Origin of the sequence: Kitasatospora sp. NPDC088861 (assembly GCF_044750105.1) — a bacterium.
Taxonomy (GTDB): domain Bacteria; phylum Actinomycetota; class Actinomycetes; order Streptomycetales; family Streptomycetaceae; genus Kitasatospora.
This window is the reverse complement of record NZ_JBIVJF010000003.1, coordinates 171014-228684: the sequence shown is the minus strand read 5'-3', so window position 1 is coordinate 228684 and position 57671 is coordinate 171014. Positions and strand designations below refer to the sequence as shown.

The following is a 57671-nucleotide window of genomic DNA, read 5'->3' as shown; positions in this document are numbered from 1 at the left end:
GCCTGTCCGCGTACCGGATCGTGCAGGAGGCGCTGGCCAACGTGGTGCGCCACGCGCCCGGTTCGCGGGCCCGGATATCCCTGGTCGACGAGGGCGCCACCCTGCTGCTGACCGTGGTGAACACGCCCCCGCCCCAGCACACCGAGTCGCTGGAGGCCTCCATGGAGGGCACCGGACAGGGACTGATCGGAATGCGGGAACGCGCCCGGCTGGTCGGTGGCAGGCTGGAGACCGGCCCGATGCCGGACGGCGGCTACAAGGTCGCCGCCGTCCTGCCCCTCGAAACCCCCCGGGAGAAGCCCGCATGACCATCCGCGTGATCATCGTCGACGACCAGGCCATGGTGCGGGCCGGCTTCGCCGCCCTGCTCAACGCCCAGAGCGACATCGACGTGGTGGGGGACGCGGCGGACGGCGCGCAGGCCCTGGAGGTGAGCGGCCGCACCCACCCGGACCTGGTGCTGATGGACGTCCGCATGCCCGTCATGGACGGCCTGGAGGCCGCCCGCCGACTGCTCGACCCCGCCGTCCCCGGCGCGCACCGGCCCAAGGTGATGATGCTGACCACCTTCGACGTGGACGACTACGTGTACGAGGCGCTGCGCGCCGGGGCCAGCGGCTTCCTGCTCAAGGACGCCCCGCCGGCCGACCTGATCTCCGCGGTCCGGGTGGTCTCGGCCGGCGAGGCGCTGCTCGCCCCCTCGGTGACCCGCCGGCTGATCGAGGACTTCGCCCGCAACCGGCCGGCCCGGCGGCGGGACCCCAAACTGCGGCTCAACGGCCTCACCCCGCGTGAGACCGAGGTGCTGGAGCTGATCGCCCGCGGCCTGTCCAACCAGGAGATAGCCGGCCGGCTGGTCCTGGCCGAGCAGACCGTCAAGACCCACATCGGGCGCATCCTCGCCAAGCTCGACCTGCGCGACCGCGCCCAGGCCGTCGTCCTCGCCTACGAGTCCGGCCTCGTGACGCCGGGCCAGTGACGCCCGCCGGGCCGGTGGTCCCGGCCGCCCCCACCCGGGCGGCACCCCCGTGGTACCCCGAGCGATACCCCGAGTAGTACCCCGGTAGCACCCGGGAGTTGGCCCCGCGGTGTGACGTCCGCGGGGCCGTCGCATTTCTACCTTCCTTTCCGTCGAAGTCGAACGGACGAGGGAGGGGCCGGACATGGGGAAGTTTCGGGTCAAGAGAGCCATCGCGGCCAGTACGGTGATGCTGGCCGCGGTGCTCGGTCTCGGCGGCTTCTCCACGGATGCCCAACAGGCCGTCACCGGCCCGCCGCCGGGCAGCGCCGCCTGGGTGGCCGACACCGCGCTCGGCGTCCACCCGCCCGACCCGGCCACCGCCACCCCGGCCGAAGTCGCCGCTTTCTTCGCCGAGTTGACGCCCGCCCAGCAGGACGCGCTGGCCGTCCGGCACCCACTGGTGGTCGGCAACCTGGACGGCGCCCCGGTCCAACTCCGGTACCGGGCCAACACGCTGGCCCTCACCGCGGAGCTCGGCCGCGAACTCGCCCGAGCCACCGACCCGGCGCTCACCCCGCAGGACCACGAGCAGGCCCGCACCCGCGCCGAGCGCTACCGCGCCCTGCTGGACGGCGACCGCCGGATCCTCGTCTTCGACCCGCGCGGCCGCGGCGAGGTCGCCGAGGTCTTCGGCGACCTCGCCGCCGCCCCCCGCACCGCCGTCGTCGTCCCCGGCTCGGACAACGACCTGGAGAACTTCGACCGCTCCCCCGGCTCGTACGGCACCCCCGCCGGCATGGCCCGCTCGCTCTACCAGGCCACCGACCGGCAGACCGCCGTCATCGCCTGGACCGGCTACACCACCCCGGTCGGGATCGGCCTGGGCGCCGCCACCGAGGACCTGGCCCGGGCCGGGGCCGCGCGGCTCACCCGACTGCTCGACGGACTCGCCGTCAGCACCCGTCCGCAGGCCCCGGCCACGGTGTTCTGCCACAGCTACGGCTCGGTGGTCTGCGGGCTGGCCCGCCCCGGGCCCGACCAGGCCTCCGGCGTGGTCGTCCTCGGCTCTCCCGGGATGGGCGTCGGCTCGGCCGCCGCCCTCGACCCGCGCGTCCCGCTCTGGGCCACCGCCCGCAACGACTCCGACTGGATCGGCCGGGTCCCCTACGTCTCGGTGCTCGGCCTCGGCCACGGCGCCGACCCCACCGCCCCCGGCTTCGGCGCCCACCCGCTGCCCGCCACCGGATCCGAGGGCCACGCCGGCTACTTCGCCCCCGGCACCGCCTCGCTCACCGCCTTCGCCGCCATCGCCCTCGGCCTCGGCCTCGACCGCTGACCGCCTCACCGAAAGGAGCACCGCCATGGCCCACCCGCTGACCGCCCTGCGCCGCGCCGCCCACCAGGTCGACGCCCGCACCCCCGAGACCCGCGACCGCGCCCTGGACGGGCTGCGCGCCCTCGCCCTGCTCGCCGTGCCGGTCGGGCACTGGCTGCTCGGCGGCTTCACGCTCTCCGCCGACGGCGCCCTGCACAACGCGAGCCCGCTCTCCTCGCTCGGCGGCCTCGCCCCGATCAGCTGGGTGCTCCAGATGCTCGGGGTGTTCTTCCTGGTCGGTGGCCACTCCTCGGTCCAGTCGCTGGAGCGGGCCCGGGCCAAGGGCGTGACGTACCCGGGCTGGCTGCGCGGCCGGTCGGTACGGCTGCTGCGCCCGGTGCTGGGGGTGACGGCCGTCTGGGCGCTGCTGATCGCGCTGCTGCCCGCGCTCGGTGTCCCCGGCGACACCGTGCGGACCGGCGCGACGCTGGTGGTGCAGCCGCTCTGGTACATCGCGGTCTACCTGGGGCTGACCGCGCTCACCCCGCTGTGCGTGGCGGCCGGGCGCCGGCTGGGCGGCTGGTCGGCGGGCGTCCTGGTGGCCGCCGTCGCCGCGGTCGACCTGCTGCGGTACGGGCCGTGGGCGGAGGCGGTGCCGTCCTGGGTCGGACTGTTGAACATCCTGCCGGGCTGGCTGTTCGGCTACCAGCTGGGCGTGCTGTGGGCGCAGGGCCGGCTCGGCCGCCCGGTGGCCCGGGTGCTGCTGGTCGGCGGCGGCGCGCTGTTCGCCACGCTGCTGCTGGCGTTCCACTACCCGGCCAGCATGGTCGGGGTGCCCGGGATGGAGCGGACCAACTCGCACCCGCCGTCCCTGCTGGTGCTGGCCCTGGCGGCGACGCAGTGCGGCGCCGCGGTGCTGCTGCGGGAGCGGCTGGGCCGGCTGCTGACCCGCCGCCCGCTGCTGTGGCTGCCGGTGGTGGTGGTCAACCTCTCGGCGATGACGATCTTCTGCTGGCACCAGAGCGCGATGCTCGCGGTGGCGGTGCCCGGCGCGGCCGGCCTGGGCGCCGTACCGGGGCTGACCACCGCGCCGGACTCGATCGGCTGGGTGGCCGCCCGGGTGGCGCTGCTTCCGCTGTTCGCGGCCGTGCTGGTGGCGATCGGGTGGTTCACCCGGCGGTTCGACGGGCCCTGGACGGCCTTCTCCCGGGCCGGGAAGGCGCTGGCCGCGGCGGGTGCGGCGCTGTTCGCCGCGTACGCGCTGGGCATGGTGTGACCTGCGCCGGAGAGTGAGGCACTGAGGGGCGCGGACCGATCGGTCCGCGCCCCTCCGAGCCCCCTGCCCGGGCCCGCGCGCTGTCGGTCCCCTGCCCTACGCTGCGGGCATGGTGACGTTCGAGGAGTTCCGCGCGATGGCGCTCGCCCTGCCGGAGGCCGCACAGGAGCCGACCTGGGACATCGAGACCCTGCGGATCCGCGGCCGGATCTTCGCGATGGGCGCGCCCGGGGGCCGGTCCGTCACCGTCAAGGCCTCCCCCGAGGACCAGGCCGAACTGCTCGCCGCCGAGCCCGAGGTGTTCTCCAGCGCGCCGTACGTCGGGCGGCACGGCTGGGTGAGCGTCCGGCTGGACCTGGTCGATCCGGAGGAGCTGCGCGACCTCGTCGTCGAGGCCTGGCGGCGCACGGCGCCCAAGCGGATGGTGCGCGAATTCGACGTGCGGGCCGCTCTGTGACGCTGAAACGACACCGCCGGTTCATGTGAGCCATCCCACAGTTTGGGCGGGCGCGTCGCCTCTCCGGGCGCCCTACGCTTGCGCAGGGAAGCAGGCAGTCTTGTCGCACCCTCCGGGCACCGCCCGAGAAACGGTGACGGGCCCTAAGGGAGTTGGTGCGGTGCGCAACCGTCGGCGCTGGAAGCGGGTACTGATCGGGGCGTTCGCGGGCTGTGCCGTGCTCGCCGACGCCGGCGCCGCGGCGGCCCAGGCGGCCGCCTCCACCGAGCAGCTGGCGATCTCCACACCCCCGGCCGGCAGCGCCGCCTGGGTCCAGGACCACAGCTTCGACCGCACCCTGCCCGACCCGGCCACCACCACCCCGGCCGCCGCCGCCGCGTTCTTCGCCTCGCTCGCCCCCACCGAGCTGGACCGGCTGATCCGGGACTACCCGCTGGTCGTCGGCAACTTCGACGGCGCCCCGCTGGACCTGCGCTACCGCGCCAACAAGATCGCGCTGGCCGCCGAACGCGACAGCGCCCGGGCCCGCGCCGCCGACCACAAGCTCGACGCCGACACCCGCGAGCTGGCCGTCTCCCGCGCCAACGACGTCGAGCACCTGCTCGGCCCCGACCGGCAGATCCTCGCCTTCGACCCGCGCGGCCGCGGCCTGATCACCGAGGTGTGGGGCGACCTCGCCGACGCCGAGCGGATCTCCGTCGTCGTCCCCGGCTCGGACGCCGACCTCGGCCACTTCGACCAGGCCGCCGAACCGCTGCGCTCCCCGGCCGGCATGGCCCGCGCCCTGTACACCGAGGAGCAGCGGCAGGCGCCGAACACCCGTACCGCGGTGATCGCCTGGACCGGCTACGTCACCCCGTCCGGCCTCGGCCCGGACGCCGTCACCTCCCGGCTCGCCGACGTCGGCGCGCCCCGGCTGCAGCGGCTGCTCGCCGGGCTCAAGGAGACCACCCGGCCGGACGCGCCCCCGGCCCTGCTCTGCCACTCGTACGGCTCCGTGGTCTGCGGCAACGCCGCCCCCGAGATCCCGCGCGCGGCCGCCTCCCCCTCCGACACCTCCGGGATCACCGACCTGATGGTGTTCGGCAGCCCCGGCATGGGCGTGCAGAGCACCAGCGAGCTGGGCGCCGGCGTGCACGTCTGGGCCACCCGCAACCCCACCGACTGGATCGGCAACGTCCCGTACCTGGAGGTCGGCGGCCTCGGCCACGGCGCCGACCCGACCGCCGGCGGCTTCGGCGCCGAGCAGATCTCCTCGGCCCGCGCGGCCGGCCACAACGGCTACTTCACCGAGGGCACCGACAGCCTGCACAACTTCGCGGCGATCTCGCTCGGCCACTACCAGGACGTCGTCCGGCCCGCCCCGAACTCCTAGAGCCCACATACTCCTAGTCCTGGTAGAGGCGCAGCGCGTCCGCCGCCGCCCGGGCCAGCTCGCGGCGGGCCGCGGGCGGGGCCAGCACCTCGGCGTCCGCGCCGAAGGCGAGCAGCGCACGGACGGCCGCCGGCGCCGGGAAGACCATCGCCACCTCGACCCACTCCTCGGCCGGCCCGGCGCCCGCCTCCGGCGGCGGCGCGGTGACCCGGCCGCCGTGGATGCGGACGAACATATCCAGCCGCCCGCGCCGCACCCGCACCCGGACCGGCAGCTCCTTCGGCAGCCGCTCCACCTGCTCGCGCAGCACCGCCCAGGCATCCCCGAGCCCCACTCCGGGGCGGCGGCGCACCGCCTCCTCGGTGGTCTCGGCGGCCAGCACCCGGTCGGCCCGGAACAGCCGGGGCTCGCCGTGCAGATCGGCCACCAGGTACCAGACCGCGGCCTTGCTCACCAGCCCGTACGGGTCCACGGTGTACTCCACCGGCGCGGGCGTGCCGCTGTGCCGGTAGCGCAGCCGCAACCGCCGGTCGGCGAACACCGCGTACTGCAGCTCGCCCAGTTCGGGGCCGGTCGCGGCGCCGGCCGCCGGGCCGCTCTGCAGCCAGCGGGCCGGGTCGACCAGGATCCGCTCGGTGATGCGCTCGGCGGCCGGGCGGTGCGGGGCCGGCAGCGCGGCCATCACCTTGCGCAGCGCCGAGCCGAGCGCGCCGTCCAGCCCGAGGTCGCTGTGCGCGCCCTGGGCGGAGAGCACGAACAGCGCCCGGGCCTCGTCCGCGGTCAGTCCGGTGACGTCGGTGCGGTAGCCGGGCAGCAGGCTGATGCCCCCGTGCCGGCCGCGTTCGGTGAACACCGGCACGCCGGCGACGGAGAGCGACTCCACATCGCGGTAGATGGTGCGGACGGACACCTCCAGGCGCCCGGCCAGTTCGGTGGCGGGCACCCTGCCGCGGGTCTGGAGCAGGAGCAGGATGGAGAGCAGGCGGTCGGCCTTCATGGCAGCAGAATCCCAGCAATCCTGACGGCGGTTGTCAGGTTTTACTGGGAGATTGCCGTTCGAGCCCGAAAGCCCGCACCACCCCAGGGAGCTGATTCCACGTGAACTCCGTCCAGGACGCCCGCCCGCAGTACCTGCTCGCCCTCGGCCAGTTGGAGAAGCTGTTCGCCGAGATCACCCCGGGCGCCCTCGACCGGCCCACCCCGTGCAGCGCGTTCACCCTGCGGGAGCTGCTGAGCCACGTGGTCGGCGGCATCCACCGGTTCGCCTACCTGGGCGAGGGCGGCCGGGCCGAGGACGTCGTCGCCGCCACCGGGGACCTGGCGGACGACGCTTGGCCGGGCGCGCTGGACCGGGCCCGCGCCCGGGCCGTCGCGGCCTGGTCGGACGACGCCGCGCTGGACCGCCCGACCCACGCACCCTGGGGCGTGGTGCCCGGCCGGGTCGCGGTCGGCGGCTACCTGATGGAGACGGTCGCGCACACCTGGGACATCGCCCGGGCGCTCGGCTCCCGGCAGCCGCTGGACGACGCCCTGGCGCACGCCGCGTTGGCCGTCGCCCAGGCCGTCCTGTCGGCCGAGCACCGCGGCGGACCGGTCCCGTTCGGCGAGGTGCGGCCGGTCGCCCCGGACGCCGACGTGCACACCCGGCTGGCCGCCTGGCTCGGCCGGGAGGTCTGAGAAGGCACCCGGGACGGGAGGGGGAGCGGCCCGGGCGGCCGCTCCCCGGCCGCCGCTACTCCCGGCCGACCTGGGTGAGGCGCATGTCCGGGTAGCGGTCCCCGGCGACCTCGCCCGCCACCGGCTCCAGCCGGGCCAGTTCCTCGGCGGTGAGCCGCAGCGTGGCGGCCGCGGTGTTCTCGGCGAGCCGGCTGCGCTTGCGGGTGCCGGGGATCGGCACGACCGTGAGCCCGTGCACCTCGGCCCGCTGGTGCACCCAGGCCAGCGCGACCTGCGCGAGGGTCACCCCGCGGGCCGTCGCGATCTCCCGCAGCGGCGCCAGGAGTTCGGCGTTGGCCGCCGCGTTGGCGCCGGTGAAGCGCGGCTGGGTGCGCCGGACGTCGTCCGCCGCGAGCTGCTCGGCGGCCTGGAACGCCCCGGTCAGGAAGCCCCGGCCGAGCGGCGAGTACGGCACGAAGGCGACGCCCAGTTCGGCCGCGGCCGGCACCGCCGTACGCTCGACGTCCCGGGCGAACACCGACCACTCGGACTGCAGTGCGGCGATCGGGTGGATCGCGTACGCCTCCCGCAGTTCGGCGCCCGTCACCTCGGACAGTCCCAGCCGGCGCACCTTGCCGGCCCGGACCAGCTCGGCCATGGTGCCGACCGAGTCGGCCAGCGGCACGGCCGGGTCGCGGCGGTGCATGTAGTAGAGGTCGATCTCGTCCACGCCGAGGCGGCGCAGCGAGGCGTCCACGGCGGCCCGGATGTACGCCGGGTCGTTGCGGATGCTGCGGCGGCCCGGGTCGTCCTCCGTGCGCTCGAGGGCGAACTTGGTGGCGAGCACCACCCGGTCGCGGTTGGCGCGGACGAAGGGGCCGATCAGCTCCTCGTTGCGGCCGAAGCCGTAGGCGTCGGCGGTGTCGAACAGGGTGACGCCGGCTTCCAGGGCGGCGTCCAGGGTGGCGAGCGCCTCGGGCCGGTCGGTCGGGCCGTAGAAGTCGCTCATGCCCATGCAGCCGAGGCCCTGGACGCCCACGAACGGGCCGTCGGTGCCGAGCTGGACGGTGGGGAGGACGGAGACGGTCATCGCTCTGCTTCTTCCTCTGCGTGCGGTGCACTCCGCTGCGGTGTACTCCGCGTGCGGCGTGCTGATGGTGGCTACTCGTGGCGGCAGACGGCCGGTTCGTCGGACGCGGCGATCCGGCCGGAGTACAGGTCGATCTTGTAGTCGAGGACGGCGAGGGTGGCCTGGAGGTCGGCGACCCGCTGGCGGACCTCCTCGCGCTGGTCGACCAGCAGTTGGCGCCGCGCCTCGTAGGTCCGCTCACCTTCGCGGGCCAGCTCCACGTAGCGGAGCATGTCGGCGATCGGCATGCCGGTCAGCCGCAGCCGGCCCAGGAAGGCCAGCCGGTGCAGGTCGGCGTCGCAGTAGCGGCGCTGGCCGCTGGCGGAGCGGTCGACCGGGTCGAGCAGGCCGATCCGCTCGTACCAGCGCAGGGTGTGGGCGGTGAGCCCGCTGGCCACGGCGACCTCGCTGATGGTGTGCCGCGGGGTCCGGTCCGGATCGCCGACCGGGCGCTGGTACACGTCGGCGCAGGTCCGCAGGTCGAGCTGGACGGGTGCGAGCGTGGCCATGAGCGGTTACCCCCTGTGGTGAGCGGTGACGACGACGCTATCGAGTTGGAGTGCACTCCAAGCAAGCCTCGCACCCGGGTGCTCCCGCCACCCGTTTTCGGGCCTTCGTTAGAGTCGGGCGCATGGAGAGCTTGCGGATGATCGAGAACTGGCCGGTGCCCCATGCCGCGGCGGCGGTGGTCCGGGGGGCGGACGGCGCGGTGCTGGGCACGTACGGGCCGCAGCAGCACCTGTTCCCGCTGGCGTCGGTGACCAAGCTGCTCACCTCGTACGCGGTGCTGGTCGCGGTCGAGGAGGGCGTCTTCGAGCTGGACGACCCGGCCGGGCCGGCCGGCTCGACCGTACGCCACCTGCTCGCGCACACCTCCGGCCTGGGCTTCGACGAGGACCGGGTGTTCGCCGAGCCCGGCAACCGCCGGCTGTACTCCAACGCGGGCTTCGACGCGCTGGCGCGGGCGCTGTCCGACGCCGCCGGGATCGAGTTCTCCCGGTACGCCGCCGAGGCGGTGTTCGAGCCGCTGGGCATGCACGACACCCTGCTGAACACCGCGCACAGGTCCCCGGCCGGCGCCGGCGGCCTGTCCACCGTCGCGGACCTGGTCCGGTTCGCCGCCGAGCTCCAGTCCCCGAAGCTGCTGGACCCGTCCACCGTCCGGCAGGCCACCCGCGAGGTCGCCTTCCCCGGCACCAGCGGCGTGCTGCCCGGCTACGGCCACCGCCGGCCGAACGACTGGGGTCTCGGCTTCGAGATCCGCGACGGCAAGGCCCCGCACTGGACGGGCACCGCCAACTCGCCCGCCACCTTCGGCCACTTCGGCCAGTCCGGCACCTTCCTGTGGGTCGACCCGGAGGCCGGCGTGGCCTGCGTCGCGCTCACCGACCGGGACTTCGGCCCGTGGGCCGCCGAGGTCTGGCCGGCCTGCTCGGACGCGGTCCTGGCCGAACTGGACAGCTGAACGACTCGAAGGCTGAAAGGACAGCCCCTAGCCGTACGAGACCGGCGAGTGCATCTCCCAGAGCAGGAGTTCGGCGCCGGTCTCGCCGGCCGTCGGGTCGGCGAAGGCGTCGCCGGTGATCCGCACGCTGTCGCCCGGGGCCATCGAGCGGCCGCCGCCCTTGGGCCCCGGGATCGTCCGGTAGCCCAGCGAGCCGGCGGTCAGGTGCGCGTACCGCCAGGCGGCCTCGGGCAGTGCGGGCAGCGGCTGCCACGGCCCCGCCGTCGCCAGCCAGAGCGCGGCGTCGCCGCGGCGCAGCCGCAGGGCGTCCGTCCCGGCGTCGCGCTCCAGCCCGGAGGCGAGCAGCGTCAACCCGCCGTCGACCGGTTCCACCTTGCGCAGCCCGTACGCCGGGGGCGCGTCGAACACGTCCGGCTGGAGCCACATCTGGACGAAGCGGACCGGGCCGGCGGCCCCGCCGACGTTGCGCTCGGTGTGGGTGACGCCGGAGCCCGCGCCGAGGTGCTGGACCATCCCCGGGCGGACCACCCCGCCGTGCCCCCGGGAGTCCCGGTGCGCCAGCGCGCCCTCCAGCACCCAGGTGACGATCTCGGTGTCCCGGTGCTTGTGCTCCTCGTACCCGGCGCCGGGGGCGAGGAGTTCCTCGTTGCACGCGAGCAGCGCGCCGAAGTGCGTGTTCTTCGGGTCGTAGTGGCCGGAGAAGGAGAACGCGTGTCGGGTCTCGACGCCCTCGGCCGGGGTGGAGAGGTAGCGCTCGGCGGTGCGGCGCAGGTCGGCGCGGGGGCGGGCGGCGTCGTCTGTCACGGGCCCCACGGTAGTGGGTGTGACCGGCACCACCGTGCCGCTGCACCGGGGGGTGTGCACGAGCAGTCACTCACGTGAGGCAGTCTTGTCCTTGTGCCAGCCGCTTCCGCGAACTCCAAGAGCGAACCCAGTCCCACGGCCGAGCCGACCGGGAAGAGCCCGGCCCCCAGGGCCGGCCGCGACCGCCCCGGCCGGGCGGCGCCCCGCCTCACCGCGCAGGAGCGCAGAATCGCCGCCGAGCGGGCCGAGCGCCGGGCCGCGACGCTCAAGCGGCTGGAGAAGTCCTCGGGCAAGCTGGCCACCGCCGCGATCTCCCGGATGGACGACCAGCTCGGCTGGTACCGGCGGATGCCGCCGGAGCACCGCTCCTGGATCGGCCTGGTCGCCCAGGCCGGCATCGCCGCCTTCACCGAGTGGTACCGCCACCCGGACGCCGCCCAGGCGATCTCCACGGACGTCTTCGGCACCGCCCCGCGCGAGCTGACCAGGGCGATCACCCTGCGCCAGACCGTCGAGCTGATCCGCACCACGATCGAGGTGATGGAGGAGGCCATCGAGGAGGTGGCCGCCCCCGGCGACGAGGCGGACATGCGCGAGTCGGTGCTGGTCTACGCCCGGGAGATCGCCTTCGCGACGGCCCAGGTGTACGCCCAGGCGGCCGAGGCGCGCGGCGCCTGGGACGCCCGGCTGGAGGCGCTGGTGGTCAACTCGCTGCTGTCCGGCGACGCGGACGAGGGCGTGCTGTCGCGGGCCGCGGCGCTCGGCTGGGGCCAGCCCAGCCAGGTCCGGGTGGTGATGGGCAGCGCGCCGGACGGCGACAGCGAGCTGGTGGTCGAGGCGATCCGCCGGGCCGCCCGGTACGCCAAGCTGCACGTGCTGACCGGGGTGCTGGGCAAGCGCCTGGTGGTCGTGGTCGGCGGCGACAAGGAGCCGGTGCACGCGGCCCGGGCGCTGATCGGCCAGTTCGCGCCGGGCCCGGTGGTGGTCGGCCCGACCGTGCCGGACCTGCTCTCGGCGACCCGCTCGGCGCACGCCGCCGCGGCCGGCCTGCGTGCCTGCGCCGCCTGGCCGGACGCGCCCCGCCCGGTGCTGGCCGACGACCTGTTGCCCGAGCGCGCGCTGGCCGGCGACCAGGCCGCCCGCCGCCAGCTGGTGGAGGAGATCTACACACCGCTGGACGAAGCCGGCTCGGCGCTGCTGGAAACGCTGAGCGTCTACCTGGAGCAGGCCTCCTCGCTGGAGGGCGCCGCCCGGATGCTCTTCGTCCACCCCAACACGGTGCGCTACCGGCTACGACGTGTGACCGACGTCACGGGGTACGCCCCGTCCGACGTGCGTTCGGCGTTCACGCTGCGGATCGCACTCGCCCTCGGCCGACTCACCGCGGCCGGGGAGCCGAGCTGAACCGCCTGTAGGGACCTTACAATCCCGGATGGTTTTCTTCGTTACCGTCGCCTACCCGCCCCTGGGCGCCTGGCGAGAGAGGGTTGAACCGTGCTCGTAATCGTCGCCCCTGGACAGGGTGCCCAGTCCCCCGGTTTCCTCAGCCCCTGGCTGGAGCTGGACGGTGTCGCCGACCGCCTCCGCGGCTGGTCGGAGGTCGCCGGGCTCGACCTGGTGCACGCCGGGACCGAGGCCTCCGCAGAGGAGATCAAGGACACCGCCGTCGCCCAGCCGCTGCTGGTCGCGGCCGGCCTGATGACCGCCCGTGAGCTGTTCCCGGACGAGGACGTCGCCCGCAAGCTGGTCGGCGCCGTGGCCGGCCACAGCGTCGGCGAGATCACCGCCGCCGCCGGCGCCGGAGTGCTGAGCGCGCACGACGCGCTGACCTTCGTCCGCGAGCGCGGCCGGGCGATGGCCGCGGCCGCCGCCGTCACCGAGACCGGCATGATCGCCGTGCTCGGCGGCGACCCGGAGGTCGTCGCGGCGAAGCTGGCCGAGCACGGCCTGACCGCGGCCAACAACAACGGCGGCGGCCAGATCGTCGCCGCCGGCACGCTGGCCCAGTTGGAGACGCTGAAGGCGGACCCGCCGGCCGGTGCCAAGCTGGTCGCCCTGAAGGTGGCCGGCGCCTTCCACACCGAGCACATGGCCCCGGGTGTCGAGCGGCTGGCCGCGCTGGCCCCGACGCTGACCGTGGCCGACCCTCAGGTCCGCTACGTCTCCAACAAGGACGGCGAGGTCGTGGCCTCCGGCGCCGAGGTGCTCACCCGCCTGGTGTCGCAGGTCTCCAACCCGGTCCGCTGGGACCTCTGCATGGAGACCCTCGGGCAGCTGGGCGCGACCGCCGTCATCGAGCTGTCCCCCGCGGGCACCCTCACCGGACTGGTCAAGCGCAACCTCAAGGGTGTGGCGACGCTTGCCCTCAAGACCCCCGCCGACCTGGACAAGGCCCGCGCGCTCGTCGCGGAGCACGGCGGTCAGGATCAGGAGACCCAGGCATGACGAAGCCGCAGATCCGCCCGTCCGAGGGCGCGCAGTACGCGCGCATCCTCGGCGTGGGCGGCTACCGCCCGGTCCGGGTGATCCCCAACGCCGAGGTGCTGGAGTGGATCGACTCCTCGGACGAGTGGATCCGCACCCGCAGCGGGATCGCCGAGCGCCGCTGGGCCGGCCCGGAGGAGAGCGTCGCCGAGATGTCGGTGCAGGCCTCCGGCAAGGCCATCGCCCAGGCCGGGATCACCCCGGACCAGATCGGCGGCGTGATCGTCGCGACCGTCTCGCACCTCAAGCAGACCCCGGCGATCGCCACCGAGATCGCCGAGCGGCTCGGCTGCGGCACCGCCCCGGCCTTCGACATCTCGGCCGCCTGCGCGGGCTTCGGCTACGGCCTGGGCCTGGCCGACGGCATGATCCGCGGCGGCAACGCCGAGTACGTGCTGGTGATCGGCGTCGAGCGGCTGAGCGACCTGACCGACCAGTCGGACCGCTCGACCGCGTTCATCTTCGGCGACGGCGCCGGCGCCGCGGTCGTCGGCCCGTCCGACACGCCCGGTATCGGCAAGCTGATCTGGGGCTCGGACGGCTCGCAGTCCGACGTCATCTCGCAGACCCAGGCCTGGGACACCGCCTTCGCCAAGCCCGACGCCGTCAACGGCGTGGGCGAGGAGGCCAAGTGGCCGGCCCTGCGGATGGACGGCCAGCCGGTCTTCCGCTGGGCGGTGTGGGAGATGGCCAAGGTGGCCCAGCAGGCGCTGGACGCCGCCGGGGTCACCGCCGACCAGCTCGGCGCGTTCATCCCGCACCAGGCCAACATGCGCATCACCGACGCCATGATCAAGGCGCTCAAGCTGCCCGACTCGGTGCCGGTCGCCCGCGACATCGCCGAGACCGGCAACACCTCCGCGGCCTCCATCCCGCTGGCGATGGAGCGCATGCTGGAGAGCGGCGAGGCCCGCAGCGGCGACCTCGCGCTCATCATCGGCTTCGGGGCGGGTCTCGTGTACGCCGCGGCAGTCGTTACGCTCCCCTAGGCGCGTTTCGCCCCACTCATTCCGCAAAGCCTGCGTCCGGCCGCCGGTCGGACGCGTTCAACACCGAAGAGGAGCAGCCAGTATGGCTAAGGACAAGGCCGAGGTCCTGGAAGGTCTCGCCGAGATCGTCAACGAGATCGCCGGTATCCCGACCGAGGACGTCCAGGAGGACAAGTCCTTCACGGACGACCTGGACGTCGACTCGCTGTCCATGGTCGAGGTCGTCGTGGCCGCCGAGGAGCGCTTCGACGTCAAGATCCCGGACGACGAGGTCAAGAACCTGAAGACCGTCGGCGACGCGGTGAACTACATCCTCACCAACGCCGCCGCCTGACCGATCGACCCGTTCGATCCGTCCAGCACGTCCGGCGTTCTCGACGCCTCGGACGGCTGACTCGTCGGCCCGGCTCCCCCGAGCCCGGCCGACCCGCCGGCCGGGACGCCCCACCGGGCGCCCGGCCGGGCCCTTCCTCGGCTCGCCGCCGACCCCACGATCGTGAGAGAAGAAGAACCAGTGACCGCTGAAAACCGTACCGTGGTCGTCACGGGTATCGGCGCCTTCACGCCGCTGGGCGGCGACGCCGCCACCACCTGGGAGAACCTGGTCGCAGGGCGCTCCGGAGTGGCGGCCCTGACCGAGGAGTGGGCCGCCGAGCTGCCCGTCAAGATCGCCGCCCGCACGGCCGTCGAGCCGGGCGAGATCCTCCCCCGGCCGCTGGCCCGCAAGCTGGACCGCTCGGCGCAGTTCGCGCTGATCGCCGCCCGTGAGGCCTGGGCCGACGCCGGCTACGAGACGCCGGCCACCGACGACTCCTCCAAGCTCGCCCCCGAGCGCCTCGGCACCGTCATCGCCTCCGGCATCGGCGGCGTGACCACCCTGCTCGACCAGTACGACGTGCTGAAGGAGAAGGGCGCCCGCAAGGTCTCCCCGCACACCGTCCCGATGCTGATGCCCAACTCCCCGGCGGCCAACGTCGGCCTGGAGGTCGGCGCCCGCGCGGGTGTGCACACCCCCGTCTCCGCCTGCGCCTCCGGCGCCGAGGCGATCGGCTACGCGATCGAGATGATCCGCACCGGCCGCGCCGACGTCGTGGTGGCCGGCGGCACCGAGGCGGCGATCCACCCGCTGCCGATCGCCGCGTTCGCCAACATGATGGCGATGTCCAAGAACAACGACGACCCCGAGCGCGCCTCCCGCCCGTACGACAAGGGCCGGGACGGCTTCGTGCTGGGCGAGGGCGCCGGCGTGGTCGTGCTGGAGTCGGTCGAGCACGCCGAGGCGCGCGGCGCCCGGATCTACTGCGAGGCCGTGGGCCAGGGCCTGTCCTCGGACGCCCACCACATCGCCCAGCCCGAGCCGACCGGCGCCGGCGTGGCCCGCGCACTGGCCGACCTGTTCGAGCGCAACACCCTGGACAAGGCCGAGATCGTGCACGTCAACGCGCACGCCACCTCGACCCCGCAGGGTGACACCGCCGAGCTGAAGGCGCTGCGCAAGGAGCTCGGCGACGACCTCGACCACATCGCCATCTCGGCCACCAAGTCGATGACCGGCCACCTGCTGGGCGGCGCCGGCGGCATCGAGACCGTCGCCACCGTGCTGGCCCTGTACCACCGGATCGCCCCGCCGACCATCAACGTCGACGAGCTGGACGACGACGTGGACGCGGACATCGTGCGCGGCGAGGCCCGCCCGCTGCCCGAGGGCCGGATCGCGGCGCTGAACAACTCGTTCGGCTTCGGCGGCCACAACGTGGTGCTGGCCTTCCGCTCCCGGTAGTCCGCACTCCGACCCGGTACGCACCGGGTCCGAAACGCACCGAGAGGGGCCGGCGCTCGCCGGCCCCTCTTCATGCGCCGCGTCGTGGGCCCGCCGGCTCAGACCACCTGGTGCAGCCAGCGCACCGGTGCGCCCTCGCCCGCGTAGCGGAACGGCTCCAGCTCGTCGTCCCAGGGCTTGCCCAGCAGCCGGGAGATCTCGGCCTCCAGGTCGGCCCCCTCGCTGCGGGCCCGCAGCAGGACGGCGCGCAGCCGGTCCTCGGGGATCAGGATGTCGCCGTGGATGCCCGTGACGGCGTGGAAGATGCCGAGCGAGGGCGTGCTGCTGTACCGCTCCCCCTCCGCCGTGGCGCAGGGCTCACTGGTGACCTCGTACCGCATCAGCTGCCAGCCGCGCAGCGCGGAGGCGACCTTCGAGGCCGTACCGGGCTCCCCTTGCCAGGAAAGCTCGGCACGCCAGTGTCCGGGCGAGGCCGGCTGGCGGATCCAGTCCAGGCTCACCCGCACACCCAGCACCCCCGCGACGGCCCACTCGACGTGCGGGCACAGCGCGCGGGGCGCGGAGTGGATGTAGAGAACTCCACGTGTCGTCACCGGGACCTCCAGGCTGTGGACGAGGGTCGCCTTCCCCAGCTGCCTCGTGCCTGCAGTTGATCCACAGTTACCCACGTTAGCCGACATTAAGCTACTAAATTGAGCAAAACGGACAGGCTTTCGCTCAATGCTAGTCGAATCCTCAACGAGGTCTACCCCTCGGCCGGATCTCTCCCCCGAACGGCCCCATCGCCAGGCGGGACCCACCGTACCGCGCCGCCCCGCACCGTGGATGACGCACTTTCGGATCCGGCCGGAATGCGGTAGTGCGGCCGATTCCCCCGCGCCCGTACGCAAACCGCCCCGCACGCCCGATGGGGGGCGGCGGGGCGGTCGGCGAGCTGACGAAGGGTCAGCCGTCCAGGCGGACCACCATCTTGCCGGTGTTGACGCCGCGCAGCAGGTCGAGGAAGGCGTCCGCGGTGCGCTCGAAACCGTCCACCACGGTCTCCTCGTGGCGCAGTTCGCCGGACGTCAGCCAGCCGGCCACGTCGGCGACGAACTGCGACTGCAGCGCCGCGTGGTCGCTGACCAGCATGCCCTCCAGGCGCAGCCGCTTGCCGATCGCGAGCGCCAGGTTGCGCGGGGCGGCGGGGGCGGTGGTGTCGTTGTACTGGGCGATCGCGCCACAGAGCACGGCGCGGCCGTGCACGGTGAGCGCGCCGATCGCGGCCTCCAGGTGGTCCCCGCCGACGTTGTCGAAGTAGAGGTCGATGCCGTCGGGGGCAGCCTGCGCCAGCTGCTCGTGGACCGGGGCGTCCTTGTAGTTGAAGGCGGCGTCGTAGCCGTAGACGTCCACCAGCTTGGCGACCTTCTCCGCCGAGCCGGCCGAACCGATCACCAGCGAGGCGCCCTTGAGCTTGGCGATCTGGCCGACCATGCTGCCGACCGCGCCGGCCGCGCCGGAGACGAAGACCTTGTCGCCCTTCTTGAGGCCGCCGACGGCGAGCAGCCCGGCGTAGGCGGTCAGGCCGGGCATGCCGAGCACGCCGAGGTAGGCGGAGAGCGGGGCGGCGGCCGGGTCGACCTTGACCGCGTGGCGGGCGTCCAGGGTGGCGTACTCGCGCCAGCCGAGGCCGTGCAGGACGGCGTCGCCCGGGGCGAAGCCCTCGGCCCCGGAGGCAACCACGTGGCCGACCGCGCCGCCCTCCATGGCCTCGCCGAGCCGGAACGGCGGGGCGTAGGACTTCACGTCGTTCATCCGGCCCCGCATGTACGGGTCCACCGAGAGGAAGGCGTTGCGGACCAGGATCTCGCCCGGGCCCGGGGTCCGGACCGGGGCCTCGACCAGGGCGAAGTCGGTCGGCACCGGCCAGCCCTGGGGGCGGGCGGCGAGGTGCCATTCACGGGCGGTCGCGGGTGCGGCCTGCTCTGCCATGGGAGGAGCTCCTTAGGTGGTTCCGATGCATGAAAGGTTGAGCTACTGAAGTAACGATGGGCATGAAAGGTTCATGTTGTCAACTTTTCAGGTAGACTCTCGGACATGGACACCCAGTCGACCCAGGCCGCCACGCCGCAGTCCGACGAGATCACCCGCGAGGTCGTCGACCTGATGGCCAACCTGGTCGCGCTGTTCCATCGCGAGTACGAGGAGGCGGCCGCCGCCCGCTCGCTCACCGGCGCCCAGGCCAAGGTGCTCGCCCTGCTGCGCCGCGGCCCCATGCCGATGCGCCAGATCGCCCAGACGCTCAGCTGCGAGCCGTCCAACATCACCGGCATCGTCGACCGGCTCGAAGCCCGCGGCTTCGTCACCCGGGAGGCCGACCGGCAGGACCGCCGGGTCAAGCTGGTCGCCGCCACCGGCACCGGCGCCACCGCCTCCGAGGAACTGCGCGAATCGCTGAACTTCGCCCGCGAGCCGCTGGCCGCCCTCGGCCAGGACGAGCGGGCCGTCCTGCGCGACCTGCTCCGCCGGATGGTCACCGGCGCCGCCGGCCCCGGGGCGTGATCAGCATCACAGCCCCGGAGCCAAATCCGGGCCACCGCCGGAGGTAACCGAACCGCCCGTCGAAACGTCTAATGTTCGAACATCGAACACGAGAGACGGAAAGACGGGGGGACACGGAGGATGGGCAGCAGCACGCGCAGGCGCCGCTACCTGCGGACAGCCATCGGCCTGGCCGCCGTGCTGGTGCTGTCCGTCGTGGGCGCCGGGGCCTGGTTCTACCACCGGCTGGACAACAACATCACCACCTTCGACCCGGGCGGCATCGCCACCGAGCGCCCGCCCGCGCCCGCCCCGGTCACCCCCGGCGCCCAACTGCCGGTGAACATCCTGGTGCTCGGCTCGGACACCCGCGACGACGGCAACAGCGCGATCGGCGGCGGCGACGAGGGCGTCGGCCACTCCGACACCGCGATGCTGGTGCACGTCTACGCCGACCACAAGCACGCCGTCGGCGTCTCCATACCCCGGGACACCCTGGTCACCATCCCGTCCTGCAAGCTGCCGAGCGGCACCTGGACCACGCCCCGGAACAACCAGATGTTCAACTCGGCCTTCACCATAGGCGAGTTCCCCAAGGGCAACCCCGCCTGCACGCAGAACACCGTCGAGACGCTCACCGGGCTGCGGATCGACCACACCATCGTGGTCGACTTCAAGGGCGCCGCCGCGATGGCCGACGCCATCAACGGCGTGGACGTCTGCGTCCCCAACAACGTCGACTCGCACGGCATACACCTCCGGAAGGGCATGCAGAAGCTCTCCGGCCAGCCCGCCGTGGACTACCTGCGGGCCCGCTACGGCTTCGGCGACAACTCCGACATCGGGCGGATGAAGCGCCAGCAGGCCTTCGTCTCCTCGATGATCAAGAAGGTGCAGGGCCAGGGCTTCTCCCTGCCCACGCTGCTCCCGCTCGCCGACGCGGCCACCCGCTCGCTCACCGTGGACGAGGGGCTGGGCACCGCGATGAAGCTGGTGGACTTCGCCCGCTCGCTCCAGGACATCAAGCTGTCCGACATCACCTTCGTGACCGCGCCCTGGCGCTTCGCCGGCGAGCGCGTCCAGCTCGTCCAGCCGGACGCCAACACGCTGTGGCGGCTGCTGCGCGAGGACCGCACCCTGGACGGCCAGAGCACCTCCGGCACCGACACCCCGGCGCCCTCCCCCACCGCCCCCGGCCCCGACGGCGCGACCCCGGGAGCCGCCCCCGGCCCGTCCGCGCCGCTCACGCCCGAGCAGGCCGCGGCTCCCGTGCTGGTGGTCAACGGCGTCGGCACCCCCGGCCTGTCCACCTCCGGCGGGGAGGCGCTGCGGGCCCGGGGCTTCCAGAACGTCACGCTCGGCAAGCCCGCCGGCGGACGGCTGCAGACCGAGATCAGCTACGACCCGGCCCTGAAGGCCGCCGCCGACCAGGTGTCCGCGCTCTTCCCGGGGTCGCGCGCGGTCGAGGAGCCGGGCTCCGAGGGCATCACCGTCACCCTGGGCCGCGACTACCGCCCAAGCCCCGCCACCAAGCTGGACGCGGTCGGCAGCGGCCCCGGCGCGAAGCCCTCCACCCCCGCCACCGCCGACCCGAGCGGCGTGCCCAGCGGGGTGCCCACCGGCATAGCGGAGAACACCCGCGGCGCCGACACCGACCCGTGCGCCGACCTGACCTTCGGATGAGCCCGTCCGGGGCCTGCCCGCTCCGGCTCCGGGCCCACTCGGGCGCCGGGTCTACTCCGGGTCGGGCAGGCCGGTGACGACGGCGGTGAGCCGGGTGCCGCGGGGGAAGGCTCCGGCGGCGGCCAGGCCGGTCAGCGCGGCCAGCAGTTTGGCCACGTAGCGGCGTTCCAGCGGGATGCCGTGGCGGGTTTCGAACCGCTCGGCGAAGGCGGCCAGTTCGGCCGGGACCTTGCCGTAGCCGCCGCCGTGGTGCGCGTGGTCGATCCGCCAGTTGTCGAACTCCCGGCCGAGGGCGGCCCGGTGGAGCCGGGTGACCTCGCCCTCCAGGTAGCCCTCGCCGCCGCGCAGCACGGCCACGCCGAGCGCCCGCGCGCCCGGCGGCAGGCCGGCCGCGATGCCCGCCAGGGTGCCGCCGGTGCCGACCGGGCAGCAGACCACGTCGTGCCCGCCCAGGTCGGGCAGTTCGGCCGGGATCGCCGCCGCGCCGGTCACCGCCAGCGCGTTGGAACCGCCCTCCGGGAGCACCAGGCAGGGGCCCCAGCGCCCCTGCGGACCGGCCGTGGGACCGGCGTCGGCGCGGCCGGTGGCCTCCCGGTACTCGGCGCGGGTCAGGAACTCCAGCCGCATCCCGGCCCGTTCGGCCGCCCGCAGCGACCAGTTGCGCGGCCGGTCGGCCAGTTCCTCGCCGCGGACCAGCCCGACGCTCTCCAGGCCGAGCGCCCCGGCGGCGGCCGCGACCGCCCGCAGGTGGGTGGAGTACGCCCCGCCGAAGGTCAGCAGCCGGGTGTGGCCCTGGGCGACGGCGGCCGCCAGGTTGGGCGCGAGCTTGCGCCACTTGTTGCCCGGGACGCTCGGGTGCAGCAGGTCGTCCCGTTTGAGCCTCAGCTCAACCCCGGCCCGCGCGAACACCTCGTCGGTGCAGTCCACCAGCGGGGTCGGCAGCAGGGCGGGTTCGAGCATCCGGCCAGCTTACGACCGGCCGGTCGGGGTGAGCAGCCCCAGGTTGTAGGCGGCAGCGACGGCGGAGGCGCGGTCCTTGACGTCGAGCTTGGCGTAGACGTGGATCAGGTGGGTCTTCACGGTGGCCTCGCTGATGAACAGCCGGGCCGCGGCCTCCCGGTTGGTGGCCCCGGAGGCGACCAGTTCCAGCACCTCCAGCTCGCGCGGGCTGAGCGGCTCCCGCACGGGCGCGCGGACCTGGCCGAGCAGCTTGGCGGCGACGGTCGGCGCGATCACCGAGGCGCCGCGGGCGGCCTCCCGGACAGCGTGGAACAGTTCCTCCCGGGCCGCGTCCTTGAGCAGGTAGCCGGTGGCGCCGGCCCGGACGGCGGGCAGCACGTCGGCGTCGGTGTCGTAGGTGGTGAGCACCAGGACCCGCCCGGGCAGGCCGCGTTCGGCCATCTCGCGGATCGCGGTGACGCCGTCCATCCGCGGCATCCGCAGGTCCATCAGCACCACGTCCGGGCGCAGCGCGGCGACCAGGACCAGTGCCTCGGCGCCGTCCCCGGCCTCGCCGACCACCTCGAAGCCGGGGGCGGCGGTGAACATCCCGCGCAGCCCGTCCCGGACCACCGGGTGGTCGTCCACCAACAGCAGTCTGATCGTCGTCGCGTCGCTCACGGTTCTACTCCTCCATGCTGATCGCCGGCAGGGTCGCGGACACGGTCGTGCCGGCGCCCGGTTCGGTCTCCAGGTCGAGCCGCCCGGCCAGGCGCTGCACGCGGCGGCGCATCACGTCCAGGCCGTAGCCGCCGCCGGTGGCCCGGGAGGCGGGCTCGGCGGCCGGGTCGAAGCCGACGCCGTCGTCCCGGACGTCCAGGGTGACCAGGTCGGGCATGTACGAGAGGGTGACGCCGACCCGGGAGGCCCGCGCGTACTTGGCGGCGTTGGCCAGCGACTCCTGGGCGATCCGCAGCAGGGTCACCTCGACCTCGGGGTGCAGCGGGCGGGCCTCGCCGGTGACGGTCAGCCCGGCGGCGGCGCCGTTGCGCTCCCGCCACTGCTCGACCAGCTCCGCCAGCGCCTCCGGCAGCGCGGCCCGCTCCAGCTCGATCGGGCGCAGCGCGTGGACGGCCCGGCGGGCCTGGGTCAGGCTCTCCCGGGCGAGGGCCGCCGCGTTCGCCTGGTGCCGCTCGGCGGCCGCGGCGTCCTGGGCACGGGTCTGGTCGGCGGCCTGGAGCTGGGTGACGATCCCGGCCAGGCCCTGGGCGACGGTGTCGTGGATCTCCCGGGCGAGCCGGCGGCGCTCGTCCGCGGCCCCGGCCTCCCGGGCCTGGACGAGGAGTTGGGCATGCAGTCCGGCGTTCTCGGCGAGGGTCTCGGTGAGCAGCCGGTTGGCCTCGGCGAGTTCGGCGTTGGCGGCCTTGCGGCGGGCGCTCAGCCGGTCGGCGACCTCGCGGAGCGCGAACAGCAACCCGACCACCATCAGGTTGAAGGCGACGACGGTCAGCAGTCCGCCGAACTCCGCCGGGCTGTCGGGCAGGGCCCCGCCGACCTGGGAGAGCGAGGTGGGAACGGTGGCCGCGGCCGCGCCCGCCATCCGGACCCGGCCCCACAGGTACTGGGCGGCGTGCAGGTAGCCGGTGAAGGCGAAGAAGCCGAAGATCGGGTTGTCCAGCACCAGCACGGTGGTCAGCGCCAGCAGGACGGCGAAGTGGGCGCCGGCGTACCGGGCGCGGCCGTCCGGCCCCGGCATGCGGTCGAGCACCGAGCGCAGGACCAGCCACAGGAACGCGGCGGCCGCCACCGGGAGGGTGGCGGCCGCGGAGCGCGCGGTCGGGACGGGGACCAGCAGGGCCAGAGCGGTGGCGAGCAGCAGGGCGACGAAGCAGAACGGGCCGATCAGCCGGTCCAACCGGTCCAACCAGTCGCCGAGCGCGCTCTCGTCGGCCGGTGGCCGCATGATCATTCCCACCGGAACAGCCTGGCAGCCGCGGCCCCCGCGAGCACCGCGTACGCCGCGAGTGTGAGCAGGCCCACGGCGTGCGGGAAGCGCCCGGACCAGGCGTCCTGCAGGGTCTGGACGGCGGCGCCGCTGGGGGTGAAGTCGCCGATCCGGTTGAGCAGGGCCGGCGAGAACTCGCGCGGCAGCCAGATCCCGGAGAAGAACATCATCGGGAAGAAGGCCAGCGCGCCGACCGCGTTGCCGGCCTTGGCGGACGGGACGACCGCGGCGAGCAGCAGGCCGACCGACAGCAGCGCGGCGGCGGCCAGCAGGAAGGCCAGCAGGAACCCCAGCGGCCGGCGCGGCAGCGACACCCCGAGCAGCGGTCCGGCCGCCACCACCAGCAGCACCGAGACGACGGCGACGCCCAGGTACAGCGGCAGCAGCGCGCCGAACAGCAGCGACGGGCGGACGGGGCTGGCGGACATCCGGCGCAGCACGCCGCGTTCGCGGTAGGTGGCGAGCAGCGAGGGCAGGCCGTTGAGGCCGAGCAGCAGCAGGGTGAAGACGGCCAGGATCGGCGCGTACAGCTGGATGGTGCTCATGCCGTGCATGTCGGGCGAGGTCTTGCGCAGGGCCGGGACGGAGCCGAGGACGAGGAACAGCACGACGGGGAAGGCGAGGCTGAACAAGGCGGTCAGCGGGTCGCGGAGGAACAGGCGGGCCTCGGCGACGGCCAGGCGGCGGACGGCGTGGGCGGTGTGGTTCACGGTGGTGGTCCCCTCGGGCGTGGTGATGGCGGCTCAGGAGTCGTGGCGGGTCAGGGGGCGTGACGGCTCAGGTGTCGTGGCGGGTCAGGGCGAGGTAGGCGTCGTCCAGGCTGTGCTCGCGGATCCGCAGCCCGGTGACGACGATCCCCTCGCGGGCGAGCAGGCCGGTGACCTCGTCGGCGAAGTCCCCGACGCCGGAGACCTCGACCCGGCCGTCCCGCTCCTCGACCCCGGTGACCCCCGGCAGGGCCGCCAGCCGGGCGGTGTCCAGCGGCCCGCTGGGGCGGAAGCCGAGCGTGCCGCCGGTGCCGGAGCGGGCGATCAGCTCCGCGGGGGTGCCGGTGGCGACGATCCGTCCGCCGTCGAGGACGGCGGCCCGGTCGCAGAGCGCCTCGACCTCGTCCATGAAGTGCGAGACCAGGACCACCGTCACGCCCTCGTCGCGGATCCGCCGGACCAGCTCCCAGGTGTCCCGGCGGCCCTGCGGGTCGAGCGCGGTGGTCAGCTCGTCCAGGAAGGCCACCTCGGGGTTGCCGATCAGCGCGAGGGCGATGAGCAGCCGCTGGCGCTGGCCGCCGGAGAGCTTGTCGAAGGGGGTCCGGCGCTGGTCGGCGAGCCCCCACTCGTCGAGCAGCTCGTGCCAGTCCCGGGGGTTCGGGTAGAGCGCGGCGTACAGTTCCAGCGCCTCGCCGACCCGCAGCGCGCCCTGCAGCTGGGCCTGCTGGAGCTGGATGCCGATCCTCGGCCGCAGCCGGTGGGCGTCCTTCACCGGGTCCAGGCCGAGGACGCGGACCGTCCCCGCGTCGGCCCGGCGCAGGCCCTCGCAGCACTCCACGGCGGTCGTCTTGCCCGCGCCGTTCGGCCCCAGCAGGCCGAACACCTCGCCGCGCTCCACGCCGAAGGAGACCCCCTCCAGCACCTGGCGCCGCCCGTAGGCCTTGCGCAGCCCCGCCACCTCGATCACGGCCATCGCGCCGCTCCCTCCCGCTCGTCCCCGCTGGTCCGGCCGGTTCTTCCGGCCTGCGACGAGCTTCCCGCGCGGGGCCCCGGCCGCGGATCGACCGGACGGTCAGAGCTGCGGGCGGGCGCGGTGGAGGGTGGATCAACCGATCGGTGGATGGGCACGGGCACGGGCGCGGGCCCGGAACGCGGGAAGCCCGGCCGCCGTGTCGGCGACCGGGCCTCTCGTTCGGATCACACCGGCTGGGTCAGACCACCGCGGCGTCGGCGTTGCGGGTGCTGATGGCCCGGCGCAGGGCGCGCGGGACGGGGCCCGCGGCGGGGGCCAGCTTGTCGATCCGGGTGCGGAACTCGCGGCTCTGGCGCCACGTCAGGACGGCTCCGAGCCGGGCGGCGTCGACCAGCGCGACCAGCGCGGCGTCCGCCGGGTCGACCCGGCTGAGCGGCGCCTTCAGCGCCGAACTCACCGACGCGACAAGGGACTTGCGCAGCCGCTGCTCCGGCAGGACGACCCGGGTGCACGGGAACAGTCCGAGCGCGCGGCGCTGTTCGAGCCGGATCCGCCCGGACGCCGCCAGCCCGTCCCGGACCACCCGCGCGGCACGGGCCGCCGGGCCCTGGCGGCGGCCGACCCAGCTCTGCCAGCTGCGCCGCCGGCCCTGCCGGATCTGCTCCAGCATCGCGGCGGAGAGCGGGTCGAGGCCGTCGGCCGACGCTCCGTCGACGGCGGCCGGGTGCCGGCCGTCGTCGCGGATCAGCGCGCGCCGCAGGAGTTCGGCGAGCGCGGCGGCCCGCAGCACCAGGTCGAGCCTGGCGGTGGCGGTGAGCCGCTCGCGCTCGGGGTTGTAGGCGAGCAGGTAGAGCTTCTCCGGCAGGGTGATGGGCAGGTCCACGATGGACTCCAAGCAGATGGACGGTGGATGGGCCCGTTCATCCGGCGTCGGAACCGCCGGCCTCCGGGTTCTCCTTGGGCGGTCGGCCGCGCCGGGGAAGACGGGCCGCGTCGCCGGGCATCCGGCCCGCGTCGCTGAGGGCACGGCGAAGGAGGAACTCGATCTGCGCGTTGGCACTGCGCAGTTCGTCCGCGGCCCACCGGGCCAGTGCGTCGTGGACCGCCGGGTCCAGTCGCAGCAGGATCTTCTTCCGCTCCGTCGCCAACGCCGCGCCTTACTGGTAGAGGGAGCCCGTGTTCACGACGGGCTGGGTGCCCCGGTCGCCGCAGAGCACCACCAGGAGGTTGCTCACCATGGCGGCCTTGCGCTCCTCGTCCAGTTCGACGACGTCGCGCTCGGCGAGCCGGTCCAACGCCTCCTCGACCATACCGACGGCGCCCTCGACGATCAGCCGCCGTGCCGCGACCACGGCCCCGGCCTGCTGGCGCTGGAGCATCACCTGGGCGACCTCGGGCGCGTAGGCGAGCCGGGTGATCCGGGACTCGACGACCCGCACCCCGGCCGAGACGACCCGGGCCGCGATCTCGGCGGAGAGCATCCGGCTGATCTCCTCCGCGCCGTCGCGCAGCGACAACTGGCCCTCGCGGTGGGCGTCGTACGGGTAGCTGCTGGCGATGTGCCGGACGGCGGTCTCGGTCTGGATGGCGACGAAGTCGCTGTAGTCGTCCACCTCGAACACGGCCTTGGCGGTGTCCTCGACCTGCCAGACCACCACGGCGGCCATCTCGATCGGGTTGCCGTCCGCGTCGTTGACCTTGTTGGTCTCGGTCTCGTGGTTGCGGATCCGGGTGGAGATCCGGCGGCGGCTGGTGAACGGGTTCAGCCAGGTCAGGCCCTCGGCGCGGATGGTGCCGCGGTAGCGGCCGAGCAGCTGGACCACCCGCGCCTGGCCGGGCGAGACCACGGTCAGCCCGCACAGCAGCAGCAGCGCGCCCAGGACGGCCAGCGGCCCGACGGTCAGCAGGGTGATCCCCAGCGCCTTGGACCCGCCGGCCACTTGGAGACCGCCGGCGATGGTCGCCCCGACCCCCGCGAGCAGACCGAGCAGCGTCCCTCCGAGCACCGGCAGCCCCGCGGCACCGGTGATGACCCGCTCGGTGATCTTGGGGGCCGGAAGGTCGAGGACGGGGCCGCCTTCGACGTCGACGGCAGAACGCGGTGTGGCCATGAGACCAGCTCCTCCAGCGAGTGTTTCCGATCCAGCTGTCAAAGTGATATCACTTTTTTCGCCGACGACGCCAGAGGTCTGACCGCATTCGTCTGGGGGTGGGGCAAGCCGGCCCGTCAAGGGCCGTGTCCACTCGATGTCCACTGGTGGGTGAATCTCGGCGCGCCAGGCCCTGAGCGGCTGGCCGATGCTCTACAGTTCCGACCGGAACTGGAGCCGTTCTGCCAGATCAAGCCACTGTTTTGTCTGATGATCGATCCAACGATCGATCAGTGGCTGAGGTGGGGCGGGTGGGACTCGAACCCACGACCAAGGGATTATGAGTCGTCAGGCCACCCGCACTACCCGGCGCCACCCTGGGCATTTCCCCAGCTCAGGAGGGTGATAGCAGCTTCGTACTGCACTACCTCGCACTCAGTTGCACCGTCACGTCGTTCCCATGACGTTCCCATCCGGGCAACCCGAAAAGCATCCGCCAGTCCATTCCGCCACCAACCGAGCACATCGCGCCTGGTCACCTGGAGCCCACCCCGGGCGTCACGCTGACGCTGGCGAGCACCGCACTCGCTCGGCTCTCCACCTGCGCCCGCCGGCCCCTTCCCCATCTGATGGTGAGGATGTTCTTGAGCGGTTTCCGGGCAGGTCTGACCCACCCTCCAACTGGCCTCGGGTCTCCAACGGGATCTGTCGACCTCGTCCGGAGGTCGCTCGTGAACATCCACCGACCCAGCTTGCGTGACTTCATAAGAGCCTGGCCAGAGGCCCCTTCGCGGCATCCCCGTACCCACCGCACAGGGCAGCGTCGCCGCCTACCTGACGTACTGGCTGGAGAACGTCGCCGTCCACCAGCTCCGCGAGACCACCCACACCCGCTACACCGCCTGCACGAACCGCTACCTCATCCCCGGCCTGGGAAAGAGGAAGCTCGCCAAGCTCACCGCCAAGGACATCCGAACCTGGCTCAACCAGCTCCGCACCACATGCCAGTGCTGCACCCGTGGCCTCGATGCCGCCCGCGACCAGCCCCGCTGCTGCGCAGCCGGCACGTGCTGCGGCAAGCGGCTCTCCCCGCTGACCCTCGCCTACATCCACTCCGTGCTCAAGTCCGCCCTGGAGCACGCCGTCCGCGAGGAAGAGCTCCCGCGCAACGTCGCCCGCAACGTCCGCACCGGCACACCCCGCCCCCGCCGCTTCGAACCCCTCACCGCCGACGAAGCCCGCGCCCTCCTCATTGCCGCCCAAGGCCACCGCCTCCACGCGCTGTTCGAACTCGCCCTCCGCACCGGACTCCGCAAGGGCGAACTACTCGGCCTTCGCTGGGAAGACCTCGACCACGGCAGCGGCACCGCCAGCATCCGCCGCACCCTCCAACGCACCCGCAGCGGCGGCCTGACCACCCTCCCCACCAAGACAGTCAGCTCCGAACGCCGCATCGCCCTCCTGTCTGCTCTCACTCCGCGCCCACCGCAAGCAGCAGGCCCAGAAGAAGGAGAAGGTCGGTGCTGGCTGGGTGGACAGCGGCCACGTCTTCACCCGGCCCGACGGCCACCCCATCGAACCCGCCACCCTCACCCGCCACTTCAACGCACTCCTCCGCCGATCACACCTCCGACAGATCCGCTTCCACGACCTGAGGCACTCGACCGCGACACTCCTCCTGGAACAGGGCGTCGAACTCGTCGTCATCAAAGAACTCCTCGGCCATGCCCGCATCGGCGTGACCGCCACCGTCTACGCACACGTCCGACTCCGCCTCCATCGCGACGCCATCGACCTCCTCGGCCGTACCCTCGGCAAGCCCTCCGAAGCCGCCACCAACCCCGAGGACGGTGACGACCCACCGCTTTGTGCAGCACCCGTCCGCTGACGTTGCCGTCAACTACTGCCGTCAAAACCCCAAGAGGTCCCGCCGAAACCCGTCGGCGGGACCTCTTCCTTTGTCAACCAGCTCGCTACTCGTACGCATTGCGAGGATTTTAGAGCGAGCTACGATCGACTACAAGGCAACAGCAACCAATCTACTAGCGCGCGGCATCATCAAATCCGTCACCACATTCGTGATAGATATACTGATCGATGTCGAGCGATGCCCCGGCAGCACCAAGCCATGCGATTAGATCGGCCCCGAGAAATATCCCCTTCTCTCTTCCGCTCTCGATGTTTCTGATCTGCTGAACGATTTCCAGCGAAACGACAGCATCAGTGGATGCCACCAGTCGCCCAAGAGCACTGGAAAAATCCTTTCCCCAGCCCAGGATTACCGGTTCCAGATCCTCGGGTCGCGCATCGACACCTGACACCTCAGCCCGCCGAACCCAGGTCGCATGAGACCTCGGGGGCGACTCGGGGCGCCTACGGCTGCCGATCGACGTCGACTCGTCAGGCGTCGTTCCGAGCCTGATAGAGATTTCTTCCGGCTGCAGAGATGAACTGACGACTCTGAGGTAGATGCGAAATGCACTCACGGGACGTACCTATAATTCGTCGGAACCAAGACCTTGCCATCCTTGCTCACGAGAATGATCCGGTTATCACCGTCTCGCATTGCGTCAAACCTCGAAACGTTGTTCTTCCCGACCCAATCAGCCTTGAAGCCGTGCGGATCCTCTCCAATGTCTCCCAGTGCCTTCTCAAGCTGCTTTTCCTTGAGCTTAGCCAGCGAGCCCCGGTCGATTGCGCTCGCCTCCGGTATTTCTCCCGGGATAAAGTTGCAGGTCGCGTTATGCACAAGCACTGGCGTGCTGCCCACGAGCACATAGTACGTGTGTCGATCGTCAACAGTCAGGTTGAACCGGTCGGCAGCACCAGCCTCCGGGCTGACACTCTCTACCATGGCTGTCCGGTAGGGAGTTGCCAGGTTGTGGCCAGCTGTCAGGTCGCCTGCTGCGACCCAGGCATGCTCCGTGTCGTCCCAGAACGGATGATTCGCGGTGGTGTGGAGAACAGCCTTCGCGCCCTGTGCGTCTGAGACCGTGACATCAAGAAGGTTCTCGTCATGGTTGATCCACAACGCGCGGACCGTGTTGTTGCCAGATGGTGTTCCATTACCCGGGTCGCCGGTCTGAACTTCGTCGCCCGGCCTGATATCGGCGATTTCCTTGGTGCTTCCATCGCCTAGGAGAACCCGAGTGTCCGGGGAGAAGCTGCAGCCGCCTATTCCGGCGCCGAGCTTTCCCCCGATATACGCCGTGGCGGCCCCTTCGATCTCGGCGATGGCCAACTTCTGTGCGTCTTTGCAGTCCTCCACGCATTGACCGAGCCCGGCAGCCTCTGCGGCTACCAGTATGTAGCAACCCATGCCCTCGGTGCTGGCACAAACGGCGGCGCCGATCAGCTCAACGGTCATCTCCGTGAGCATCTTCTTCGACCCGTCCCACAATTCCTTGAGGGTGAGGTCGCCGAGGATCATGTGCCTTGCGCGCTCCTCGAGGGCCTGGTAGGCGGGTGATCCGGGAACATTCCAGGTGCCCGGGCTCTCTGCCTTGACCATCTGGACCGCTTGCTGGAAGTTCTCTATACGCTCCTTCGGGATCTTGCTGAGCACATCGGCGGACGCAGCAGCCTTGGGAGCCGGCTTGGGGGCCGGAGGGGCAGGGGCCGGCGTGTACTTCTGGATGTCGACGTTCCACGTGCCGTGGTTGGTGGTCCAGGTTTCCTGGACGATTTGGGACTTGCCGCTGTCAGGGTCGGTGATCTGGCATGTGGCGAATCCGCCGCAGGTGCCGTCGGGGTGCAGGCCGGATGGGTCTGCGAGGTTGACGGGGTTGTTGTTGCTGTAGGCGTAGGCGTTCCACTGTTGTGGGGTCGCGAGATCGATGATCGGGTCGGGGTTGAGGAAGCGGCCGGTGGTGGGTTGGTATTCGCGGGCGCCGAGGTTGGTGAGGCCGGTGGCATCGTCCTTGGTGCCGCCGACGAAGCCGTGATCGCCGGCCCAGGTGGTGGGCTGGGTGCCGCGGGGGTTACCGAACGGGTCGCTCGGGCGGCGGCTCTCGGTGAGCGTGGTGCCGTCGATGGCGAGGGTGCCGGTGCCGTGGTGGTCGGCGATCTGGTAGGTGGAGTTGCCGCCCTGGCGAACCAGGGTGGTGCCACCGGGGATCGGGTAGTAGCGGACACCGGTGATGGTGTTTGCCGTTGTGTCGTAGACCAGTTCGTCACTTCCGAGCGTGATGGTGGTCTTGCCCGGGTCGCGGCGGATGAGCTGGTTGCCTGCGGCGTCGTAGAGGTAGGTGGCCGGTCCGGCACTTCCGGTCTTACCAACGGAGGCGAGCCTGTTCTCGCCATCCCAGGTGAGGTTCGTCGTACCGGAGGCATCGGTGACGGATGTGGTGTTGCCTACGGCGTCGTACTGCAGGTTGGTCGAGCTGATTCCGCTCGGGGAAGTGGTGGTGGAGGACGTCAGGGCGTGCGGGCCGCCGGTTCCGCCACCGGTGTTGGCCGCGGTGGTCGGGGTGTTGACCTTCCCGGTGGCCGGGAAGGTCTGGTTGGTGGTGGTGTCCTTAGTGGTGTCACCGGACGGGTCGTGTTGGACGAGCTGGGTCCGGTTGCCGGTGAGGTCGTAGCCGTAGCTCTGCCAGTACGCGGCGGGCCCGCCGACCGTGGTCTTCAGAGGTGCTTGGACACCGCTGGTCGGCGAGGAGTTGGCGCAGGCGCCAATGCCCCCGACGGTGGGCTGAGCGGCCTGGTTGAGTGCGCCGGTGTCGGTCCAGGCGTTGGTGAGCCGGCCGAGGTAGTCGTAGCCGAAGCACTGGAGGTCGGTGGATGACGGGGTGTTGTCCGGGATGTTGCGGATCGCCGTCATCTGCCCGGCGGGGTTGTAGCTGTAGGTGAGTTGCTGGACGGCCCCGGTGGCGGCGGTCTGCTTGTCGACGAACTGCGACAGTTGGCGGCCGGTGGACTCGTCGTAGGTATTGGTGACGACGATCTGGGTGCCCCACGGGTTCATGGTGGAGCGGATGTTGCGACCGTAGGCGTCCCAGTCCGAGGACAGGTCGTAGGTGGCGCCTCCGCGGGCGCCGAAGGTGCCCAGTGGGCCGTTGAGGTCGTAGGTGTAGTCGACCGTCTCACCGGAGATGTCGCCCACGGCCGAGCGACTGTCGCTGGTCACGGCGCCGGTGGTCGGGTCGTATTTCGCCTGGTAGGTATAGGTGAAGGGGATGTTGCCCTGGCCGATCTCGGTGCCGGGGATCGTGATGGTGGTCTTGGTGGGGTGGTAGGCGGTGTCGTACGCCAGCACGGAGCTGGTGTAGGTGATGCCGGAGGCTCCGTTGATGTAGCGGGTGGAGGTGGAGGGCTTGCCCTTGAGGACGGTGTCGTAGGTGAAGCCGGTCAGCTGGTGGTCCGGGCTGACCGTACCGGAGTAGGTGCCCGTCGCGCGGCCGAGCAGGTCGTAGGTGTAGGAGGTGGTCTGCCCGCGCGCGTCCGTGACCGCGGCCAGCCGGCTGTCGGCGTCGTAGGTCTTGGTGGTGGTTCCGGCGTCCGGGTCGGAGCTGGTGGTCTCGCGGCCGCGTTGGTCGTAGCCGTGGGTCCAGGTGTTACCGGCGGCGTCCTTCTGGGTGAGCAGGTGGCCGTCGGGCGTGTAGGTGTAGGAGGTTGTATCCGCGTCCGCCGCGTTTCCGGTGGCGGTGGCGGTCCGGTACTGCCAGAACTGGGTCTTGTGACCGCGGGGGTCGGTGACGGTTGACGTCGGTGTGGCGCCCGTGGGCGGCGTGACATCGGTCCGGTCGACACCGGCATAAGTGGTGGTGACCGTGGACTGGGTCACCCCATAGGCGACGAACTGCGCGGTCACCGCGCGGCCCATGCCGTCGTAGACGCTGTAGGTCTGCGCCGGGACCTTCTCCGTGAGGGTCTTGAACGGTGTGGTGCTGGGAGCCGCCTCATCGTTGTACCAGGGGTTGTTGACCCGGGTGACACGTCCCTGGGAGTCGTACACGGCGTCGGTGATCAGCCGACCGCCGTAGGCGGTAATCGCCGGTGTCGACTGGGACTGGACGGTCCGTCCCTCCCCGTCCATGATGTCGATCTTTACGGTGTAGCTGTCCGTTGCCTGTCGGTTGGGGTTTGCCCGCAGGTCTGAGGTGGTCACGGTCGGGGGCACGGCAACGTCGTTGACCACGCCGGGGAGCGTGTAGGCGAAGGTCTTGTTGGCGCCGGCCTTGGTGTCTCGACCCGGAAGCCACACACCGGTCAGTCGGCCGAGTGCATCGTAGGCCGCGGTCGTCGTGCGGCCGTTGGGGTCGGTCGCCGTCAGCGGCAGCGAACGAGCGGTGTCGTACGTGGTGGTGGTGACCCGGCCGGTGGCCGCGTCACTCGCACCTGCGGGTGCCGGGCTGGTGACGGCAACGCTGTTGGGCAGTTCACCCGCGTTGGGCGCCGCATAGGCGGTGGTGACGGTTGCCCCGCCTGAGTGCGCGCTGTCCGTGACGTTGGGGTCGGTCGCACTCGTGATGCGGCCGTAGCCGTCGTACGTTGCGCTCGCCGTGCTGAACTGCGGAACTCCGGTGGAGTCGAAGTGGTCGAGGGACAGCGTGCCGGTGGCGTCATGTGCTGTGCCTAGTTGTCCGAAGACCTGGCCGTCGTACAGGGTCCGCTTCCAGGAGAGGGTGTTGGCGGCTGTGGCTGTCGCGGTACAGGCATTCGCACCCGAGACCGCCACCGACTCGGATGAAACCTCCTGGACTTGCGGGTCATTTCCGGCGTAGCCGGTGCGAGTGCAGATGTCGGGCAGGCCGTCGGCACTGTCCAGCGAGGTGACGATGCGGTTGCCGTGCGACGGGTCAGTCGTCGTAGTGGTGCTGGTGGTCTGCCAGGTTCCGTCGGCCTTGAAGGCCTTGGCCGTACGCGTGATGGTGGTGGTCGTGTACTGGGCGAGGAGCGTGGGCTGGTTCTTGCCCTGACTGTGGGTGGCGGTGGTGACCGGGCCTCCACTGAAGGAGTTCACCGTGTACCCGACGATCTTGCTGGAGGGGTCGGCGCTGGTGTAGGTGTCGCTCTCACGGGTCTGGCCGGAGAGCCAGTCGGAGTCGGTGACCCCTCCGCCCATCGGGCCGGCGACCTGGACGCTGCGGGTGCTGCCGTTTGCCAGCACATCGCCGTCCATGCCCTGGTAGAAGGTGGTCGACTTCTTGGACTGCGGCCCGTCGTTGCCGCTGCCGGAGACGTCGGTGACGGAGGCGTAGCCGCGGAACTGGTCCCAGGTCCGGTTCTTGTCGTCAGCCAGCGCGGAGTCGTTGTGGCGCCAGGCAGCTTTGCCGTAGGTGTAGTTGGTCACCATCGGAATCGATCCCGGGGTGCCGGGATTCAAGGTGATGCTGGTGACCGGGTATTTCAGGAACCAGTCGTCCACCGGGGCCGCGCCGGCGACGGAGCCGGGCGGGAACCACTTGACGTTGTAGCAGGACCGGGTGTTGTTGTCGGCGGAGGCCGGCATGACGTTGTTCTGTCGCGAGCACCCGGCGGAGGCGTAGTTGACGCCGACGGTACTGCCGGTCTCGGTGGTGATCAGCTGGATGCGGGGCCGGTTGTAGGCCGGCGGTGCGGGCACCAGGTTGGTGCCGTCCACCCGGTTGGGCAGCAGCTGGGCGGTGAAGGACACCGGCGGGAGCGTGATGGAGCCGCCGGATGCCTGCTTGTCCTGACCGGTGCGCTGGACGGAGGCGAGCCAGGGGACCTGGGTGTTCTCGGTCGCGTTCTGCACGTTGATGAACGTGTGGTTCAGGGTGTACGAATCGACGTTCTGGTAACTGCCGTTGGTCCGGATCTGGGTGGCGACGGAGGCCAGCCACTTGGTGGTCCAGAACGTGGGACCGTACCTGGTGCAGGTGCTGGTGGCATCGCACTGCTGGTCCAACGGGACGTCCGGCCAGTTCACCGCGTTGGCCGCAGTGCGCTGGGACGGGTCGCAGGCCGCGGTGGAGGTGACGCACCGCTCGGCGGTGTTGAAGACGATCTTCGCGGCGGGGTTGTAGGCGCCGCTGTTGTTCAGCTGGTCCGAGAGGAGCTGGCCGTAGCCGATCGTGGAGGGCGTGCCGGCGCGGGTGTAGGCGGTATTGGTGCCGTTGCCGTTGTTCTGGCCGCCACCGCGGGAGTAGTAGTTCGTCTCCGGGGTGTAGGTGTAGGTGGTGAGGTTCCCGTGCGGGTCCACGACGAAGTCGAGGTTCCAGCGCCACGCGGTCTGACACCACGAGCCCTGGCTCTTGGCCTGGTCGTAGCACGGGTCCCCGATGTTGGGGGAGTAGACCGGAGTGGTCCACGCCGAGCCGCTGTCCGCGCCGAGCGTGGTCGGCTTGCCGTTCGTGTCCGGCACGTGATTAGCGCCGAAGTAGTAGACGATCCCGGTGGTGTCGGTGACCTTGATGTACGAGCCGTTCCAGGTGCCGTTGGTCGCACCCGTCAGGAACTGCACCTTGCTGCCGTCATCGCCCTTGATCCGCCAGGTGCAGTTGGACTGTTCCATCGAGGCGGGCGCACCGGACTGGCAGGAGGCGTCGTCCGGCACCAGCTGCCCCGAGTGGCTGCCCAGGGAGAGGATCATGTTGGCGCCGGTCCAGCACTGGTCTCCGGAACTGGCGATGCCGTCCAGTGAACAGGGCTTGAACGAACGCTCCACGAAGCCCGGGCTGTAGTCCCAGCCGTCGCCGATCCATGAGGCCTGAGAGTTCGTCGAGGACGTCTTGCCGTCGACCGAGGAAGAGTCGTAGGACAGGGCCACCTGAGGGGCCGTCCCGCCGAGCGTCGATGGCGTCTGAACCGGGTAGTCGTAGGTGAACGAGCCCGAAGAGCCACCGGCCGTCCAGGCCTGCGACGGGTTCAGGCTGGTCGCCGTGTAGGTGCCGGCACCGCTGGACGCCCCGGAGACAACTCCCACCGTGGTCGAGGTGGTGGTGGAGTCCGCGTACAGCGCCCTTGCCGCACCGGAGACGTCAGTGGCGCTCTTGGCCGCCGGAGCGGTGGAGGACTTCGCGATGCCCGTTGTGGTCAGCGGGACGTCGGCGACGAGCTTCTTCGCCGCTGGGTCGTAGTGCGACTCGATGGGTGTCTGCTCGCGGCAGTCAGCGGCCTGTGGCGTCGTCGTCGCGCAGTTCGGTAGGACTACGAGGTGGGCCCGGGCAGCCCAGTTCGCGCCGAACGCGGTGTCCAGGCTGGAGGCGTCGACCCCCAGGCGCACTGGTGCGTCATCCCCCGAGCCGGGGCGGGTGAGGGTCACCGCCACTCCAGGGATCCCGGCAGTCGCTGAGGTCTTGGCATCGGCCATCTCGACCTGGATCGTCTGCCCAGCAGCTGACGACCCGGCCAGCGGCGCAACCGTGACCGGCAGACCCGAGGCTTTCGCCTCCACACCGGCCTGCGGCTTCTCGCCCTCGCCCAGTGGGTGCGCCTCGGGTGCGGTGCCGAGTGTCACCGAGGCATGGCCACTCGGAATCGGCTTCGGGTCCTTCGGCGGGGTCCACGTCAGTGGTACCGGGTGCTCCGGCTTCGGAGTCGGCACCGGCGTGGCGTCCTGCCCCGGGGCCGACGGTGTCTTCGGCAGGGCGGTGTTCGGCGGAGACCACTTGCGCGAGTAATCCGGCCCGTCAGCTGCTGCGGCGATCGGGAAGGGCGCGAGCAGGGAAGCGAGGACTGCGGCCGTCGTGACGGCTGCCAACCGACCGTGCAGTCTCCCCCTCCTGCCCTTTGCCTTCCCGGAGCCTGATCGTTGCATAAACGACACGCTTTCACATCCCCAAGCACTAAACCCCCGCGAACGCGGGAGGCACATCCTGCATTCGAACCGGCGCATGCTAGCGACACTTGATGTTGGATAGTCAAGACTTATCCCGGGGTGAGGCTTCTCACTGAGGGCTACGAAGCGAACATTTCGCACTACGTCAGGACTTCTCCGTCGAAATTGAATTGTCCGATGTCAGCACCTCCCCCTACCGTGCCTCTGACCTGTGCCTATGTAGGTCTTCCGTGTTCATTGGGGGGAGTTTCCCGTTTTGAAAAGAAAGCGCCGCCACAGCGGTTTGACGCTCAGGACTTTGACCGCGGCAGCCGTTCTCGCGCTCGCCAGCGGCCTCCCAGGCGTCAGCGCCGAAGCCGCCGACGGTCCGTCGGTACCGTCGCAGGCCGCGATCGATGCCGTCACCGCGAAGCAGTTGCAGGAACGGCCACCTGCCAATGCGACCGAGAAGGCCCTCGCCGAGGCCAAGGCCACGCAAAAGAACGTCCCGGTCGACTCGCTCACGACCGAGTACAGCGAGACCGTCGCCACCCCCGAGGGCCACCTCGCGCTCACCAACCACCTGGAGCAGCAGCGCGTGCGCCGAGGCGACGCCTGGCAGGGGCTGGACGCCACCCTGGCGGCCAACCCGGACGGCACGTTCTCGCCCAAGTCCGCGGCAGGGCAACTGGCGTTGTCCAAGGGCGGGGACGGGCCGCTGGCGACCATGACCAGTGCGGACGGGAAGAAGCTGGCGCTGTCCGCTCCATTCGCACTGCCCGCGCCCGTCGTCAGTGGTGACAGCGCGCTCTACCCGTCCGTCGCCTCCGACATCGACCTGAAGGTCACCGCCACGAAGTTCGGCGGGCTGAACACCGTCCTGGTCGTCAGGACCCAGGTAGCGGCTGCCAACCCAATGCTGAAGAACCTGCACTTCGGGACCACCCTCGATGGCGTCAGCGTCAAGAGCGACGAGCACGGCAGCGTCACCGTCGTCGGCGGCGACGGCAAGCCCCGCTGGGTCTCCCGCACCCCGCAGATGTGGGACAGCACCATCGCACCCGCCGCACCCGCCCCAAGCGCCCCCGCGCCCGTGACCAAGACCGCCCTGACCTTCAGGGCGGCTGCGGCGAATGCCCCCGCCCCCGCGCCGATGGACGCGGGCCAGACGCCTGCGGTCGGCTCCGACACCGGCCCCGGGACGGCCTCCAGGGTCGCCACCATGCCGGTCAAGGCCGACGACAATGGCATCGATCTGACCCCCGACCAGGACCTCCTGGCCCACGGCACCGCCCCGTACTACATCGACCCCGACTACCTCCCGTGGACCCTGACGGGCAACTCCTGGACCTGGGTCCAGTCCGCCCACGACAGCCCCGGCAACTGGAACCGGCAGGGCCCCGCGGGCGCCGACCACCCGGGTGTCGGCAAGTGCGGCTATTACCCCAACGGCGGCAGCTGCTCACCCGTCGACATCGAACGCAGCTTCTACCAGTTCGACATCAGCTCGCTCGGCGGGGCGGTCATCCACTCCGCGACGATGACCATGCAGGAGTACGTCTCCGCCGACTGGTCCTGCACCCAGACCTACCCGCTCAACCTCTACGTCACCAACGGGCCGATCGGCAACGGCACTACCTGGTCCAACCAGCCCGGGCAGCAGGGCGGTTCCCTCGGCACGGCCTGGGTCGGCGGCTCGGGCAAGGACCCGTGCCACGACAACGTGCCGTTCAGCTTCGACATCACCGGCGCGATGAAACAGTACGTCAACTACGGGCAGCTGACGTTCGGCCTCTACGGCGACGAGAGCAACCAGTACGCCTTCAAACGCTTCACCTACCAGCCGGCCCTGTCCGTGATGTACGACCGGGTGCCCAACGTCCCCACTAACCCCGGGGTGTGGCCCGCCCCCACCACGGTCAGCCCCGCCGGGACGAACCAGTCCTGTGGCGACGGCAACGCCGACCACTGGGCCTGGCTCGGCGCCGGCTCCGCCCAGAACAACGCCGTCTGGCTCAACGCCACCGTCAGCAGCCCCACCCAGGCCCAGGTCAAGACCTGGGACCACATCTGGGACTACAACGTCCCCGGCGTCCCCGAGGTCGCCAAGGGCGAGACCTCCTACGTCGGCAACGGCGGTACCACCAGCTTCCAGCTACCCGCCAACGTCATCCAGGACGGCCACGCATACGGCTACGGCATGATGGCCACCGACGGCCTGGACGACACCCCCTGGTCCGCCTCCACCCCGGCCTGCTACTTCAAGGTCGACCTCACACCGCCGACCGTCACCTTTCCCACCACCGTCGCCGACACCGGCAAGCAGTTCCCGCCCAGCGGCAACGGCCAGACCCCCCAGATCTACGCCGGCCAGAGCGGCGGCGTCCCCTTCACCGCCCCCGACCCCAACCCCAGCGGCGGCTACACCTCCGGGGTGGCCTGCCTGCGCTGGAGCTTCGACCCACAGCTCGTCGACTCCACCTGGCAGTGCGGCAGTTCCATGCCCACCGGCCAGATCCAGGTGACCGCCGGACGCTGGGGCACCAACGTCCTCTACGTCCAGGCCGAGGACAACGCCGGCAACCTCTCCCCAGTCGCCCAGTACGCCTTCTACGCACCCTGGAACCCCAACAGCCCCGCGCCGACCTTCGGTGACATCACCGGCGACGCCCTGCCCGACATCGTCACCGCCGACCCCAACGGCGACCTGCGCGCCTACAGCATCCCCGCCACCGCACCCAAGGCCCCGCTCGCCGCTCCGAAAGCCAAGTCCCCTGGCGGCGACTCCTGGGCCAACTATCGCACCACCCATCGCGGCAGCCTGCGCGGCGGCAACAACGTCGACGACCTCATCGTCCACAAGGATGGCGACAGCACTCTCTACTTCTACAAGAACCCGGGCAACACCGGCATCACTGGCGTCTTCGACATCCGCTACACCCTCGCCAAGCCCGCCTGTGACCCGAAACTGACCGACTGCACCGGATACAACGCCGTCAACTGGACCACCGTTCAACAGATCGCCGCCAGCGGCGACCCCAGCACCACCAAGCTCGACACCAGCAAGAAGTTCCTCAACCGCACCGGCCTGTTCACCGTCGAGACCAGTCCGGACGGCACCGGCGCCCTCTGGTTCTACCCCGCCGCCGGCGACGCCGTCCTCGGCTCGCCCACCAAACTCGCCGCAACCGGCTGGAAGGGCTGGGACCTCATCTCCCCCGGCGACTGGGCCGGCCAGGGCCACCCCGGCCTGTGGGCCCGCAACCAGACCAACGGTGACCTGCGCGGCTACACCTTCACCACCGGCACCGTCACCGTCACCGACGATTTCGGCAACACCAGCAGCTACCTCACCCTCACCGGCATCGTTACCGACACCAAAATCGGCTACGGCGTCACCACCGATAACTGGCCCGTCATCGGCTCCGACGGCGACCTCACCGGCACCGGCTCACCCACCCTCTGGGCCATGACCCCAGGCGGCGTCATCCAGACCTTCACCGGCCACGCCACGACCGCCGACCCCTACTACACCTGGACCAATGGCTGGGTCAACGCCCTGAGCGTCTACGCCGAGAATAGCCCCATCACCTACACCGCCCAGACCGGCAAGTGCGTGGACATCGCCAACGCCAGCACCGCGAACGGCACCGCCGTCCAGCTGTACGACTGCAACGGCAGCAACGCCCAGCAGTGGACCCCCAAGCCCGACGGCAGCCTCCGCGCCCTCGGCAAGTGCCTCGACGCCACCGGGCGCGGCACCGCCAACGGCACCCCCCTGCAGATCTGGGACTGCGGCAACGGCGCGCCGCAGCAGACCTTCGTCCCCAGGCCCGACGGCAGCCTGTACAACCCCGCCTCCGGCCGCTGCGTCGACCTCCCCGGCGGCACTGCGACCAACACCGCCCGACTCCAGCTCTGGGACTGCAACAGCAGTCCCGCCCAGAAGTGGACCGCTCTCGTACGAAGCTGAACTCAAGCAGGACTCGCCCAGGGTCGCGGTAGTGGTCGCTGGCCATCTCGGCATCAGGCGGGCGCTCCGCACCCCCGATCGCTCGGCTCCGGCGGAGTGAATGTTCGCTCGGCGTGGTCAACTCCCCGGATTGACGTTCGGGGAGTTGACCACTTTCACGTGCCAACCCATGGAGCTCCTGGGCTACGTGGGTTGGGTACCAAGTGCACCGCGCAGGATGCAGGTAGCGGGTGATGAGGTGACGGATGCAACTCACAGCGGGCCCCTGCACCGGCCCCGGTCTCACCGAAGCCGTCATGGTGCACATCACGGGCCTCGGTGCGGCCCGCCCGGATCGAGGAGGGCGCGAGCCCGGCCCCACGGCACAACACCGAGCGCCTTCTTCAAGGCCTGGGGCGAGCGTTTCAGAAGCTCGACGGGCAGCATCCGCGCACCCCAAGGCGATCGAAAGGTTGTGCCGATCAACCCACGGAGCGGGACCTCTCGTCCCGCGAACCCACTGCTCAGCCCGCCGCCCGTCAGCGCAACGTTCACATAACGTTCCCATACGGGTGAACCTCGGCGCGTAATCACCGTCATCCGACGGCCATTCGCCTACAGTTCTCCCAGGCGAATTCGACATTTCCGCAGGTCAGTGGCCCCGCATGGCCCGATGGGGCATCAGATCCGGAGTGGGGCGGGTGGGACTCGAACCCACGACCAAGGGATTATGAGTCCCCTGCTCTAACCGGCTGAGCTACCGCCCCGGTTCGCCGCGTGCGCCGGTCGTCGACCACGGCAGCAGCAGACGGCCCCGAAAGGACGTCCCGCGCAGCATAGCCGGTCGATCACCCGTGGTGCGCGCCGGGGGCGCGCACGGGTGCGCACAGGCGTGCGCCTGTCCTGATTGCGCAGTTCGGGTGGCGCCCGGACGGCCGCACGGGCAGCCTGGACGGATGACGACACGTGGGACGGGAGCCGCGGCCGGGGCGCTCGCGGTGCTGCTGGCCGCGGCGGGCTGCACCACCTCCGCCGGGCCCGGCGGGGGCGCGCCGACGGTCAGCTCGGCTCCGGCCACCCGCTCCGCCCGTCCCTCCGGATCCGCCTCGGCCTCCGGCGGCGGCCACGGCTGGAACCGACAACGGCTCAGGGGCGCCGTCTCCAGGCACACCGGAGTCACCCGCACCGCCAGGCCCACCGTGCTCAACGGCCTGGTCGGCGCCGTCTTCACCCGCAACGCGGACGGCGACCACTTCTGCACCGCCAGCGTCGTCGACAGCGCCGGGCTCAACCTCATCGTCACCGCCGCGCACTGCGTCTGGGACCCCCAACTCGGCCAGCGCAGCGACCTCGTCTTCGTCCCCGGCTACCGTAACGGCGACACCCCCAGCGGCGTCTGGCCGCTGATCGCCGTCACCGTCGACGACGACTGGAAGGACCACGCCGACCCGGACGTGGACGTCGCCTTCGCCGTCGTCCAGGCCCAGAACGGGCAGCAGGTGCAGCAGGTGCTCGGCGCCAACAAGCTGGGCGTCGGCCTCGGCTACCAGCTGCCCGTGCGGATCACCGGCTACCCCGGCACCAGCGACGTCCCGATCACCTGCGCCAACAACACCACCGAGCAGAGCTCCACCCAGCTGCGGATCGACTGCCCCGACTACACCGGCGGCACCAGCGGCAGCCCCTGGGTGACCGACTTCGACCCGAGCACCAGGACCGGCACCGTGGTCGGCGTGATCGGCGGCTACCAGCAGGGCGGCGACAGCCCGGACACCTCGTACAGCAGCTACTTCGGCGACCGCGTCCAGGCGCTCTACGACCGGGCCACCGGCTGACCGGAGGGGCGGCGGTGGCGCCGCCGGGCACGGCCTGATAGATCTTCCTCTCGAACGGCGGAACGCACGGACCCGGTGCCCGCCCCGAGGAACGAGACGGAGCCCCGATGGCCCCCCGCCCGGCACGGCCCCCGCGCGCCGCACGGACGGTCGCGCTGGCGGCCCTGCTGCTCGCCGCCGGAACCGCGTGCGACGGGGGCGAGCAGGACCAGGCGCCCGCCGCCGAGGTCGCGCAGCAGAGCAGCACCCGCGACCGGATCGGCACCCTCTCGGTCCGCACCGCGCAGGGCCCCCGGGCCTGCACGGCGAGCGTCGTCCGCAGCCCCAGGCACAACCTGCTGGTCACCGCCGCGCACTGCGTGCAGAACCGCCGGATCGGCCTGCTGGACGGCCTGGTGTTCACCCCCGGCTACCGCAACGGCTTCATCCCGTACGGCAGTTGGCCGGTGAAGTCGATCACCGTCGACCCGCGCTGGGCGGACGACGACGACCCCGAGTACGACGTGGCCTTCGTCACCGTGGGCACGGTCGGCGGCAAGCAGGTCGAGGACGCCGTCGGCGGCAACCCGATCGCCACCGGCCAGGGCTTCGGGCTCGCCGTCTCGGTGACCGGCTACCCGAACGAGCGCGACGAGCCGATCACCTGCGCGGCCAGGACCCGCTCGCAGAGCCCGACCCAGGAGCGCTTCGACTGCGACGGCTACACCGACGGCACCAGCGGCAGCCCGTGGGTGACGGACAGCGGCGCGGTCGTGGGCGTGATCGGTGGCTACCAGGAGGGCGGCGAGACGGCCGGCACCTCCTACAGCGTCACCTTCGACCGGCGGGTCTCCGCGCTCTACCGGGAGGCGACCACCTGAACCCGGTCGGCGGCCACCCGGACCCGGGAGGCGGCCGTCCGGGCTCCGGAGGCGGCCGCCCGAGCCGCCCGGCCGTCGCGAGGTGACGAAGGCAACACGAAGGCCCCCCGGTCATCCGAGGGGCCTTCGCTCTGAGCAGTCACCGGGCGGACCCGATGAAGCTCCCGCATTTGGACTCGAACCAAAAACCTGCCGGTTAACAGCCGGCTGCTCTGCCAATTGAGCTATGCGGGATCGCGGTACCGAACTGCCGTACCACGGACGGGAGGAGGGCTCTTGCAAGACCTCTCCCGAGCTCCCCCAATTGGACTCGAACCAATAACCTGCCGATTAACAGTCGGCTGCTCTGCCAATTGAGCTATGGGGGATCGGCTTCCGCCTCGGCCCCCGGTTCCCCGGGCTCCTCGGCGCTCGCTGCGGGACATACATTAGCGCACTCGGGGGGGTGGTCCGCCAATCGCTTTCGCCGGACCGCCCCCGGGGCTCCCGCGCGGCCTCCCACCCGGCGTGCCCGGCGCGCGCCCCGCACGGCCCCCGGGGATGCTGGGGGCACGGACGGTTCGCCGTCCCGACGGACGGGTAGGGCAATGCGGCAGAAGGCCGCCAGGAGAGGGTGGATCCGATCATGTGGAAGCTGTCGTTGGCCGCGGGGTTCGCGGCCGGCTACGTCCTGGGCTCCCGGGCCGGGCGCCGGCGCTACGACCAGATCACGAAGGTCACCCGGCAGATCGCCCAGAACCCCACGGTGCAGGGCGCCGCCGACCGAGCCAGGCAGCAGGCCGGCGCGGTCGCCGGGAAGGCCGCCGGCGCCGTCGCGGACAAGGTCGGCGACCGGCTGCCGAACGCCGTCACCGACCGGGTGCCGTACTTCAACCGCTCCCGGGCCGAGGACGACGGCTGGGGTACCTTCCGCCCGTGACGGGACGGTGACGCCAGGGTGTACCAGGGCCCTGCGTCGAGTCCCGAACGGGCAACACCTCGCCCGGCCCGGACGCGTCCAGGGCCGGGCTGAGGCATGATCTCGGCATGGCCATCGTCGCGGGGATAGACAGCTCGACCAACCGCACCCGGATCGTCGCGTGCGACGCCGACACCGGCGCCGTCCTGCGCTCCGGCAAGGCGCCGCACCCCGTCCCCGAGGACCCGGACACCCGCCCCGGCGAGGCCGACCCACAGCTGTGGCTGCACTCGCTCGGCGACGCCGCCGCCGGCGGCCTGCTGGAGGGCGTCCGGGCCATCGGCGTCAGCGCGCAGCAGCACGGCATGATCGGCCTGGACGCGGGCGGCGTGCTGGTCCGGCCGGCGATCCTCTGGAACGACCCGCGCTCCGGCGGCGCCGCCGCCAAGCTGCTGGACGCGCTCGGCGGCCCGGCCGCCTGGACCGCCGCGATCGGCGCCGTCCCCAGCCCGACCTACACCATCGCCAAGCTGCGCTGGCTGGCCGAGTTCGAGCCGGCCAACGCCCGCCGGGTGGCCGAGGTGCTGCTCCCGCACGACTGGCTGGTCTGGCAGCTCCTCGGCCACCCCAGGCGCCGCACCACCGACCGGGGCGACGCCTCCGGCACCGGCTACTGGTCCCCGATCACCGGCGAGTACCGGCAGGACCTGGTCGAGCTGGCGCTCGGCCACGAGCTGCGGCTGCCCGAGGTGCTCGACCCCGCCGAACCCGCCGGGCACACCCCCGAGGGCCTGCTGATCTCGGCCGGCACCGGCGACAACATGGCCGCCGCGCTCGGCCTCGGGCTGCGCCCCGGCGACGCGGTGGTCTCGCTCGGCAGCGCCGGAACGATCTTCGCCGTGCACGACCAGGCCGTGGTGGACGCCACCGGGCTGATCTCCTCCTTCGCCGACGCCGCCGGCCGCCACCTCCCGATGGTCGCCACCCTCAACGCCGCCCAGGTGCTCCGCGCCACCGCCGCCATGCTCGGCCGGGACCTGGACGGCCTGAGCGACCTCGCCCTGCACTCCTCCCCCGGCGCGTACGGGCTGGTGCTCCTCCCCTACCTGGACGGCGAGCGGACGCCTGCCCTCCCGCACGCGGCCGGCACCCTGACCGGCCTGCGGGCCGAGTCGATGACACCGCAGCACCTGGCCCGGGCCGCCGTCGAGGGCATGCTGTGCAACATCGCGGACGCCCTCGACGTACTGCGCGCCCAGGGTGTCGCGGTGCGGCGGGTGTTCCTGCTCGGCGCGGCCGGGCGGCTGCCCGCCGTCCGGCACATCGCCCCGCCGCTGTTCGGCGTCCCGGTCGTGGTGCCGCCGCCGGGCGCCCACGCCGCCCGCGGGGCCGCCCGGCAGGCCGCCTGGGCACTGGCCGGCACCCCGGAGCCGCCGGAGTGGGAGCTGCCGGACGCCGAGACCGTCGAGCCGGACGGGGAGCAGGACCTGGCGATCGGGTCGGCGGTGCGCCAGCAGTACCGCGCCGCCCGCGAACAGATCCACCCGGAGACGGCGGCCTGACCCCGGCTGCGGCGGCCTCGCCGGCCGGGGACGGCGGCGCCCCCCCGGCCCCGGCCGGTGAAGATGCGTCACCCGGCGGCCGGTGGCAGCGTGGGACGGGACACGGCCACCGGCTCGAAGGGCGGCAGGACTCCATGGCGCTGCACAAGGGGGCCGGCAACGACCGCCGGCTGAGCATCGGTCCGCTCGTGGGCGCCGCCGACCCGCTGGGCTCGATGAAGCTGGCACCGCCGCTGCACCGGCTCGGCGAGGGGCCCGTCGCAGCCGACACCGCGTACCAGCTGATCCACGACGAGCTGATGCTGGACGGCAACGCCCGGCTCAACCTGGCGACCTTCGTCACCACCTCGATGGAGACGCAGGCCACCCGGCTGATGACCGAGTGCCTGGACAAGAACATGATCGACAAGGACGAGTACCCGCAGACCGCCGAACTGGAGCGGCGCTGCGTGGCGATCCTCGCCGACCTCTGGCACGCCCCCGACCCGGACGCCGCGGTCGGCTGCTCCACCACCGGTTCCAGCGAGGCCTGCATGCTGGCCGGCATGGCGCTCAAGCGCCGCTGGATGCGCCGCAACGCCGAGCGCTACGCGGCCGGGGCCCGGCCCAACCTGGTGATGGGCGTCAACGTGCAGGTGTGCTGGGAGAAGTTCTGCACCTTCTGGGAGGTCGAGGCCCGCACCGCGCCCATGGAGGGCGAGCGCTTCCACCTCGACGCCGAGCACGCGGTCGCGCTGTGCGACGAGGACACCATCGGCGTGGTCGGCATCCTCGGTTCCACCTTCGACGGCTCCTACGAGCCGATCGCGGAGATCTGCGCGGCCCTGGACGACCTCCAGCAACGCGCCGGCCTCGACGTCCCGGTGCACGTGGACGGCGCCTCCGGCGGCATGGTGGCGCCCTTCCTCGACCCCCAGGTGGTCTGGGACTTCCGGCTCCCCCGGGTCGCCTCGATCAACAGCTCCGGGCACAAGTACGGCCTGGTCTACCCCGGCGTCGGCTGGGCCCTGTGGCGCGACCAGGAGGCGCTGCCGGAGGAACTGGTCTTCCGGGTCAACTACCTCGGCGGCGAGATGCCGACCTTCGCGCTCAACTTCTCCCGCCCCGGCGCCGAGGTCGTCGCGCAGTACTACGTCTTCCTGCGGCTCGGCCGGGACGGCTTCCGGGCCGTCCAGGGCGCCTGCCGCGAGGTCGCCATCCACCTGTCCGAAGCGATCGGGCAGTTGGGCGGCTTCCGGCTGCTGACCCGCGGCGACCAGTTGCCGGTCTTCGCCCTCACCACCGCCGACGACGAGCCGTTCGACGTGTTCGACGTCTCGCGGCGGCTGCGCGAGCGCGGCTGGCAGGTGCCCGCGTACACCTTCCCCGCGAACCGGACGGACCTGTCGGTGCTCCGGGTGGTCTGCCGCAACGGCTTCTCGCTGGACCTCGCCGACCTGCTGCTGGCCGACCTCTCCCGGCTGCTGCCGGAGCTGCGGCGCCAGCCCGGCCCGCTCAAGGAGCTCGGGGTGCCGGCCCGGTCGGGCTTCCACCACTAGGCGTGTGGTCCACCGGGGCGTGAACGCGGTGGGACGTGAACGCAGTGGGCGTGATCACGGTGGGGCGTGATCACGGTGGGGAGGGCGCGGCGAAGCGCCCTCCCCACCGTGCGTCCCGGACGAACCGGGGCAGCCTCCCCCCGCGAGGCTGCCCCGGCCGGTGGGGGAATCGGGACGTGCTGCCGGAGCGGGGACCGGTGACCGGTCCGCGTCCGAACGACGCCGTCGGGCGGCGAACCGCGCCGACCAGAGAACTGTGCACGACGGACACGTGCACATGCGAGCGTTCCCGGGGGTTGTGAGACACTTCCGTCCGTCTCAGCGCCATGACCTGGGGTTTGGGACGCCGGACCGATGGGTTTGGAGAAGCGGAGACACCCGGACGGCCCCGGCCGGAGCCCGTTCCGCTCTCCCCGTCCCCCGTTCCCGTCTCGCACCGTTGGAAGGCCCCATGGGTTCCGCCTGGAAGAACCTGCCCGAAGAGCTGTCCGGACCCGCCCGGCTCCTGGCCGAGGAGCTCCGGGCCATCAAGGACGCCGCCGGACTCTCGCTGTCCGAGCTGGCCGCCCGGACGCACTACAGCCGGGCCTCCTGGGAGCGCTGGCTGAACGGCAAGCGGGTCATCACCGGGCAGGCGCTGGAGGCGCTGACCGGGGCGGTGGACTGCGACGGGCCGGCCCTGCGGGCGCTGTGGGAGCGGGCCGTGGCGGGGCCCGAGGAGGACGGCGAGCCCGCCGCCCCGGAGGAACCCGCCGCGCAGGCGGCCCCCGAGCAGGCCCCGGTGGCACAGCCCCCGACGGACCGGACCGGCGTGCCCGCCACCTCCGACGCACTTGCCGCCTCCGACGTGACCGACGTGACCGACGTGCTCGACCTGACCGCCGCACCCGGCGAACCCGGCGGCACCGTGCCGGCACCCGTGGCGTGGTGGCGGCGCCCGGCGACGCTGCTGACCGGCGCCGCCCTGCTGGTGGCCCTGCTGGTGCTGGTCGGCCTGCGGGCCACCCGGCACCAGGAGCAGCCGCAGACCGTCGCTGAGCCCGTCCCGACCGCCACCGCGGCCAAGCCCGTCCCGGGCGCTCCCGTCTGCCAGGCCGTCGGCTGCGCGCACAAGGACCCCAAGGCCACCGGCTGCGGCAAGGACGCCCGGACCCTGCAGACCGACGTCATCGGCAAGGTCGTCGTCTACCTCCGGTACAGCCAGACCTGCCAGGCGGCCTGGGCGGCGATCACCGAGGGTGAGCCGAACGACTACGCGACCATCACCGACGGCTCCGGCCAGAGCGAGACGGCACTCATCCACTGGGGCTACGACAACTACTCGTCGATGCTGGACGCGGCCGACCCGGCCGTCACCTTCCAGGTCTGCGGGTACCAGCCGGCCGGGCACGTCTGCACCTCGCCCGTCTCCGGCCTGGCCGCCGTGGTGGCCTCCACCCCGATCCCGATCGGCCCCGCCTCGCCGCCCCCGGGCACCGGCCCGGACGCGGCGGCCACCGACCCGCCGTCCCCGGCACAGCCGACCGCCGCAGAGCCGACCGCCGCGCAGCCCGCCGGCGCACAGCCCCCTCCCCGGGCCGGTCCTAGCCGATCCCGGTGGGCCGCTCAGTCGAGATACCCGCGCAGCTGCGCCGCGAAGGCGTGGTCGCGGAGCTTGATCAGCGTCTTCGACTCGATCTGGCGGATCCGCTCCCGGGTCACGCCGAACACCGCGCCGATCTCCTCCAGCGTGCGCGGGCGGCCGTCGTCCAGCCCGTAGCGGAGCTGGACGACCTGGCGCTCCCGCTCGCCCAGGGTGGCCAGGACCGCGTCCAGGTGCTGGCGCAGCAGCAGGAAGGTGGCGGACTCCGCGGGTGAGGCGGCGTCGGCGTCCTCGATCAGGTCGCCGAGCGCGACGTCGTCCTCCTCGCCGACCGGGGTGTGCAGCGAGATCGGCTCCTGGGCCAGCCGGAGCAGTTCGCGCACCCGTTCCTCGGTCAGCTCCAGGGCGGCGGCGATCCCGGCCGGAGTCGGTTCCAGCCCGCGCTCCTGCAGCAGGGCGCGCTGCACCCGGATCACCCGGTTGATCAGCTCGACCACGTGCACCGGCACCCGGATCGTCCGGGCCTGGTCGGCCAGCGCCCGGCTCATCGCCTGCCGGATCCACCAGGTCGCGTACGTGGAGAACTTGTAGCCGCGGGCGTAGTCGAACTTCTCCACCGCCCGGATCAGGCCCAGGTTGCCCTCCTGGATCAGGTCCAGCAGGGTCAGTCCGCGGCCGACGTAGCGTTTGGCGACGGACACCACCAGCCGCAGGTTCGCCTCGATCAGCCGGCGTTTGGCGATCCGGCCGCGCACCACCAGGGTGTCCAGTTCGCGGGCCAGCGGGTCGGGCGGCGGGGGGTCACCGTTCAGCCGCTCCTCGGCGAACAGGCCGACCTCGACCCGGCGGGCCAGCTCCACCTCCTCGGCGGCGGTGAGCAGGCGGACCCGGCCGATCTCGCGCAGGTACTGGCGGAGCAGGTCCGGCGCCGGGCCGGCGTCGCCCTCGGCCGGCGGGCGGGGCTCCTCCTCGTCCCCGTCGTCGGGCTCCGGACCCTCTGCGTCGGGGTCCGTCTCCGGGGCCTCGGGGTGGCCCTCCGGCACGCCTCGGGCGCCGTCCGGGGGCGCGGCCCCGGCCCGGCCGTGGTCCGTCTCCCGTTCCCCGGGCGGTGCGGCACTCAGCGCGCCGGGCGGTGCGGCGGTCGGGCTGGCGGTCGGACTGGCGGTCGGTGCGGCGGTCGGGCTGGAGGTCGCGGCGAAGCCTCGGTCCACGGGCATCCCTCGGGGCGGGCGCGACTCTGGCGGACCCGCGCTGAACGGAGGTGGGACGCCCTCCAGTGTGCGGTACGCCACACTCCGTGGCCGAGACTCGTGCGCCGACTTTCTGGGCCGCTCCCACGGCCCCGCCGCACTCCTACAGCCCCGCCGCGCCCTGGCTGCGGAGCTGCTGACCGTACTGCTGGAGCTGCCACAGCTCGGTCTGCACCGCGTGCTGCTGCTCGGCGTCGGCCCGGTGGCCGAGCCGCTGGAGGTAGCCGCGGACCTCGGCGATCCGCCGGTCCACCGCCAGCAGGCGCAGCTTGACCAGGAACTCCCCGGCGTAGACCGCGTCCACCTTCCGGCGGGAGCGCACCGGCTCGACGGTCAGCTCGGTGACCAGCGAGCGCACCTGGTCGTCCGGGGCCGCCTCGCGCACCGCGCTGGTGAAGTCGGGCAGCGTCGCCCCGTACGCGGCGCCGCCGGCCTTGGCGATGGCCTGCCGGACGGCGGTGTACGGCAGGGTGGGGAACTCGTCCTCGCCGTAGTGGTCGAAGGCCGGGCTGACCAGGTCCGGGTGCTGGAGCGCCAGCTTGAGCAGCTCCCGCTCGACGAACTGGGCCGGGTCGCGCGGGTTGAGCCGGAAGGCGGGCTGCGCCGGGCGCACCGGCACGGGCTCGACGCGGCGGCCGCGGTCGGCGCCCCGGGGGTTCTGCTGGCGCTCGCGGTCCCAGCGGGCCAGCTGGGAGACCCGGCGGACGACGAAGGGCTCGTCCAGGATGCCGAGCATGCCGGCCAGGCGGACGGCGTACTCGTGCTGGATCGAGCGGTCCTTGATCTTGGCGACGATCGGGGCCGCCTCCTCCAGGGCCGCCGACCGCCCCTCCGGCGTCTCCACCCGGTGCTTGGACACCGCCGAGACCAGCGCGAACTCGAACAGCGGGACGGGGTTGTCGATCAGCTGCTTGACCGCCTCGTCGCCCTGGGCCAGACGCAGCTCGCACGGGTCCATGCCGCCCGGGCTGACCGCGATGGAGGTCTTGGCGGCGAACTTCTGGTCGTCCTCGAAGGCCCGCAGGGCGGCCTTCTGACCGGCCGCGTCGCCGTCGAAGGTGAAGACCGTCTCGCCGCGGTACTGCGAGGTGTCCATCAGCAGCCGACGGATGATCTTGATGTGGTCCTCGGCGAAGGCCGTACCGCAGGTGGCCACCGCCGAGGTGACCCCCGCCAGGTGGCAGGCCATCACGTCGGTGTAGCCCTCGACCACGACCGCGCGGCCCGACTTGGCGATCTCCTTCTTCGCCAGGTCGATGCCGTACAGCACGTGCGACTTCTTGTAGATCGGCGTCTCGGGGGTGTTCAGGTACTTCGGGCCGTTGTCGTCCTCGCGCAGGCGGCGGGCGCCGAAGCCGACCACCTCGCCCGCGATGTCCCGGATCGGCCAGACCAGCCGGCCCCGGAAGCGGTCGATCAGGCCGCCGCGCTGGCCCTGCGAGGCCAGGCCGCCGAGCAGGATCTCCTTGTCGGTGAAGCCCTTGCCGCGCAGGTAGCGGACCAGGTGCTCCCAGCCCACCGGGGCGTAGCCGACGCCGAAGGTCTTCGCGGCCTCCTCGTCGAAGCCGCGCTCGGCCAGGAAGCGGCGGCCGATCTCCGCCTCCGCCGAGGCCAGCTGCTCCCGGTAGTAGGCGGCGGCCACCTTGTGCGCCTCGACCAGGCGGGTCCGCTCGCCCTGCTGGTGGCGGGGGCTGTAGCCGCCCTCCTCGTAGCGCAGGGTGATGCCGGCCTGGGCGGCCATCCGCTCGACGGCCTCGGCGAAGGTGAAGTGCTCGATCTTCATCAGGAAGGCGATGGTGTCGCCGTTCTCCTGGCAGCCGAAGCAGTGGAAGACGCCCTTGGCGGGGTTCACGTAGAACGAGGCGGACTTCTCGTCGTGGAAGGGGCAGACGCCCTTGTACTCGCCGCCGCCACCGTTGGTGAGCTGAACGTAGTCGCCGACCACGGCGTCGATCGGCAGTGCGCTGCGCACCGCTTGTACGTCTTCGTCCCTGATCCGCCCGGCCACCCCGGAAGTCTACTGGGGTGGCCGGGGTTTCCCGGCGGTCCGGTCGCGCCGGGACCGGCCCGCCGCGCGCGGTCGGACGCCGGGCGGTTGCGCCTGGGCGGTCGGACGCCGGGCGCCGGGGCCGCGGGCGGTCAGGCCCAGGCGGCGCCGACGAGCCTGGCGTGCAGGGCGAGGGCGGAGGCGTCGGTGAGGGTGGCGATCTGGTCGATGACCGCGCGCAGGGCGGCCCGGTCGTCCTCGGCCTCGCGGTAGAGCGCGCCGAACACCGGGTCCAGGCCCTCGGGGGCGCGCTGGGTGAGCACGTACGCCAGCTCGGCGATCACGATCCGCTGGCGGGCCCGCAGCTGGGCCTGCTCGTCGCGCTGCATCACGAAGCGGACGGCGACCGCCTTGAGCACCGCGACCTCCAGCCGGACGCCCCGCGGCACCACCAGCTCGGCCGTGTACCGGGTGAGCCGGCCGGGGCCGTAGCGGGCCCGGGTGGCCTGCTCGGCGGCCAGGCAGAAGCGGCCGATCAGCTGGCTGGTGAGGTCCTTCAGCCCGGCCCGGGCGCGGGCCGTGCCGTCGTACTCCTGGGGCCACCGGTCCTGGGCGAGCAGCCGGTCGAGGGCGGCGGCCAGCTCCTCCGGCTCGGCGTCCGGGGCGTAGCGCTCGGCGACCTTGAAGAGTTCGGCCCGCTCGCTCGGCGCCCGCAGCACGGCCGGGTCGATGTGGCCGGCCTGGAGGCCGTCCTCGACGTCGTGGGTCGAGTACGCGACGTCGTCGGACCAGTCCATGACGGTGGCCTCGAAGCACTTGCGCCCGGCCGGGGAGCCGGCCCGCAGCCAGCGGAACACCGGCAGGTCGTCGGCGTAGACGCCGTACTTGGGCGAGGCCGGGTCGGTGGGGTGGGCGCCGCGCGTCCACGGGTACTTGGTGGCGGCGTCGAGAGCGGCGCGGGTCAGGTTGAGGCCGACGCTGCGGCCGGGCCAGGGGGCGAGCCGAGCGGCGGGGTGCTCACCCTCCGGGGCGAAGCGCTTGGGTTCGAGCCGGGTGAGGATGCGCAGCGACTGCGCGTTGCCCTCGAAGCCGCCGCAGGCCTCGGCGGCCTGGTCGAGCGCCTCCTCGCCGGTGTGGCCGAACGGCGGGTGGCCGATGTCGTGGGCCAGGCAGCCGGCCTCCACGAGGTCCGGGTCGCAGCCCAGGGCGGCGCCCAACTCCCGCCCCACCTGGGCGCATTCGAGGGAGTGGGTGAGCCGGGTGCGGGGGAAGTCGCTGCGCATCGGGGCAACCACCTGGGTGGTGCCGGCCAGCCGCCGCAGCGCCGCCGAGTGCAGCACCCGGGCGCGGTCGCGCTGGAACGCCGTGCGGCCGGGGCGCTTGTCCGGTTCGGGGACCCAGCGGGCCTCGGCGGCGTGGTCGTACGGGAGCGGGGCGGCGGCGAGGCGGTGCGCGGTGTCATCCATATGCCCCTCACGGTACGCCGCGCCCCCGACAGCCGGGGTGTGCCGCGCACGAAGGGGCGTGGGCCGGAGCGTGAATCCTGCGGTACGCGCTGATGTCCGCCCCGGCCCCGGTGACGCGCTGATGTCCGCCCCGGCCCGCCGGGCGCCGCCTGCGGTCCGGCCCCGGCCTCCGGCCTCAGCCGCGGACGGCCTTGAGGACGACGGCGGCCACCGCCTCCTGCCCCTTGGCGTTGGGGTGGATCGCCGCCAGGCCCGGGGCCGGGAAGGGCGGTTCGACCCAGCGGGTGGCCTCGCCCGCGCACATGTCGTGCCCGGCCGAGGGGGCGGCCGCGTCCACGAACACCGCGCCCGCGCCCGCCGCCCGCCGCTTGAGCATGCTGTTGAGCTGCTGCTCCTTCTCCGAGAGGAAGCCCAGGTCCCCGGCCGCGACCGCCTTGCCCAGCACCGGCCGGCAGCTCGCCGGGTCGGCCGGGAGCAGCGTCGGGTACCCGATCACGTAGACCCGGGCCTGCGGGGAGCGGTGCTTGATGTCCTGCAGGATCCTGCCGAGTTGCTCACCGGCCGCGTCGACCTTGCGCTGCACCTCGTCCGTCCCGCCGGAGGCGTAGTGCTCGCGGCAGGGCGAGGAGGCGCGGGTGGCGCCGACGATGCCCTTCACCGCGTCCACCAGGTTCTCCTTGGCGCACTCCTTGACGACCTCCATGAAGCCCGCGTCGTTGCCGCCGATGCCGACCGTCACCAGGCGGGTGGCCGAGGTCAGCGCGTCCAGCTGGGGCGGGTTGGTGCCGTGGTCGGTCTCCTGGGCGCCGGTCAGATCCCCGGTGCGGGCGCCGCTGCAACTGACGTCCTGGAACTGGCCTGCCGGCAGCCCGAGTCCCTTCGCCACCAGGGACGGGTAGTTGACCCCCGAGCGGGAGCAGCCCTTCGGCTCGCCCACCTGCGGGGCGATCTTCAGGCCGGCGGTGTACGAGTCGCCGAGGGCCACGTACGGGCCGTTCGGCGGCGGCGTGGACTTGGCGTTCTTGGCGGGCAGCGCGCCCGCGAAGCCCTCCGTCCCGCCGTCCGGAGCGGTGCACCCGGCGAGCAGCAGCGCGGCGAGCCCGGCCGTCAGGGCGACGGCCGGGCGGATGGTCCTGGACATGGTCGTGGGCATGGCATCCCCCCGGGGGATAGGCGTCACGGGCAGCTCCGTACGGCGGCGCGTCCCCCGACGCCGCCACCACCAACGAACGGGGCCCGCGAATGACTCCCGTGACTCCCGGCCGCCGCCGACCCGGCCGGTTCCCGCCGCTACGGGGCCGATTCCGCGCCTGACCCGCTCCCCGCCCGGACCTGTTCCGCGCCGGACCTACTCCGCGCCGCGCTCGTGCTCGGCCAGGAACTGCTCGAAGCGCCGCCCCAGCTCGTCCGCCGACGGCAGGTCCACCGGCTCGGCCAGCAGGCTCTCCCGACCCTCCGCCCCCGCCACCGCGTCGTACTGGCCCTCCATGCCGCGGATCGCCGAGCGCAACTCGCCGTCCCCGTGCGCCAGCTGCTCCTCGATGTCGGCGTACACCTCGCCGACCCGCTCGCGCAGCCGGGTGCCCGGCAACACCAGGCCGGTGGCGGACTGCACCGCCTCCAGGATCAGCACGGCGGCCGCCGGGTACTCCGAGCGTGCCACGTAGTGCGGGACGTGCACGGCGAAGCCCAGCACGTCGTGCCCGGCCTCGGCCAGGCGGTACTCCAGCAGCGCCTGGGCGCTGCCCGGGACCTGCGCCTGCTCGAACCACTGCGGGTAGCCGGCCGCCAGGTCCAGCCGGTTGCCGTGCGGGGTCAGGCCGACCGGGCGGGTGTGCGGCACGCCCATCGGGATGCCGTGGAAGTCCACCGCCAGCCGGACCTCGAAGCGCTCCACCAGCTCGCGGACGGCGCCGGCGAAGCGCTCCCACTCGACGTCCGGCTCGGGGCCGGTGAGCAGCAGGAACGGCGCGCCGGCGCCGTCGCGGACGAGCTGGAGCAGGATCTCCGGCGGCTCGTAGGACGCCCACTGGTCCCGGTCGAAGACCATCGCGGGGCGGCGCGCCCGGTAGTCGACCAGGCGGTCGTGGTCGAAACGGGCCACCACCTGCGGCGAGCCCGTCTCCAGGAGGTGGGCCACCACCTGGCCGCCGGCCTCGCCGGCGTCCATGAAGCCCTCGAAGTGCTGGAGCAGCACGAGGCCCGCACCGGTGTCGCGCAGCTCCGCGGTGGCCGCGGCCACCGCGGCCACGCCCTGCTGATCCAGCTCGTACAGCGCCTGGAAGTCACGCACCGCGCACCCAACCCCGTTCTCTACTCGTCACGACGTACCGGCTTCTCGTCCTCTCCAGCGTGCCGGGCGCCGCCGGAATTCCCGACCCTCCCGGCGGCGGGTCCGGCGTCCTCTCCGGACCGCTCCGGACCATGATCGCACCCGGGTGGAAAGCCCCTGGTCACGGGTGTTCAACGGCCCGTCCGGGGGCGGGTCGCAGCGGCCCGCACCGCCATTCGCGTGCCGGGAAGTGACGCACCGCCTTCTGACGGGTATCGTCCTCTCGCTGCCTCGCATCGTCGCGTCGTCGTCACGTCGTCCCGTAACGCCGTCGGCCACGTCCCGGACCGGTGCTCGGCCAGCCCACACGACGCATCTTGCCTTCATCTGGCCGCCTGTTTCCTTCGCGCTCCCGTTTCCTCATCGGCCATCTCGCGGACGCACGCTGTCCCCTCGCTCATCCCCGCCGGACCGGTCCGTGGACCCGAGTCCGTTCCGGCACCGCGCTGCCCGCCTCCGGGCCGCCGCCCCCGCCCCGCCCGACCGGCTCTCCGGCGTGCGCGGGTACCGGCGGGCGTGCTCCGGGGCCGGGGCGACTGTCCCTGCCTCCCGAGCCGTACCCCGGCACGGTAGGCACCCTCCGACCGATGAAGGACCGAAGGTTCCGTGCCCGTACCTGTCATCCTCACCGGCCGCACCGTGCGGCTGGAGCCCCTCGCCGCGCACCATGCCTCGGCCATCGCCGAGGCCGGCGCCGAGGACCGTACGACCTACGCCTTCACGCCCGTCCCGCACGGCCTCGAAGCGGCCCGCGACTACATCGCGCGCGCCCTCGCCGACCAGGCCGCGGGCCGGTCGCTGCCGTTCGCGACGGTGAACGTGGCGGACGGCCGGGTCGTCGGCTCCACCCGATTCCTGGAACTCGACTACTGGCGGGGGCCGATGGTCTGGCCACCGGTGCCCGGGGTGCCGTTCGGCGACCCGGCCACGGCCGTCCCGGACGCCGCCGAGATCGGCAACACCTGGCTCTCGCCGCGTGCCCAGGGCACCGGCATCAACACCGAGGCCAAGCTGCTGATGCTGCGCCACGCCTTCGAGACCTGGGGGGTGCAGCGGATCTCGCTGCGCGCCGACGCCCGCAACCAGCGCTCGCGCACCGCCATCGAGCGGCTCGGCGCCACCTCCGAAGGCGTCCGCCGGGCCCACTCGCGCGGGCTCGACGGGGTGGTGCGCTCGACCGCGTTCTACTCGATCCTCGACGACGAGTGGCCCGCGGTGCGGGACATCATCGAGCTGCGGATCGCCGCCGCCACCTCGCCCAGCGCCCCGGATCCGGCGATCAACCAGGAGTGCCTTAGACACGGCGGCGGTCCCGGGCACCTGATCACGGCCTGAAACGGTCCGAAGGGGGCTACGGCCGCCACCCGTAGCCCCTGGCGGCCAGGCCGAGGACCCGTGCGAGGAGCTCCGGATCGGCAGCTCCCCGGAAGCGGTCGGGGTGCGCCTCGGCCAGCGCCGACCCGGGCCGCCAGCCGCCGCGCACCGGGGTGACCCGGACGCTCCAGATCTCGAAGCCGGTCCAGCTGCGGTGCAGGCGCAGCACGCCCTCGGCGGTGTGGGACACCCACTTGTCCTCCATCTCCCGGGGGCGCAGCCCGGCCCGGATCCGCTGCCACTCCTCGTCCGTCCAGACCACGTCCGGCACCGGGCAGGCGCGGGGCAGCAGCATGGGCTTCAGGCGGCCCTCCCTCTCCGGGGCGGGCCGGACGCCGCCCGGCTCGGGGAACGCCCAGCCGGGCAGCGGTTCGCGGGCGGCCAGCCAGGCGGCCGGAATGCCCTCGGTCCCGGTGTGCGCGGCTACCACTCCCCCGGTGATCGCGGCCACCGTGTCCATGTCGCCGCCGGCCGCGACCGCCTCCCGGACGGCGGCCGGATAGTCGCTCAGGTGCCGGGCGGCGCACCACAGGGCGTACGGGACGGTGTCGACGGCGGACGTCCGGCTGCCGTTGCCCAGGATCTCGGCGGCGGCCCTCGGGTCCGGTTCGGCGAGCAGCTGGACCGCCTCGGTGAGGCCGTCACGGACGGCGCCGTAAGGGGTGAGGGAGATCACCGCCTCCAGGAAGGACTCCGGCGTCGTCGC

At 72.4% G+C, this 57671-nt stretch carries 44 protein-coding genes, 3 tRNA genes and 2 pseudogenes (2 of these 49 running past the window's edge); 24 read left to right on the top strand and 25 right to left on the bottom strand.

The window, feature by feature from the left end; all coding sequences use genetic code 11:
• From ACIP37_RS07810 to ACIP37_RS07785, 6 genes are all read left to right on the top strand, one after another.
• Positions 1–308, top strand: the 3' end of a protein-coding gene (locus ACIP37_RS07810; RefSeq protein WP_363580684.1) for a sensor histidine kinase. Its footprint begins 997 nt before the window's first position; 308 of the gene's 1305 nt are visible here — the last part of the coding sequence; its start codon lies beyond the left edge, outside the window; the stop codon is at positions 306–308.
• Positions 305–979 (top strand): response regulator transcription factor, encoded by a 675-nt coding sequence (locus ACIP37_RS07805; RefSeq protein ID WP_063347446.1) that lies wholly within the window; start codon positions 305–307, stop codon positions 977–979. The genes ACIP37_RS07810 and ACIP37_RS07805 overlap by 4 nt, the downstream gene beginning before the upstream one ends.
• A gap of 184 nt (positions 980–1163) precedes the next feature.
• On the top strand, positions 1164–2297 hold the full coding sequence (locus tag ACIP37_RS07800; RefSeq protein ID WP_400805442.1) for an alpha/beta hydrolase: 1134 nt from the start codon (positions 1164–1166) through the stop codon (positions 2295–2297).
• A 25-nt stretch (positions 2298–2322) separates the two neighbouring features.
• Positions 2323–3552 carry an acyltransferase gene (locus ACIP37_RS07795; RefSeq protein ID WP_363586289.1) on the top strand — a complete coding sequence of 410 codons (1230 nt, stop codon included), beginning with the start codon at positions 2323–2325 and terminating at the stop codon, positions 3550–3552.
• Positions 3553–3661: 109 nt separating this feature from the next.
• Positions 3662–4009: an MmcQ/YjbR family DNA-binding protein gene (locus ACIP37_RS07790; RefSeq protein ID WP_400805440.1), complete on the top strand. Its 348-nt coding sequence runs from the start codon at positions 3662–3664 to the stop codon at positions 4007–4009.
• Between the two features lie 160 nt (positions 4010–4169).
• Positions 4170–5384, top strand: a complete 1215-nt coding sequence (locus tag ACIP37_RS07785; RefSeq protein WP_400805438.1) for an alpha/beta hydrolase — start codon at positions 4170–4172, stop codon at positions 5382–5384.
• Positions 5385–5397: 13 nt separating this feature from the next.
• Here the strand turns inward: ACIP37_RS07785 and ACIP37_RS07780 are convergent, their stop codons facing one another.
• Positions 5398–6381 carry a WYL domain-containing protein gene (locus ACIP37_RS07780; protein ID WP_363586292.1) on the bottom strand — a complete coding sequence of 328 codons (984 nt, stop codon included), beginning with the start codon at positions 6379–6381 and terminating at the stop codon, positions 5398–5400.
• A gap of 101 nt (positions 6382–6482) precedes the next feature.
• Here ACIP37_RS07780 and ACIP37_RS07775 point away from each other — a divergent pair, with 101 nt between their 5' ends.
• Positions 6483–7061 (top strand): TIGR03086 family metal-binding protein, encoded by a 579-nt coding sequence (locus ACIP37_RS07775; protein WP_363629273.1) that lies wholly within the window; start codon positions 6483–6485, stop codon positions 7059–7061.
• A gap of 55 nt (positions 7062–7116) precedes the next feature.
• On the opposite strand, the gene ACIP37_RS07770 is transcribed toward ACIP37_RS07775, so the two are convergent.
• Together ACIP37_RS07770 and ACIP37_RS07765 are read right to left on the bottom strand one after the other, a co-directional pair.
• On the bottom strand, positions 7117–8130 hold the full coding sequence (locus tag ACIP37_RS07770; protein WP_363586294.1) for an aldo/keto reductase: 1014 nt from the start codon (positions 8128–8130) through the stop codon (positions 7117–7119).
• Positions 8131–8201: 71 nt separating this feature from the next.
• On the bottom strand, positions 8202–8678 hold the full coding sequence (locus ACIP37_RS07765; protein ID WP_400805436.1) for a MerR family transcriptional regulator: 477 nt from the start codon (positions 8676–8678) through the stop codon (positions 8202–8204).
• A 122-nt stretch (positions 8679–8800) separates the two neighbouring features.
• Here ACIP37_RS07765 and ACIP37_RS07760 point away from each other — a divergent pair, with 122 nt between their 5' ends.
• Positions 8801–9634 carry a serine hydrolase domain-containing protein gene (locus tag ACIP37_RS07760; protein ID WP_363586296.1) on the top strand — a complete coding sequence of 278 codons (834 nt, stop codon included), beginning with the start codon at positions 8801–8803 and terminating at the stop codon, positions 9632–9634.
• Positions 9635–9661: 27 nt separating this feature from the next.
• Here the strand turns inward: ACIP37_RS07760 and ACIP37_RS07755 are convergent, their stop codons facing one another.
• Entirely contained in the window at positions 9662–10438 is a 777-nt protein-coding gene (locus ACIP37_RS07755; protein WP_363586297.1) for a pirin family protein, read from the bottom strand.
• A 228-nt stretch (positions 10439–10666) separates the two neighbouring features.
• Between ACIP37_RS07755 and ACIP37_RS07750 the strand changes: the two genes are divergently transcribed.
• The 5 genes from ACIP37_RS07750 to fabF all read left to right on the top strand — a co-directional run bounded on the left by ACIP37_RS07750 (position 10667) and on the right by fabF (position 15691).
• Positions 10667–11842, top strand: coding sequence for a CdaR family transcriptional regulator (locus ACIP37_RS07750; RefSeq protein WP_063347457.1), 1176 nt, complete (start codon positions 10667–10669; stop codon positions 11840–11842).
• Between the two features lie 90 nt (positions 11843–11932).
• The gene (locus tag ACIP37_RS07745) at positions 11933–12883 is read left to right on the top strand and encodes an ACP S-malonyltransferase (protein ID WP_063347458.1); all 951 of its coding nucleotides are present in this window, start codon (positions 11933–11935) and stop codon (positions 12881–12883) included.
• The gene (locus ACIP37_RS07740; RefSeq protein ID WP_363629269.1) at positions 12880–13911 is read left to right on the top strand and encodes a beta-ketoacyl-ACP synthase III; all 1032 of its coding nucleotides are present in this window, start codon (positions 12880–12882) and stop codon (positions 13909–13911) included. Before ACIP37_RS07745 ends, ACIP37_RS07740 begins: the two co-directional genes overlap by 4 nt.
• 82 nt (positions 13912–13993) lie before the next feature.
• The gene (locus tag ACIP37_RS07735; RefSeq protein ID WP_363586299.1) at positions 13994–14245 is read left to right on the top strand and encodes an acyl carrier protein; all 252 of its coding nucleotides are present in this window, start codon (positions 13994–13996) and stop codon (positions 14243–14245) included.
• A gap of 180 nt (positions 14246–14425) precedes the next feature.
• Positions 14426–15691, top strand: a complete 1266-nt coding sequence (gene fabF / locus ACIP37_RS07730) for a beta-ketoacyl-ACP synthase II (RefSeq protein ID WP_363586300.1) — start codon at positions 14426–14428, stop codon at positions 15689–15691.
• Between the two features lie 98 nt (positions 15692–15789).
• Here the strand turns inward: fabF and ACIP37_RS07725 are convergent, their stop codons facing one another.
• Together ACIP37_RS07725 and ACIP37_RS07720 are read right to left on the bottom strand one after the other, a co-directional pair.
• Positions 15790–16284, bottom strand: coding sequence for a DUF3145 domain-containing protein (locus ACIP37_RS07725; protein WP_063347462.1), 495 nt, complete (start codon positions 16282–16284; stop codon positions 15790–15792).
• Between the two features lie 352 nt (positions 16285–16636).
• Positions 16637–17662, bottom strand: a complete 1026-nt coding sequence (locus ACIP37_RS07720; RefSeq protein ID WP_400805433.1) for an NADP-dependent oxidoreductase — start codon at positions 17660–17662, stop codon at positions 16637–16639.
• A gap of 105 nt (positions 17663–17767) precedes the next feature.
• Between ACIP37_RS07720 and ACIP37_RS07715 the strand changes: the two genes are divergently transcribed.
• Positions 17768–18232: a MarR family transcriptional regulator gene (locus tag ACIP37_RS07715; protein ID WP_363586302.1), complete on the top strand. Its 465-nt coding sequence runs from the start codon at positions 17768–17770 to the stop codon at positions 18230–18232.
• Positions 18233–18352: 120 nt separating this feature from the next.
• On the top strand, positions 18353–19894 hold the full coding sequence (locus ACIP37_RS07710; protein WP_400805431.1) for an LCP family protein: 1542 nt from the start codon (positions 18353–18355) through the stop codon (positions 19892–19894).
• Between the two features lie 51 nt (positions 19895–19945).
• Here the strand turns inward: ACIP37_RS07710 and ACIP37_RS07705 are convergent, their stop codons facing one another.
• The 8 genes from ACIP37_RS07705 to ACIP37_RS07670 all read right to left on the bottom strand — a co-directional run bounded on the left by ACIP37_RS07705 (position 19946) and on the right by ACIP37_RS07670 (position 26629).
• On the bottom strand, positions 19946–20854 hold the full coding sequence (locus ACIP37_RS07705; RefSeq protein ID WP_400843520.1) for a 1-aminocyclopropane-1-carboxylate deaminase/D-cysteine desulfhydrase: 909 nt from the start codon (positions 20852–20854) through the stop codon (positions 19946–19948).
• Between the two features lie 9 nt (positions 20855–20863).
• A complete protein-coding gene (locus ACIP37_RS07700; protein ID WP_363586305.1) occupies positions 20864–21514 on the bottom strand; it encodes a response regulator transcription factor in 651 nt (216 codons plus the stop codon).
• Between the two features lie 4 nt (positions 21515–21518).
• Positions 21519–22802: a sensor histidine kinase gene (locus ACIP37_RS07695; protein WP_400805691.1), complete on the bottom strand. Its 1284-nt coding sequence runs from the start codon at positions 22800–22802 to the stop codon at positions 21519–21521.
• Positions 22799–23548, bottom strand: coding sequence for an ABC transporter permease (locus tag ACIP37_RS07690; protein ID WP_400843517.1), 750 nt, complete (start codon positions 23546–23548; stop codon positions 22799–22801). Before ACIP37_RS07690 ends, ACIP37_RS07695 begins: the two co-directional genes overlap by 4 nt.
• A gap of 67 nt (positions 23549–23615) precedes the next feature.
• Complete coding sequence (locus ACIP37_RS07685) at positions 23616–24518, bottom strand: ABC transporter ATP-binding protein (RefSeq protein WP_400805429.1); 903 nt, start codon at positions 24516–24518, stop codon at positions 23616–23618.
• Positions 24519–24756: 238 nt separating this feature from the next.
• On the bottom strand, positions 24757–25401 hold the full coding sequence (locus ACIP37_RS07680; RefSeq protein WP_400805427.1) for a GPP34 family phosphoprotein: 645 nt from the start codon (positions 25399–25401) through the stop codon (positions 24757–24759).
• A gap of 37 nt (positions 25402–25438) precedes the next feature.
• On the bottom strand, positions 25439–25666 hold the full coding sequence (locus ACIP37_RS07675) for a hypothetical protein (protein ID WP_363586309.1): 228 nt from the start codon (positions 25664–25666) through the stop codon (positions 25439–25441).
• Positions 25667–25675: 9 nt separating this feature from the next.
• The gene (locus tag ACIP37_RS07670; RefSeq protein ID WP_363586310.1) at positions 25676–26629 is read right to left on the bottom strand and encodes an SPFH domain-containing protein; all 954 of its coding nucleotides are present in this window, start codon (positions 26627–26629) and stop codon (positions 25676–25678) included.
• Between the two features lie 768 nt (positions 26630–27397).
• Here ACIP37_RS07670 and ACIP37_RS07665 point away from each other — a divergent pair.
• Positions 27398–28496: pseudogene (locus ACIP37_RS07665) on the top strand (tyrosine-type recombinase/integrase); the annotation flags it as partial.
• A 154-nt stretch (positions 28497–28650) separates the two neighbouring features.
• On the opposite strand, the gene ACIP37_RS07660 reads toward ACIP37_RS07665, so the two are convergent.
• Positions 28651–29094, bottom strand: a complete 444-nt coding sequence (locus ACIP37_RS07660) for a DUF4279 domain-containing protein (RefSeq protein ID WP_400805425.1) — start codon at positions 29092–29094, stop codon at positions 28651–28653.
• Complete coding sequence (locus tag ACIP37_RS07655; protein ID WP_400805423.1) at positions 29091–36272, bottom strand: RHS repeat-associated core domain-containing protein; 7182 nt, start codon at positions 36270–36272, stop codon at positions 29091–29093. Before ACIP37_RS07655 ends, ACIP37_RS07660 begins: the two co-directional genes overlap by 4 nt.
• Before the next feature lie 376 nt (positions 36273–36648).
• Between ACIP37_RS07655 and ACIP37_RS07650 the strand changes: the two genes are divergently transcribed.
• Complete coding sequence (locus ACIP37_RS07650) at positions 36649–40302, top strand: ricin-type beta-trefoil lectin domain protein (RefSeq protein WP_400805422.1); 3654 nt, start codon at positions 36649–36651, stop codon at positions 40300–40302.
• Between the two features lie 672 nt (positions 40303–40974).
• Here ACIP37_RS07650 and ACIP37_RS07645 read toward each other — a convergent pair.
• Positions 40975–41048, bottom strand: a tRNA-Ile gene (locus tag ACIP37_RS07645).
• Between the two features lie 189 nt (positions 41049–41237).
• Here ACIP37_RS07645 and ACIP37_RS07640 point away from each other — a divergent pair.
• Both ACIP37_RS07640 and ACIP37_RS07635 read left to right on the top strand, forming a co-directional pair.
• On the top strand, positions 41238–42116 hold the full coding sequence (locus ACIP37_RS07640; protein WP_400805421.1) for a trypsin-like serine peptidase: 879 nt from the start codon (positions 41238–41240) through the stop codon (positions 42114–42116).
• 107 nt (positions 42117–42223) lie between these two features.
• Positions 42224–42976: a trypsin-like serine peptidase gene (locus ACIP37_RS07635; protein WP_400805420.1), complete on the top strand. Its 753-nt coding sequence runs from the start codon at positions 42224–42226 to the stop codon at positions 42974–42976.
• Between the two features lie 161 nt (positions 42977–43137).
• Here the strand turns inward: ACIP37_RS07635 and ACIP37_RS07630 are convergent.
• Together ACIP37_RS07630 and ACIP37_RS07625 are read right to left on the bottom strand one after the other, a co-directional pair.
• A tRNA-Asn gene (locus ACIP37_RS07630) sits at positions 43138–43210 on the bottom strand.
• Positions 43211–43271: 61 nt separating this feature from the next.
• Positions 43272–43344, bottom strand: a tRNA-Asn gene (locus ACIP37_RS07625).
• Positions 43345–43589: 245 nt separating this feature from the next.
• On the opposite strand from ACIP37_RS07625, the gene ACIP37_RS07620 reads away from it, so the two are divergent.
• From ACIP37_RS07620 to ACIP37_RS07605, 4 genes and pseudogenes are all read left to right on the top strand, one after another.
• Positions 43590–43895, top strand: a complete 306-nt coding sequence (locus ACIP37_RS07620) for a hypothetical protein (protein WP_350878155.1) — start codon at positions 43590–43592, stop codon at positions 43893–43895.
• 107 nt (positions 43896–44002) lie between these two features.
• Positions 44003–45436 (top strand): FGGY family carbohydrate kinase, encoded by a 1434-nt coding sequence (locus ACIP37_RS07615; RefSeq protein ID WP_363586322.1) that lies wholly within the window; start codon positions 44003–44005, stop codon positions 45434–45436.
• 134 nt (positions 45437–45570) lie between these two features.
• Positions 45571–46974, top strand: coding sequence for a glutamate decarboxylase (locus ACIP37_RS07610; protein WP_400805418.1), 1404 nt, complete (start codon positions 45571–45573; stop codon positions 46972–46974).
• 277 nt (positions 46975–47251) lie between these two features.
• A pseudogene (locus tag ACIP37_RS07605) lies at positions 47252–48310 on the top strand (DUF2690 domain-containing protein); the annotation flags it as partial.
• Between the two features lie 269 nt (positions 48311–48579).
• Here ACIP37_RS07605 and ACIP37_RS07600 read toward each other — a convergent pair.
• The 5 genes from ACIP37_RS07600 to ACIP37_RS07580 form a co-directional block, all read right to left on the bottom strand.
• Complete coding sequence (locus ACIP37_RS07600) at positions 48580–49773, bottom strand: sigma-70 family RNA polymerase sigma factor (RefSeq protein ID WP_400805417.1); 1194 nt, start codon at positions 49771–49773, stop codon at positions 48580–48582.
• A 136-nt stretch (positions 49774–49909) separates the two neighbouring features.
• On the bottom strand, positions 49910–51814 hold the full coding sequence (dnaG, locus tag ACIP37_RS07595; protein WP_363629250.1) for a DNA primase: 1905 nt from the start codon (positions 51812–51814) through the stop codon (positions 49910–49912).
• 131 nt (positions 51815–51945) lie between these two features.
• Positions 51946–53259: a deoxyguanosinetriphosphate triphosphohydrolase gene (locus ACIP37_RS07590; RefSeq protein ID WP_363586325.1), complete on the bottom strand. Its 1314-nt coding sequence runs from the start codon at positions 53257–53259 to the stop codon at positions 51946–51948.
• A gap of 175 nt (positions 53260–53434) precedes the next feature.
• Entirely contained in the window at positions 53435–54400 is a 966-nt protein-coding gene (locus tag ACIP37_RS07585; RefSeq protein WP_363586326.1) for an SGNH/GDSL hydrolase family protein, read from the bottom strand.
• Between the two features lie 207 nt (positions 54401–54607).
• Positions 54608–55552 carry a PAC2 family protein gene (locus tag ACIP37_RS07580; RefSeq protein ID WP_363586327.1) on the bottom strand — a complete coding sequence of 315 codons (945 nt, stop codon included), beginning with the start codon at positions 55550–55552 and terminating at the stop codon, positions 54608–54610.
• Positions 55553–56197: 645 nt separating this feature from the next.
• Between ACIP37_RS07580 and ACIP37_RS07575 the strand changes: the two genes are divergently transcribed.
• Positions 56198–56926: a GNAT family protein gene (locus ACIP37_RS07575; RefSeq protein ID WP_363586328.1), complete on the top strand. Its 729-nt coding sequence runs from the start codon at positions 56198–56200 to the stop codon at positions 56924–56926.
• Positions 56927–56942: 16 nt separating this feature from the next.
• Here ACIP37_RS07575 and ACIP37_RS07570 read toward each other — a convergent pair whose 3' ends face one another.
• Positions 56943–57671: the 3' portion of an ADP-ribosylglycohydrolase family protein gene (locus ACIP37_RS07570; protein WP_400805414.1), read on the bottom strand. 531 nt of this gene lie beyond the right edge of the window; the window shows 729 of its 1260 coding nt (coding positions 532–1260); the start codon falls outside the window, past its right edge — the gene reads right to left on this strand; the stop codon is at positions 56943–56945.

Coding starts and splice junctions, on each gene's coding strand:
- ACIP37_RS07635 (WP_400805420.1), top strand. CDS start 42,224: ATGGCCCCCCGCCCGGCACGGCCCCCGCGCGCCGCACGGACGGTCGCG.
- ACIP37_RS07585 (WP_363586326.1), bottom strand. CDS start 54,400: ATGTCCAGGACCATCCGCCCGGCCGTCGCCCTGACGGCCGGGCTCGCC.
- ACIP37_RS07695 (WP_400805691.1), bottom strand. CDS start 22,802: ATGATCATGCGGCCACCGGCCGACGAGAGCGCGCTCGGCGACTGGTTG.
- ACIP37_RS07600 (WP_400805417.1), bottom strand. CDS start 49,773: ATGCCCGTGGACCGAGGCTTCGCCGCGACCTCCAGCCCGACCGCCGCA.
- ACIP37_RS07705 (WP_400843520.1), bottom strand. CDS start 20,854: ATGCTCGAACCCGCCCTGCTGCCGACCCCGCTGGTGGACTGCACCGAC.
- ACIP37_RS07740 (WP_363629269.1), top strand. CDS start 12,880: ATGACGAAGCCGCAGATCCGCCCGTCCGAGGGCGCGCAGTACGCGCGC.
- ACIP37_RS07780 (WP_363586292.1), bottom strand. CDS start 6,381: ATGAAGGCCGACCGCCTGCTCTCCATCCTGCTCCTGCTCCAGACCCGC.
- ACIP37_RS07615 (WP_363586322.1), top strand. CDS start 44,003: ATGGCCATCGTCGCGGGGATAGACAGCTCGACCAACCGCACCCGGATC.
- ACIP37_RS07610 (WP_400805418.1), top strand. CDS start 45,571: ATGGCGCTGCACAAGGGGGCCGGCAACGACCGCCGGCTGAGCATCGGT.
- ACIP37_RS07710 (WP_400805431.1), top strand. CDS start 18,353: ATGGGCAGCAGCACGCGCAGGCGCCGCTACCTGCGGACAGCCATCGGC.
- ACIP37_RS07715 (WP_363586302.1), top strand. CDS start 17,768: ATGGACACCCAGTCGACCCAGGCCGCCACGCCGCAGTCCGACGAGATC.
- ACIP37_RS07765 (WP_400805436.1), bottom strand. CDS start 8,678: ATGGCCACGCTCGCACCCGTCCAGCTCGACCTGCGGACCTGCGCCGAC.
- ACIP37_RS07720 (WP_400805433.1), bottom strand. CDS start 17,662: ATGGCAGAGCAGGCCGCACCCGCGACCGCCCGTGAATGGCACCTCGCC.
- ACIP37_RS07805 (WP_063347446.1), top strand. CDS start 305: ATGACCATCCGCGTGATCATCGTCGACGACCAGGCCATGGTGCGGGCC.
- ACIP37_RS07670 (WP_363586310.1), bottom strand. CDS start 26,629: ATGGCCACACCGCGTTCTGCCGTCGACGTCGAAGGCGGCCCCGTCCTC.
- ACIP37_RS07760 (WP_363586296.1), top strand. CDS start 8,801: ATGGAGAGCTTGCGGATGATCGAGAACTGGCCGGTGCCCCATGCCGCG.
- ACIP37_RS07640 (WP_400805421.1), top strand. CDS start 41,238: ATGACGACACGTGGGACGGGAGCCGCGGCCGGGGCGCTCGCGGTGCTG.
- ACIP37_RS07800 (WP_400805442.1), top strand. CDS start 1,164: ATGGGGAAGTTTCGGGTCAAGAGAGCCATCGCGGCCAGTACGGTGATG.
- ACIP37_RS07770 (WP_363586294.1), bottom strand. CDS start 8,130: ATGACCGTCTCCGTCCTCCCCACCGTCCAGCTCGGCACCGACGGCCCG.
- ACIP37_RS07795 (WP_363586289.1), top strand. CDS start 2,323: ATGGCCCACCCGCTGACCGCCCTGCGCCGCGCCGCCCACCAGGTCGAC.
- ACIP37_RS07590 (WP_363586325.1), bottom strand. CDS start 53,259: ATGGATGACACCGCGCACCGCCTCGCCGCCGCCCCGCTCCCGTACGAC.
- ACIP37_RS07685 (WP_400805429.1), bottom strand. CDS start 24,518: ATGGCCGTGATCGAGGTGGCGGGGCTGCGCAAGGCCTACGGGCGGCGC.
- ACIP37_RS07735 (WP_363586299.1), top strand. CDS start 13,994: ATGGCTAAGGACAAGGCCGAGGTCCTGGAAGGTCTCGCCGAGATCGTC.
- ACIP37_RS07790 (WP_400805440.1), top strand. CDS start 3,662: ATGGTGACGTTCGAGGAGTTCCGCGCGATGGCGCTCGCCCTGCCGGAG.